Origin of the sequence: Candidatus Chloroploca asiatica (genome assembly GCF_002532075.1) — a bacterium.
Classification (GTDB): domain Bacteria; phylum Chloroflexota; class Chloroflexia; order Chloroflexales; family Chloroflexaceae; genus Chloroploca; species Chloroploca asiatica.
Genome location: NZ_LYXE01000157.1, coordinates 1 through 57,671, shown reverse-complemented (window position 1 = coordinate 57,671; position 57,671 = coordinate 1). Strand labels below are relative to the sequence as shown.

Genomic DNA, 57,671 nt, shown 5'->3' with positions numbered 1-57,671 from the left:
CGGTGGGCGCAATCAGGTGCAGATCAGTTGCCCTGAGAACGATGCCCCCAATGGCACCTCCCACGAGGGGGTTTCGGCCTTGACGTCCCATCAGTTATCCCTGCTGCGACGCTCGCAACGGTCGCGTTAGGGGCAATGCGTTTCAAATAAGATTGTTGTTTGACGCGAAGGCGCGAAGGCGCAAAGCTGCATGCGAAGATGCATCAAACCTTCGCGCTTTGGCATCAACGCAGGTCAACTACCGGGTGTCGGTTCGGCCATGCTGCCATCCTGGCGCTCGATCAATTCGATCAGGGGGGCCACATACGGCTCGGCCCAGGTAGGTCGTTGCACACCAACATAGATGCTCAGGGCGATGAGTGCCATAAAGAAGAGGTTGATGATCATGCGAATGAACCCGGCGAGGCGTGCGACACAGCCGCGTCGTTTGCGGTTTGGTTGCGCCGCTGGTGCTTGAGGCACAACAGGTTGTGGTGCCGGTGGGGGGGCAACCTTGCCAGGCGCTACCGCCGGTGGGGCAACAACCTTGCCGGGGGTCACTGCCGGAGGTGCCGCGACCTGTGCGGCCGCTGCCTGGGGGATGCGTACGGTTGGTGGGGCTACGCGAACCTGCGGTCGTTGGGGGGTTGCCTGCGGAATGAGCGCCCGGCGAAAGGCCTGAACGGTGGCAAAACGATCCTGGGGCACCTTCTGCAAGGCTTGTTGCAGCGCATCACTTGTGCGTTGGGAAATGGTGGGTACAAGGTTACGCGCTGCCGGGTAGCTAAAAGGCAATTGATCGGTTGGATCACGGCCCGTCAGCAGATGGTGCAGGGTGGCAGCCATGGCGTAGATATCAGATTGAGGGGTTGCCAGACCTTGATACTGCTCGGGGGGCGCATAGCCCGGGGTGCCAATCTGTGTCCCTCGTTCGGTTGGCTTGAATAGCTTGGTAATGCCAAAGTCAACTACCTTGATCCCATCGTGCTCGTGCTCAACCATCACGTTCGAGGGCTTCATATCACGGTAGATCAGCCCCTTACCATGCAGATGTTCCAACACATCGCAGATCTGATCGGCCCAGACCAACACACGCTGCTCGGCAAAGGGACCTGTCTGTTGCACCAATTCTTCGAGATCGTCGCCACGGACAAAATCCATCGTCAGATAGTGGCGCCCCTCATCGCGGAAATGGCTATAAACCCGTGGAATGCGCGGGTGCGTAAGCCGTTGCAGAATCTCGGCCTCGTCATTGAACCGCTGGATCGCCTCCTGCCGCTCATTGGCATTGGTAAAACGATCATGCATCTCCTTGATCGCATAGACCTTGCCTTCCTCGTCGAGCCCTTCATAGATCGCGCCCTGCCCACCCTGCTTGATCACCCGCGTAATGACATACCGACGGTGATCGCTCGGGCGGTCGTTATTGAGCACCACGTCGTGCCCGCAGTGCTGGCAAAAGCGCGCATGGCGCAGGTTTTGCTGATGACACCTGGGACAGAGGATGTGCGTCACGTCGTCCATAGCGCTCCAGACTGGCAGGGTAACAAAGATCAATCCCCACAACGTAGCGAACCCGATCGCTCCGGGCAAACCGAAGCTATGGGATTGACGTTGAACCGGGGGGATTTGTTGCACAGGCCTGCGCTTGGTCCACTGGTCTGCGCCGTACGTGGGCCGTCGGCCCACGTACGGCGCAGAACAACCCTATTTCCAGTCTTTTTTGCGATACCCAAGCCAGTTGAGCGCGTTGGCATCGTCACGCCAGTTGGGGCGAACTTTGACCCAGAGGTCAAGGAAGACCTGGTGCCCAAGCATGCGCTCTATTTCGTAGCGTGCAGCGGTACCGATCTTTTTGAGCATCGCGCCCCCCCCGCCGATGACGATCGCTTTCTGGCCTTCACGCTCCACATTGATCGTCATGCGGATGTAGGTGCCATTGTCGCGGGGTTCCCATTCGTCAACCTCAACGGCGACCGCATGCGGAACTTCCTGTTGCGTATGGTAGAGCACCTTTTCGCGCACAAACTCGGCGGCGAGTTGCTGTTCGTGCTGGTCAGTCACCTGATCCTCAGGGTAGAGCGGCGGACCAGGGGGCAACCGCTGTTCAAATGCCTCAATCAAGGTGTCGAGACCAAGCCCTCGCTGGGCCGAGATAGCCAGTTCCAATTCCCACGAGCCAAGCGCCCGGTACGCTTCGAGGTATGACTCACCGATCTTACGTGGTTGGAGATCAACCTTGTTGAGGATCAGCACCGTGTGGCCGCGTACCCGTTGCACTTGGGCCGCAATCTGGCGGTCGAGTTGCGATGGCGGCTGGCTAATATCAACCATAAAACCGATGACATCCGCGTTGGGAAGCGTCCGCTCTGCCATCTCGACCATCATCCGCCCGAGGGCGTGATTGGGCTTGTGAATACCGGGAGTATCAACAAAGATGATCTGAGCATGCGGCCGATTGAGGATGCCCCGCAGCGGCACCCGGGTTGTCTGAGGTTGGGGCGAGACAATCGCCACCTTTTGACCAAGCAACGCATTGAGCAAGGTGCTCTTGCCGACATTTGGTTTGCCAACCAACGCGACAAATCCCGAACGAAAATCGGCAGGGAGGTTGGGCGACGGCTCAGGTGATGCTGGCGCAGCCGAGGCAAGGGTCGCTGCATGTGGTGGCGCAGGTTGCGTTGTGCTTGAAGGGACATGCGCGTCGGCTTCAAGCGCAGGTGCGGGTGTGAGCGTAGGGAAGACGTCTGCATCGAGGTCAGCCGCAGCAGCCTCGCCAGGGGCACCCGCATCGAGGTCAGCCGCAGCAGCCTCGCCAGGGGCACCCGCATCGAGGTCAGCCGCAGCAGCCTCGGGTTGAATAAAGACAACCGGCCCATCGCCAGGAGCGGCCTCTGGTTCATCAAGTGGCACCAAGATTGGTGCAAGTGCCGCGAGGGTCTCAGGCGTTGCGAGCGGAGGCGGCAGCACAATCTCGATCCCGAGGATCGTCTCATCGGCATCAAGATCGAGGATAGCCGTCTCGACGAGAGGCACCCGTTCAACAGGAACAGCCTCAGCGAGCGACACCTGGAGCACGCCCGAGCTCATATTCAGGGAATCGTAATCACCTTCGAGCACCAGATCAAGCTGAGCGAGCGTCACCTCGTCATCAAGTTCCAACTGCAGGGCCACCAGATGGCCTTGCGCATCAAGCAAGAGCGCAGCAGGATACTCGAGCACCGCCACGGCCTGACCTTCTTGAAGGAGCGTAAAATAGACATAGAGGGTTCGAGCCTCGGCGTCAAACGAAGCTTGCAGCATAGGTATCACTCATCTCGGCCACGTTTCAGTGGAATTTCGGCTTTCAAATGATCATTTGCCTCCCCGCGAAGCAGGGTAACTTCAATCTGATCAGAGTCAACATGGGGCAAATAGCGTGAAAGCACTTCGGCCATTTCAATTTTCATCTGTTCAAGCATATCGGGGGTCAGCTTATAGCGATCGTCTACCAGCACCATCATCAGACGCTGCTTGGCAACACTGGCGCTACGATCGCGGCGCCCTCCCCCAAAGAGATTGCCTAAAAAGCCCACAGCAGAGTCCTTTCGCTACGTACGGCGACGGCCAAAGATTCCAAAAAAGCGTTCAAGCACACCAGGCTGATCCTGGAGGGGCAGGAACGGCACTTCTTCCCCATTGAGGCGGCGAGCAATATTCAGAAACGCCCGCCCAGCCAGCGAATGCTGGTCATAGACAGCGGCCTCGCCGCGGTTTGTCGAAGTCACAATGGCCTCATCATCGGGCACAATACCAAGCAGATTGATCGCGAGCAACTCAATCACATCCTCAACGGACAGCATCTCACCACGATTGACGAGGCGCGGCTTAATCCGATTAACAATCAGACTCGGCGTCCCCTTTTCAGCCGCCTCGACGAGCCCCACAATGCGATCGGCATCACGTACTGCCGACACCTCGGGCGTGGTGACAATAATCACCTCATCAGCCCCGACGATCGCATTGCGAAAACCACCTTCGATGCCAGCGGGGCTGTCAATCAAGACAAAATCAAACTCGGTGCGCAGCTGATTGGTCAAATAGACCATCTGATCAGGGCTCACGGCATCTTTATCGCGTGTCTGGGCTGCGGGAAGCAGGCAGAGTTCAGGTAGGCGTTTATCTTTAATGAGGGCCTGGCGGAGGCGTGCGCGACCTTCGACCACATCAACCAGATCATAGACAATGCGATTTTCGAGGCCCATCACCACATCAAGATTCCGCAACCCGATATCAGCATCCATCACGGCTACACGTGCGCCTCGCATAGCCAGCGCTGTGCCGAGATTCGCCGTTGTTGTTGTCTTGCCGACACCGCCTTTGCCCGAGGTGATGGTTATAACGCGCGCCATAGACACTCCACTCACTGCGAGCGAGGTCGAAGAAGTCGGCGGGAACGCCACCTCCTTTGACCTGACCCATTACCGCTTATAGTTTTCCCACGACTCAACGACAATCTGATGCTGCTCAATCCGTGCAACCTCGGGCACATGCGGCCCACTGCCTCGCGGGGGCGTTGTTGCGATCTGATCGGCGATGCGCAACTGAGTTGGTGACAACTCGAGGGCGCAGATGACCGCCTCGGCATTGCCGAGGGCCCCCGCGTGAACGAACCCACGCAACCGCCCCCAGACGATCACGCTCCCCCCGGCAATCAATTCACCGCCGGGGTTGAGATCGCCAATGAGCGTAATATGCCCACTATGACGGAGCACCTGCCCCGAGCGTACCGTCCGGGTCAGCAGCAATGCTTCGCTTTCGGGGGCAAGGGAAGGGGTACCCGGGGGCGGATCGGCATAACGAGGCAAGGGACGGGCCGTGATCCCAACGGCACGCGCAGCATTGCGTGCTGCACGTGCATTGGCACTGAGCGCATCAGCGACGACACCATGATGTTGCAACAGGTTCAACAATTCACTCAACTGGATCTCATCAAGGGATCGTTCACCAAGTTCGAGGGTCAGCCGTGCGCCATTGAAAAAAGCCTGGTTCTGCGTCAACTGCTGTTCAAGCTGAACCAGCAGAGCAGGCCAATCAGCAGTATCATCGAAGCGCATCCGTAACCCGTCGCGCCCACCTTTGATGCTAATCAGGTCGCTCATGAGCCCATTGCCTAATTTGAACGAAAGAAATTCTCTAAATTATAGCACAGATACCTACGCGATGATCTGCTAGCATAATATCTCTGAACGCGCTATACTGTTAAGATACGCCGCGAGCAACCATCAGGAGGATACGCGTGTTACAGCCAGAGGATCTATCTCCGACGCTTGAGGGGTTTACCCAGCGCGAATATGATTTGTTGCGCCGTGAGCTTGCCGAAGCGCAACAGGCCGTGCGCGGGTTACGCCGTCAACTCGACAAAGCTATTGCGGCGTTTGGTGAAGCGCAACGTGCCCATGCCAAGATGGTCGCGACCTTGACCGAGACGATGCGTGAAAATACGACGCTCACGAACGAACGCGACCTCTGGCGGGCCCGTGCCCAGCGCTTGGCCTCGGGGGTAGCGCATGAGGCCGATTACGGCAAACCGGTGATTGATATTACCGCGCTGGCCGGTCAAATCACGGAAGATGAAGTGAATGCTATCCGCAAAGCGATGGCGCGCCTCCATCATCCTGATGTCGGTGGCAATCCCGATCGTATGAAGGCGTGGAACGCCGCCCTTGATCGCATTGGCAAGCTGTGATCGTCAGTCGTTGCTAGGCGTTGTCGCTCAGATCACGATGCAGGTTCGTCCGTAGCTTCTCGAGCAACAACGCAAGTATCTCTTGTTCAGTCGGCTCCAGCAAACCCATCCGCCGCTCGACCGCCGCATTATGCAATGCCGAGGCCTTTGTACACAGTGCATACCCTTCACTGGTCAAAAGAAGCCGCTGGGCACGGCGGTCGTCAGGGTCAGGCGTGCGCTGAACAAGGCCACTTGCCTCGAGGCGATCAACCAGACGCGTAATCGTGCTCTTGACACACAGCAACTCAGCGCCAATATCCGTCAGACGTCGACCCTCTTCCAGATCAAGCCGTTGCAGAACCGCAAATTCGAGTGGGGTAAGCCGGGTTATGGCGAGAACCCGCCGGTCACCGTCGTCAAGGAGAACATAGATATCGTGGATGAGGCGATGCTGCTGCAGGGCCAGCGACGCAAGGCTCAGTGGGGCCATATGTAACCCTCTCATGTGCAATAGTTGCAAGTGCAAGTAAGTATAGAAGCGGAACGTGACAACGTCAAGCGATGATGTGTAAACCATGCGTTGACGATGGGTACCGCAGGTACCCATCGTCAACGCATGAAGTTGAGGCCTGAGGCGCACAAAACTCAGGGATCGCCGAGCGCACGATGCAAACAGACATTTCGGTGCAGAAACAACAACTTCGCCGCGTGATGCGCCAGCGTCGCGAAGCGCTGGCCGGGCGTGAGATGCATACGCAGGCGCTTTGCGCGCACCTGGAACGCCTCCCCTCATATCAAGCGGCGCTAACCCTGCATACCTTTCTTCCGATGCAGAGTGAACCTGACCTGCGCCCGCTGTTGCGGCAGGCGCTGGCCCAGGGCAAACGCGTGGCGGTTCCCGTCGTTGAGCCTGATGGCACTCTGGCCAACAGTTGGATCCGCAGCCTCGATCCAGCGGCTTTTGTCACTGGGCGCTTTGGGACTCTCTACCCGACCATGCGGGAACCTGCCGAGCCCGGGACATGGCAGATCACCCTCGTGCCATTGCTTGCCTTTGATGCAGAGGGTTACCGCCTTGGCTATGGCAAAGGGTACTATGATCGCCTGCTGGCAATGAGCCCTGGTTTGCATATCGGCATTGCTTTTGCCTGCCAGCAGGTGGCGCAGGTACCCCGTGAAACCCACGATGTGCCCGTTGACCTGATCGTCACCGAAGCCGGGGTTTTGCCTCTGCTTTGACGCAAAGGCGCAAAGGGTGTTTAGAGCCAATACCTTGCAAAGAAGGCGGCTATTTTGACGCAAAGGCGCAAAGGTTTTTGCGTAGGTGAGCTTAACCCTTCGCGTCTTCGCGTCTTCGCGTGAGCTTCTTTGAAAAGTATTGTGTTTAGAGCGCATCTAGACGCCAAACGTGCGATGGATGGCTGTTGGCAGGGGCGCTTATGGTGCCCAGGCGACGCCTGAGTCGACATCAAGCTGCATGCCTGTCGTGAGGCGCCGGGGCTCGCTGGCGACGAGCGTCCCCAGTTCCGAGAGACTCAGATCAGCGACCCAGAGGTCAAAGCCTGTTTCGCCGGGGGCGATGGCAAGAAAGGCGAGTTGTGTCACATCGGGGGCAAAAGCAGGGCTACGGGCAGTGCCCAGACTGGTGAGGCGTTGGGGCACCCCAACCCCGCCCGAGGGCAAGCCAAAGAGATCGGTGCCACCATCATCACGGGCAGCAAAAGCGAGCCAGAAGCCATCAGGGGAAAAGGCAGGATCATAGCTCGGCACCGGTGCGCCTGGCACGACGCGGGCTTCGCGGGTGGCGAGATCAAGCCGATAGAGTTGCTGCGCCCCCTGCGGCCCGAGGCCAGCCCGCGTAAAGACGAGCACCGCCCCATCGGGGCTAAAGGCACTGCGTCCAACATGGGCATTGCTATCGGCATAGAGGCTGCTGATTGGCCCGGGGCTGGCCGCAAGTAACGCGAGACTCAGGTTATAGTCGGCCGGCGGGTCACCCACGGGTGGGGCGGCCTGGGCTGCCACGACGATTTGCATGCCATTGGGGTGCCAGGCAGGATACCAGGCCCACCGGCTTGCATAGACACGCCTGAGGCTGTTGGGTGGCTCGGTAGTGCCAAATTCGGTTAACTGGGCGAGAGGGCCGCCTTCGGCATCGATCAGCAGGACATCGCTAAAGCTGTTGTGGCGAACAACATAAGCGATGCGATCACCGTTGGGTGACCAGGCCGGATGCACGGCCTCACCTGACCCGAAGACTGGCCGTGCCTCGTTGCCCTTCCATTGCCAGATGACCCCATCACGCACAAAGAGCAACCGTCCAGCCAATGTCTCGCCGCGCACCACAGGCTCAGACGTCTCGCGGTTGGATCCGACTGGCTCTGATGGTTGCGAATGATCGCCACAAGCGGTCAAGAGCAGGGCCAGTATGAGCAGAAGGAAGAAACTGTATCGTCGCATAGACGCAACCCTACCGTCGCACAAACCAACTGATAATCCAGGGCAACAGCCGACGGGCCTCACGATTCGTCAGGGGCGCAACCAGATCCTCGGGCAAATTGGGCGGCAAGAGGGCCATGAGTGCGCCAGGCACAACTTCAAAGGTCATCGGGGTCATCCCGATGGGATCGCCATCAACCTGTACCGGCATCCGCGGGCGCGAGGTTACCTCAATCGTACGGGCACGGTAATAGGCAATATCAGGATCCTGGCTATAGCTACGCAACAGAATCGCCCCCAGCCGACGGAGGGCGCTGAGGCCATTGTAGCCTTTAATCACACAGACATCAAGCAGACCATCGTCAATACTAGCCCGATGGGTAATTTTGACCAGGCCCCCATAGAGTTGCGAATTACCAATCACGATCATCAGCACGCGCCCCCGGAACGGTCGGCCATCAAGTGTGATGCGGGTGCGCGCCCCCCGGATACGAAAAGCCTCTTCGATGCCACGCACCACATAGGCAAGGGCGCCAAAGCGGCGTTTCTCATCAGGCTTGACGCCCGCCGTAATCGCGGCATCAAAGCCAATCCCGGCCATCAACAGAAAATAGTGTTCACCGGCACGTCCGAGGTCAATCGGGCGGGGCTTCCAACTCAACAGGGCCGTTGCGGCGGCCCGGGGTTGCAACGGCAACCCGAGCTCACGCGCCCAGACATTCATCGTGCCGAGCGGCAACGTCGCCAGGGCCGTCTGCGAACCAACGAGCCCATTGATGACCTCGTTGATGGTGCCATCACCACCGGCGGCGATAACCAGATGATAGCCCTGTTCCACAGCCAGACGTGCTAGACGGCGCCCATCCCCGGCCGCACGAGTTGGTTCAAGCACGACCCGCCAGCCTTGCTCACGCCAGACACTCGCCGCAACTTCCAGTTCGCGCTCGAGCGTTTCAGCCTGGCCAGCCGTCGGATTGAACACAAGCATTGTTTGCATAATACCATCAATGATAGAGGGCTTGAGACTCTGGCAGTATACCACACCCGACGGTTGACACCCCATAGCCTTTGCGTTACCATACGCTCTACCCGCCTCCTCAAAGAACACCACGCATGTCCTGTATGGTTTTGTGGCAAATCTGACCAGCGGAAACAAGATGTATGCAAGCGTTGATTGATCAATTTCTCGTGTATCTGGCGACTGAGCGAGGCAAAGCTCCAAATACGATTTCGGCCTATCGCATTGATCTCGATCAACTTGTCGCGTATGTGCAGGAACAAGACGTGAGGGCCTGGACTGATGTCACCCCTGATCATGTGATGGGTTTTTCGATCTTTTTGCGTGAGCGTCGGTATGCCAATAGTACCGTTGCCCGACGTACCGCAGCAGTGAAAGCGTTTTTTGCGTATCTCGTGAGTCAGCACTTGATCGAGGTTGACCCCTCAACGGCCATTGACTCACCCAAGGTTGATCGCTATACGCCAAAATCGCTCACCCTGTTCCAGGTTGATGAACTCCTCGAGTTACCTCTTCGCTCATCATCGTCTGAGGGGTTGCGTGATAAAGCCATGCTTGAATTGCTCTATGCGACCGGGATGCGCGTGGGTGAACTGGTGGCGCTTGAGCTCGATGATCTGTCGCTCGAAGCGCGCACCATACGCTGCGCAGGCCGTGGCGGGCGCGAACGGGTCTTGCCCCTAAATGATACGGCCTTTGTGGCGATCGAGGAGTACCTCGATAATGCGCGTTCACAGTTAACGCGGTCAGACGGTGTGCGTGCGACGGCGCTTTTTGTGAATCACCGTGGCAAGCGGTTGACCCGTCAGGGCTTCTGGCTGATCCTCAAGGGGTATGCCGAAGAGCTTGGGCTCTATGATCTGACGCCGCATACGCTGCGCCATTCGTTTGCCAGCCATATGCTTGCTAATGGGGCCGATCTGCGTGAAGTGCAAGAGCGCCTGGGCCATGCGTCACTTGCAACCACCCAGATCTATGCAATCATGCAGAGCGAGCAAGCTTCGTTGTCGCCGACGTTTGCTCAACTCAACGCGGCCTATCCCGCAGCCGAAGTTAAGGCAGATGCCGTTCAGGATGAGGATTAGTTTATGCCTGCTCTTTCGATGGATCAGATCGTCTCGCTTTGTAAGCGCCGGGGTTTTATTTTTCCGGGGAGCGAGATCTATGGCGGTCTCCAGGGAACCTATGATTTTGGGCCGCTGGGAGTTGAACTCAAGAATAATCTGATCGCTGACTGGTGGCGCACCAATGTCTATGCCCGTGATGATATGGAGGGGCTCGATGCGGCGATTCTGATGAATCGGTTGGTCTGGAAGTATTCCGGCCACGAGCAGACCTTCAATGATCCACTGGTTGATTGTCTGGTCTGCAAGGGGCGCTTTCGTGCGGATAAGCTTGCCGATGCGCGCTGTCTGTTGCATCCTGATCAGCGTCCTGGAACATGTGAGGGCCGCTTTACCGAGCCACGCGATTTCAATATGATGTTCAAGACGGCCATCGGGCCGGTCGCCGATGATGAGGCGTTTGCCTATCTGCGCCCCGAGACAGCCCAGGGTATTTTTGCCAATTTTGCGAATGTATTGACGACGACGAGCCGCAAGTTGCCCTTTGGGATTGCGCAAGTCGGTAAGGCCTTTCGCAATGAGATCAATCCACGCAATTTCCTCTTCCGGGTGCGCGAGTTTGACCAGATGGAGATTGAGTTTTTTGTGTTGCCGGGTACCGATGAAGCCTGGCACGAGCACTGGCTCCAGGCACGCCTCGACTGGTGGGCCTCGGTCGGGGTGCCCCGCGAGCGCATTACGATCTATGATGTGCCGGCTGATGAGTTGGCCCACTATTCGAAACGTACCTATGATTTGATGTACGATTATCCCTCTATTGGGGTGCAAGAGATCGAGGGCATCGCGAATCGTACCGATTATGATCTCGGCTCGCATAGTAAAGACCAGGCGCAACTCAACCTGACGGCCCGTGTGAATGCGAATCACGATAGTACGGCGCGTCTGACCTACTATGATGCCGAGCGCAAAACGCACCTGGTGCCCTATGTGATCGAGCCTTCAGCCGGGGTTGGCCGTGGGTTGCTGGCAGTGCTCTGTGAAGCGTATGCTGAAGAGATGACGAAGCCGCCCGCGCCCGAGCGCCTGACAGCGGTTGGTGAGGCGCTGGCGGCTTTTCTGAAGTCGGTCGGGCGCAATGAGAAGATGAGCCCGCAGCAACGTGATGAACTGCTCGAACAGGGCCAGAGCATTGCTGCCGCGCTCCCCGAACGCCTGCCCGCCGTCGAGACGCTGTTGGCGATGCCGGGGGCCGATCTGATCGATCTTGGCAAAAAGCTGCGCGGCCAGGCCCAGCCGCTGCTTGATGAACACTATCGCACCGTGCTCCATCTACGCCCGCGGCTCGCCCCGGTGAAAGTGGCGGTCTTTCCGCTGAAACGGAACCACGAAAAAATCGTTGCGACAGCCCGGCAGATTCGGCGCCAACTTCAACTAGAAAATAATATGCGTACGGTGTATGATGATACCGGAGCGATTGGCAAGCTCTATCGGCGTCAGGATGAAATTGGAACGCCGTTCTGCGTCACGGTTGATTTTGACACCATTGGTGAAGGCAAAGATGGTTCGCTGACCGGAACGGTTACCGTGCGTGATCGCGATACGATGGCGCAGGAACGGGTCGCTATCGGCGAATTGCAGGGCTATCTTGAGGCGAAATTGCGCAACTAAAGCGAGGTGCCTATGCAAGGTCGATTTACTATTCCTACGCGCATCTACCTTGAACCCGCAGAACGTGAACGCTTGCTTGCACTGCTGCAACGTGAAGGACGCACCCTTGATGATCTGGTGACGGCCCTGGTGACGGCGCATCTTGCGCACGCGCCTGAACCATCATCAGAGCAACGCGAGCGTGCGGTTGGCGAGACGGTTGTTGGCGAATTGCACCAGCGGCGCACCGAGTTGCGCCGCTTGCGCTTCAAGTTGCACGATCCACACAATGAGCCTCCACACTGGTTGCGCACGATGGTGAGTGAGCTCGAGACCGAAATTTCCCGGCTCGAGGTGCTCCAGGATCGCTGGACGTAACGACCAATGAAGCTTCGTCTTGATGCGCTGATGGTCGAGCGTGGCCTCGTCGAGAGCCGTAGCAAGGCGCAGGCGCTCGTGATGGCCGGGAGTGTCAAGGTTGATGGGCAACCCGCGAGCAAGCCTGGAATGCAGGTTGATGCGCGTTGCGCCGTTGAGGTCGTCGCTGCGCTGCCCTACGCGAGTCGTGGCGGCTACAAACTGGCGCATGCGCTCGATCAGTTCAGGCTTGACCCGGTTGGCCTGACCGCCCTGGATGCCGGTGCTTCGACAGGCGGTTTCACCGATGTCTTGCTGCAACGCGGGGCGCGCCTTGTCTATGCGGTTGACGTCGGCTACGGCATCCTTGAGTACCGGCTCCGTGCTGATGCGCGGGTGGTGACCTTGGAGCGGACGAATATTCGCTACCTGGAGGCGTTGCCCCCTGTGCCTGGGGCCGACGCTTCGACTCGAGCGCCCCTGGCCGATTGTGCGGTGGTTGACCTTGCCTTCATCTCGCTCAAGCTGGTTTTGCCAGCGATCCAGCGCCTGATCACGCCGAGTGCCTGGGTGGTAGCGCTGATCAAGCCCCAGTTTGAAGCCGGCCCCGCCCAGGTTGGCAAGGGCGGTGTGGTGCGCGATCCGGCGATCCACCGCAGTGTCATTGCCCAGGTACTCGGCGCGGCCAACGAAATCGGGCTCACCCCATGCGGCCTGACCCGCTCGCCGATCACCGGCCCCGCCGGCAATCAGGAATTTCTTGCCTGGTTGCAACCCGGTGGGGAGCCGCTTGAGCTAGAAAAGATCGTGTTGTAGTGGTTCGCGCCGTGGCGGCTTGGCCGCCACGGCGCGAACCACTCTGGGCGGGTGGGGAGTGCAGCAGCGATTTTGGAAGCCATCACCGTGTCACCACGGCGCGAACCACTCTGGGCGGGTGGGGAGTGCAGCAGCGATTTTGGAAGCCATCACCGTGTCACCACGGCGCGAACCACTCTGGGCGGGTGGGGAGTGCAGCAGCGATTTTGGAAGCCATCACCGTGTCACCACGGCGCGAACCACTCTGGGCGGGTGGGGAGTGCAGCAGCGATTTTGGAAGCCATCACCGTGTCTCAAAACGACGGCGGAGCCAATCAACGGCGACGGTCAGCGCAATCAAGACCAGGATGCCTGGCAAAAAGATCCGCGGGATGGTAAAAAGCAGAGCCAGACCAAAAAGCCAGATGATGCTATTGAGGCCATTGAAGTAGCGCCCACGCAGGGCTTCGCTGACAAAACTGGTGAGGCCAACCACAACTAGAATACCCGGCCAGAATTGACGGGTAAAGAAGAGCAGGGCCAGACCAACCAAGAAGATCACCGCGGCAATTGCATCAGTGGCCGGCTGTGCCCATGGCTGTGCAGGTGCTGGTGGTGCAGCCAGATCGCGGGTAGGTTCAAGATCAATGATAGGTGGCGAACTGCGCGTTGGCATGGCGGCAGGATCACCGAGGCGCTGACCACAACGCACACAAAAGACCGCATACGGTGGATTATAGGCCCCACATGCGGCACATGTGATCACGTTGGGGTCGCTGGTCTTTGGCAATACAACGGTCGCACCGGTGACACCTGGTCGCTCGGTTGGGGTTCCACACTCAATACAAAAAGCCGCCTCATCGGGCAGATCGGCACCACAGGCTTGACAACGCATAGCTTCCTCCGCAACATTCGGTCACATGTGACCAGATAGAACCACCGCAATCTTCTGGGAGGGTCGGCTCAGCCGCTTTACTCTCGACTCGGCGTGCCGACTGAAGTCGGCACGCCGATGAGCATACATTGTAAAGCACCCTGAAACCTTGTCCCAGAAAATGGTGGGGATCGTCGTTAAAAGCGACTCAGACACGCTTCGGCCTCGCGTTGCATATTCAGCGGGGCCTGATTGACCTCAAGCGTACCGGCAAGGAGCCGGCCCATCCAGGCATTGATCCCATAGAGCGCACAACGGACGGCCTGTGTTGGCGGCAAACCAGGTGCTTCGGCGGCGCGCCGGGCGGCTGCGGCCAGCGCGGGATCATCGCTATTGACGAGTTGTGACAGCACGGCCTGTTGTGCAGGTAAGCGCTCGAGTTCACGGGCCAACGTGAATTGCACCTCAGGTTCGTTGAGCAACGCCGCAAGTGTCGCGACATCGGCCAGGCCTGACGGCTCCAACCCGGTTGTAACCATCAGATAGGTGCCCCCAAGGGGCGCAAGTGGGGCCTTGCCGGTTGCGGGCACCATCGGTAACGGAGCAATGCCGAGTTCAAGGGTCTCGCTGACCGCACGATAGCGGGGCAAGGCCCAGTCACCATCAATCGCAAAAGCGGCATACTCCTGGGCAAAGAGGCGCTGCCCACGCGCATAGCTATCGCCATTGGTTGGGGCGGCGGTATACAACTCACGCATCAGGTTCAGAGTGGCCGTCATCGCCGGCGTATTGAGCGTAATCGTTGCGCCGGCAGGATCGGTTGGAGCGCCCCCAAACGCATGCAACCAGGGCAACACCCAATGCGGATCAGTCCAGGCCATCACCAGACCGGCTGTCATTGGATTGCGCGCCGCCCGCGCACGGACAATCAACTCATCGCTGGTGGCGGGCGCTGCCTCGATCAACTCACGATTGTAGAGCAACAAAAGGCTATTGCGTGCCAGCACCGGAACACCCCAGAGCAGACCATCATAGGTTGCAGTGGTGAGCAACGCTGGCAATGCCTCGGTTGAACGCAGAGCGTCGGGAACCGGCTGCAGGTGACCATCAATCAACAGACCAGCAAGATCCTCTTGATGCCCCCAGATCAGATCAGGCAACGGCTCACCGCGTACCGACGCTGTCGCGATACTCAAACGGAGACCATCGGGTGGGCGGGGTACAACCTCGAGTTCAAGGTCGGCGCGTTGCGCCAGATCGGCGAAGAGCGCCTGTACCGTAGTGAGCGCGGGGCCTTCTTCCGCAACCCAAATCGACAGCGCAGGAAGCGTGGGCGTCGGTGTCGGCGGTACACGCGTGGGCAACGGCGTCGCCGAAGGGCGAGGCACGAGCGTCGGTGTTGGCGAGGGTTCACTGACTTGTTCGACCACAATCTCCGGTAATGGAGGAGAATCAGCACACCCAGTAGCGACCATCGCCACGAGCAGTGCGAGCAACAGCAACCAGATTGTACGCAAGCATTTCATACCTGCATTATAGTACAGTCTGCTGTTCACCGTAGCCCAACCGCCCATGGCAAGCTTGGCCCTGTGGCCTACGTAGAACCGCACATAACATGCTTGGCCCTGTGGCCTATGGCCACAGGGCCAAGCATATATAATGATCTTAGCTTTGTTAATCACTACCTTGCGGAAAGCAATCTTAACCACACAGCCGCTAGCAAAGGATTATCATAGACGGCACGAGACGCGTTTACATGCAAGTAGTTCAGCCATCTACCTGTTAGGAACCATCTCTACAATGGTGTAAAGGGATGTTCTGTGCTTACGATAACGTATCGAACGGTTACATGCAGCCTTCGGCCTAAGCATCGAGCATCAAGCAGTATCCGTGACAAAGGGTACGATAAGGCTATGAAGGAGTGACTATGCGCATCGGTATTCTCACCGGTGGTGGTGACGTGCCCGGTCTAAACCCGTGTATTAAAGCAGTGGTTAACCGTGCAGCGGCAAATGGATGGGAAGTTGTTGGTATCCGTAAGGGATGGGCAGGTCTGCTCAACTACAATCCTGACGATCCCGATGGAAGCTCCGAATGGATACAACCGCTGACACCAGCACATGTGCGGACAATTGATCGTTCTGGTGGCACGCATCTCCATACTTCACGGACCAATCCAGCTAAGGTAAAACCAGCGGCTATCCCCGCTTTTCTCCAGGGCAAATTTGAGCCATCAGGTGAGAAGAAGCTCATTGATGCGACGCCGCATGTGCTGCGGGTTCTCGAGCATCTCGGCGTTGACACGCTTATCCCCATTGGTGGTGATGATACACTGAGTTATGCTGCCCGGATGCATCAAGAGGGCATTCGCGTTATCGCGATTCCCAAGACAATGGACAACGATGTCTTTGGCACTGATTACTGTATCGGGTTTAGTACCGCAGTAACCCGCAGTGTCGAATTCATCAATGCCTTGCGTACCCCGGCAGGAAGCCACGAGCGGATTGCGGTGGTCGAACTCTTTGGGCGCAACAGTGGTGAAACGGCCCTTATTTCGGCCTATCTTGGTGATGCTGATCGGGCCTTGATCAGTGAAGTGCCCTTTGACATCGAGCGTGTCGCCAATTTCATCATGGATGATCGGCGCAACAACCCGAGCAATTATGCCGTCCTCGTTATTTCTGAGGGTGCCAGTATGCTTGGTGGGCAGGTGGTCGAATATGGGCAGGAAGATGCCTATGGGCACCGCAAGCTCGGTGGAATTGGACAGATCGTTGGTGAAGCGCTCACCAAGATCACCAAGGTGGATATCCTCAATCAACAACTCGGCTATCTGATGCGTGCCGGTGCCCCCGACTCGCTCGATCGTATGGTGGCCGCCTCGTTTGGCAACCTGGCGATCCAGCAGCTCGAGAAAGGCCACGATGGCGTGATGGTTGCACTGCAAAACGGGGTCTATACGACGGTGCTCGTCGACTCGAGTATCCGCGGCGTCAAGCGCGTTGATGTGCCTGAGCTCTACGATACCGAGCAGTACAAACCTCATATTACCCACCTCGTCGGCAAGCCAATGTTCCTCTATTAAGCATTTGGTTGGGGGAACGTAAAAAAGCCAGCTACGCTGGCTTTTTTACGTTCCCCCAACCAAATGCCGTCACCAGCTTTACACCTCCGTTGACAAATAGCGCTAGCGGCGCTACACTATACCTCAGCCCGGAACAAAAAGCTTATACCCCTCCCGCCGGTTCTTCGCGATGTTAGCGCCCCGGTGTGTGTAATGACCAGCCGTCGGCCTGGTGACAATGCTGTACCCGGCCATCCCCCCAGGGTTGCATGTGTGTGGACGCCTCATCCATCAGGTGGAGGTTGGCCTTGGCATATTCGGTTGCTCCTTCGTCTTCAGTGCGGGTGCGGACAGTCATGGTAACGGCAGTACGGCGGATGCTGCCGGTTGTTGGGCTTGTCGCAGTGCTGCTTCTCATCTGGGAAGGCAGCAAAGTGCTCTTTGGGATCTCTGATCAGCGCCTGCCCCACCTCGGCGATATTGTGACGACGATGTTTACCCGCACACAGGGTGGCAATGGGCCGCTCTTGCTCGTACAGATGCTGATCAATGCCTGGGCCACCTTGCGGGTCGCAATGGGTGGCTTTTTCATTGGTGGGTTGCTCGGTTTTGGCCTGGCGCTCCTCTTTATGCGCATGCCGATCCTTGAACGCGGCTTGATGCCGTATGTCATTGGCTCGCAGACGGTACCAATTCTGGCGATTGCACCAATGGTTGTGGTGGGGCTCGGGCGGATGGGGGCCGAGCCGTGGGTTGCCAAGATCTTTGTTGCGGCCTACCTCACCTTTTTCCCGGTGACGATTGGCATGCTGCGTGGCCTGCGCTCGGCTTCCCCGCAGAGCCTGGATCTGATGCGTTCCTATGCGGCCTCTTCACTCCAGACCTTCTGGAAGTTGCGCTTGCCCGCTTCGCTCCCCTATCTCTTTGCCTCACTCAAGATTGCTGCGTCGGCCAGTGTCATTGGGGCGATTGTCGCCGAGTTACCCTCGGGCAGCAGTGAAGGCATCGGGGTGATGATCCTAAATGCCGCCCAGTTCTATAATTCGCGCCCTCCGGCGCTCTACCTGGCGATTCTCGTCGCCGGGCTGATCGGCGTGGTCTTTTATGGTCTCGTTGCGCTCGCTGAGCGCCTGATTGTGAAGCGTTGAAGCTATGGATACACCAATTATTGAGTTCGAGCGGGTGTCGAAGATTTATCAGGGTGGCGCGGGACCTGTCACGGCCCTGCACGATGTGACCCTGCGCATTGCCGCCGGTGAGTTTATTGCGCTCATTGGGCCGAGTGGCTGCGGCAAGAGTACGCTGATGCGGCTGATCGGCGATCTTGAGCAACCGAGCAATGGGACGGTACGCATCAAGGCCAAAACCCCCGACCAGGCGCGTCGTGATCGCGACTATGGCATTGTCTTCCAGTCCCCGGTACTCTACGATTGGCGTACGATCCGCAAGAACGTTGAACTGCCGCTTGAGATTATGGGTCGCCCCAAAGATCAACGGCGTCAACGGGCCATGGAACTGCTCAAACTGGTTGGCCTTGGGGATTTTGGTGATGCCTACCCTCATCAGTTATCAGGCGGCATGCAACAACGCGCCTCGATTGCCCGCGCCCTTTCGTTTGCCCCGTCGATCCTGTTGATGGACGAGCCGTTTGGGGCACTTGATGAGATTACCCGTGAGCGCTTGCAACTCGAACTACTCAGTATCTGGTGGGAGGCTGAACCCCGCCCAACGGTCATTTTTGTCACCCATAGCATTCCCGAAGCGGTCTTTCTCGCGGATCGGGTGGTCGTGATGTCCCCCCGTCCGGGGCGGGTGCAACGGGTGGTTGAGGTCAACCTCGCCCGCCCGCGCGCCTTCGAGACCCGCGAAGATCCACAGTTTTTTGCCCTTGTCACCGAGGTGCGCGAGTGCCTCCGGGCAACGGAGACGGCAGGGTAAGCCTATGCAAGCAACGACGGTTTCAACCCCGGCAGTACGTAGCACCGACCAGGTCGCAAAGTGGTTTCATATCCTCTGGCCGCCTGTCTTGACGTTTCTTGTGGCGATTGCCCTGTGGGAGGGGGCGGTCTGGCTGTTTGAGATCCCGATCTATCTTTTGCCAGCCCCCAGTCAGATTATGGCGACCTTTCTCGAACGCCCCTGGTTTTTGCTGGGCATTGGCATGGTGACGTTTAGCAATGCACTGATGGGGAGCGCCATCGGGTGCTCACTCGGGGTGCTGGTGGCGATCTTCTGTGTGCGCTGGACGTTTGTGGCTGATGGGTTGTTGCCCCTCGCCGTGGCTGCAAGTGCTGTGCCAATTATTGCCCTCTCGCCCCTGATGGGCATCTGGCTCGGCAGTGTCAGCGCCGCCTCAAAGATCGGGGTGATCGCCGTGATGACCTTCTTTCCGACGCTTGTCAGCGTCTACGCCGGGCTTATTTCACCTCGCGCCGATGCGTTGCTCTTGATGCGGTCGTATGCCGCCCCCCAACGCGATGTCTTTCTCAAGCTACGTATGCCAGCCGCGCTGCCCTTTCTCTTCAATGCCCTCAGAGTCTGCGCGACCCTGAGCATGATCGGTGCCGTGGTAGCCGAGTTTTTTGGCGGCCCCCGGAATGCCCTCGGGGTCTATATCAAGACGCAGGCAGGGATTTTGCGCACCCGTGAAGCATGGTCGGCGATCATGGTCGCCTGCCTCTATGGGCTGATCTTCTATCTCGTCATTGTCTTGATTGAACGGTGGGTTATGCCGTGGAAGCAACGGCATTCTGGGCAATGACGCTCGTGTGCAACGCAGCTTTCTTGGGCAAACATACGCAGAGAAAGGAGCTTCATCGTTTCCACCTGTCGGGTAGTATGGTCTTATCGTGTGCAAATGTATCTTGAAGGAGGCTCTTGTTATGCCCATTGCGAAGCGTTTTGCTCTCTTGTTGGTGATGATCGTGGCTAGCCTGATCCTGGCAGCCTGTGGACAGACTCCCCCTGCAGCACCCGCTGCACCAACCACCGAGCCCGCCCCTGAACCCGCTGCCGAGCTTGATCCTGTCCGTCTCCAATTGAAGTGGGTGGCGCAGGCCCAGTTTGCGGGCTATTATGCCGCTCTTGATCAGGGCTTTTATACCGAAGAAGGGCTTGACGTAACGATCCGGCCCGGTGGCCCCGACATTGTGCCTGAGCAGGTGGTTGCAAGTGGGCAGGCCGAGTTTGGGATCAACTGGATGGCGAGTCTGCTGGCGACCCGCGAGCAGGGCGTGCCCCTGGTCAATATTGCCCAGATCTACACCCGTGCCGGGATGCGGCACCTGGCATGGGCCGATAGTGGCATTGCCTCGCCCGAGGATTTTGCCGGGCGCAATATCGCCGTCTGGTTTGGTGGCAACGAGTATAACTTGCTCGCGACCTTGAGCAAGTTTAACCTTGATCCTGATACCGACTTGAACCTTGTCCAGCAACCCTTTGATATGAACCTCTTGCTCAATCGAGAGGTTGATGCCGCCGCCGCCATGACCTACAACGAGCTCTATCAGGTCTTGAGTGCCGGGCATACGATCGAGGAACTGAATATCATTGACTACAATGAACTTGGCACGGCGATGCCCGAGGATGGCATTTTTGTGAGCGAAACCTGGCTCACCGCTGATCCGGCCAACAAAGATATTGCGGCCCGCTTTGTGCGTGCTTCGATCAAAGGATGGGCCTATTGCCGCGACAATGTTGACTCGTGCGTGGATAGCGTGCTCAGCCAGGATAGCGGTGGGGTCATGACCCGCGAGGCGCAGACCTGGCAGATGAATGAGGTCAACAAGTTGATCTGGGGCGACCCAATTGATCCCAGTACCACGGTTGGCTTCCTCGAGCCTGCCCTCTTTGATTTTGCCGCCGCAACGGCGCTCGAATTCGGTGTCATCACGCAGCCTGCTGATCCTGCCGCCTATACCCACGAAATCTGGGAGACGGCGTCGCCATAGGCTCGGTTGGGGGCCACAGGCCCCCAAGCTTGTGCTGGTAAAAACGACCAGCTTTGCCAGTCGTTTTCACCAGTACAAGCTTTTTATATAGTGTGCAATCAAAAAAGTCGAGAAAATTATGGAATTTGCCATCACACTCAAGCTTGACATGCCACCAACCCGTAGCGTGGCATTGACAAAACAGGCTGAAGAGGTAGGGTTTCGGTACGCCTGGGTCTTTGACTCGCATGTGCTCTGGCAAGACCCATATCCATTGTTGACGTTGATGGCGCATAATACCCAACATATGCGCCTGGGTACCTGTGTGACTAATCCGGCGGTGCGGGATCTTACCGTGACCGCAAGTAGCCTCGCAACCCTGAATCTGATCTCGGGCGGACGCATGGATCTTGGCATTGGTCGCGGTGATAGCTCGCGGCGTGTCCTGGGCAAAAAACCGACGACGCTAGCCGACCTCGAAGTCGCAGCCCTCAAGATCCGTGCGCTCGCCACCGGACGCCCGGTGAGCCACGAAGAACAGACGGTGCAATTGCCCTGGGCCTGCCAGGATACCTGTGGCCCCACATGCGAAGAACGGTGCCATCCGGAACCCTCGATGCCCATCTGGATCGCAGCCTATGGGCCAAAAGCGTTGCATCTGACTGGACGCATTGCCGATGGGGTGATCTTGCAGTTTGCCGATCCCGCCTTGATCAAGTGGTGCCTCGGCTTCCTCCACGAGGGCGCACGCGCCGCAGGACGCGATCCGGCCTCCATCAAGGTGATGGCCGCCGCCCCGGTCTGGGTGGCTGATGATCTGGCCTATGCGCGCGATCAGGTGCGCTGGTTCCCCGCCCTCGTCTCGAACCATGTGGTTGATCTGCTCGCCCGTTATGACCAGACGATGTTGCCACCCGAATTGACCCAGTATGTCAGTGCGCGGGCCGGCTATGATTACCAGAAGCATGCGGAAGTCGGCTCGAGCAATGCCACGTTTGTCACTGACGATGTCGTTGATCGCTTCTGCATTGTTGGCCCGGTTGAAGAACATCGCCGTCGCCTCCACGAACTGGCTGCCCTTGGTGTCCATCAGTTCAATATCTATCTGATGAGCGGCGAAGAAGAGGCCTGCCTTGAGGTCTATGGCAGCCAGGTTGTGCCTGCCTTTGGTTCCGCAAGCAAGTCGGTCGGATCCTGAAACTGAGCAAAGGAGCTAGGTGTGTCAACTGTGATCAAGGGTGGAACCGTGGTAACAGCGGGCGATACGTTTCCCGCTGATGTGTTGATTGAGGGCGAACAGATTGTAGCGCTCGGGCAGGGCCTGTCTGGTGACAAGGTGCTTGATGCGTCAGGGGCCTATGTGATCCCCGGTGGCATTGATGTGCATACCCATCTGGATATGCCTTTTGGTGGGACAGTCTCGTCGGACGATTTTTTCACTGGTCAACGGGCCGCTGCGTTTGGTGGGACAACGATGCATATCGACTTTTCGATCCAGCCCAAAGGCGCCTCGCTCCGTGAGACGCTTGATATCTGGCAGGCCAAGGCGACTGGCAAGGCGGTGATTGATTACGGCTTTCACGTCGCAATTACCGATCTCTCTGAGGCACTGCTGGAGGAGATGGCCCACTGTGCGGAGTATGGCGTCACGAGCGTCAAACTCTTTATGGCGTACAAGGGTGCGTTGCAGGTTGATGATATGACGCTCTTCCGGGCGATGCAGCAGGCGGCCAAACATAAGTTGCTTATTATGGTGCATGCCGAAAATGGCGATGCGATTGATGTGTTGATCAAAGATGCCCTTGCCGCCGACCAGCTTGCCCCAAAGTATCATGCCTTGACCCGCCCGCCCGAGCTTGAAGCCGAGGCGACAGCGCGGGCAGTGCGGCTCGCTGAGGTGAGTGGTGCGCCGCTCTATGTCGTTCACCTGACCAATGCCGGTGCGCTTGAAGCAGTGCGTCTGGCGCGTGCGCGCGGTGGGGCCGGCCATATCTTCGCCGAAACCTGTACCCAGTATTTCTTTTTTACCAAAGATGATCTCGCCCGCGAGGGCTTCGAAGGGGCCAAATGGGTCTGCTCGCCCCCGTTCCGCGAAAAACACGACCAGGTCGCGCTCTGGCAGGGTGTTGCCGACAACTCGTTGCAGGCCGTCTCGACCGATCACTGTCCCTTCTGGTTTGACGGCGGCAAAGACGGACGCACGGCTGGCAAGGAGTTAGGCAAGGCCAGTTTTGCCCAGATCCCCAATGGCTGCCCTGGTATCGAAGAGCGCTTGATGCTGCTCTATACCCATGGCGTGCGCACCGGCAAGCTCTCGCTCAACCGCTGGGTGGAACTCTGCTCGACCAACCCGGCCCGGCTCTTTGGCTGTTATCCGCAAAAAGGTGCCGTCGCGCCCGGCTCTGATGCCGATCTGGTCATCTGGGATCCCGAGGCGAAACGAACCCTGAGTGCCGCTACGCAGCACCAGCGCACCGACTACACCCTTTATGAGGGCTGGGAAGTTGTTGGCGCACCGCGTACCGTGCTTTCCCGCGGTCAGGTGCTCGTGGACAATGGCGAGTGGAAGGGCGAAGCAGGCGCCGGGCGTTTTGTGCATCGTCGCCCGTTTGGGTTGTAGATGAAGAGGAAGAAGCATGACGGCAGCAAGTGTTGATCCTGCCCGCACGATCGCCGAGTTGAAAGAATTGCGTGCGCTTACCGGCAATGAAGACGGTGCCCAGCGCGTCGCCTGGACCGAGACCTGGGCAGAGGCACGGGCGTGGCTGAAAGCAAAATTGGCCGAACTGCCGGTCACCGTTGAGACTGATGAGGCCGGTAATCTTTGGGCGACCCTGCCAGGCGCCTCGGAACAGGCCTTGTTGATCGGCGGCCACATCGATTCAGTGCCCAATGGGGGTTGGCTCGATGGCTGTATGAATACGCTGGCCGGGCTCGAAATTATGCGTCGTATGGCCGCTGAAGGCACGCCACCGGTCACGTTGCGTCTGGTTGACTGGGCTGATGAAGAGGGTGCCCGGTTTGGGCGGAGTCTGCTTGGCTCCAGTGCTTTTTCGGGCAACCTCGATCCGGCGAGTGTCGCCGATCTGCGCGATAAAGACGGCCTCCGTCTGGTTGACGCCCTCGCAGCCCAGGGGGTGGATCTCTACCAGGCGAAGGCCTGCGGAGGTCAGGCGGCCAAGGCGGCGGCCTATCTCGAATTGCACATTGAACAGGGCCCTGTGCTCGAAAGTATGGGTTTGCCGGTTGGGGTCGTCATTGGCACCTTTGGCGTCGAGCGCCACGCGATTACCTTTACCGGCCAGGCGGCGCACGCAGGTTCGACGCCGATGGACAAACGGCGCGATGCCTTTGGTGCGGCGGCGAAGCTTGGCCTGGAAATTCGTGAAATTGCCAAGCGCCACGGCGGGGTCTGCACCGTCGGAAGTTGCATCACGAAACCGGGCATTGTGACCGCAGTTGTTGCCGAGTGTACGATCACCCTCGATCAGCGCCACATGGAAGCCGCGTCGCTTGCCGCTATGCTGCAAGAGGCGCAAGACGCCGCTGAGCGTTTTGCTGTCGAAGAGAAGTGTGGGGTTGCGTGGGAACGGATCTGGCAAATTGAGCCAATCCCATTTCACCCTGATCTGATCGCGCTGGGAGAAGAAGCCACCCGCGCCATCTGCGGCACAGTGCATCTGCTGCCGAGCGGCCCGCTTCACGATGCCGCCGAAGTTGCGCGTGCAGGGATCCCAACGGTGATGATCTTTTCGCAGAGTCTCTACGGTATCTCGCACAACAAAATCGAAGACACTCGTGAAGAGGACATTGCTTACTCGGTACAGGTGCTTGATCGCCTGGCGAGTCTGACGATGCAATGGATCGTTGGGCACGGGGCTAAGGAAGTTTGACGCAAAGGCGCAAAGGCGCAGAGTTTTTTGTGTAGGTGAGCGAAACCTTCGCGCCTTCGCGCCTTCGCGTGAGCTCATTTGCAAGGTGTTGGGGCGACTGCGGATCTACGGGGTAGGGCTGATGCAAAGTCATCCTGATCATCCGCAGATTACGCAGATTTAGAGCGTCCGCATCTGCGTAATCTGCGGACACTATCGAACCCTACTGGGACTTTGCGCCAGCCCTGATCATGGTGGTGCAACCCTTTGAGGGGGGCGTGCCTTTAGAAACCGAGGCGTTCTTTGATCATCCGGAGGCTTGCGATGTGGGCGTCGAGGCTCGTGTGGCCGAGGCCCATGGTATTGATGCAGAGGTGGGTGGCCCCGAGGTCTTGCCAGTCACGGACGAAGGTTTCCCAGGTTGCCTCGGGGAGGCGGGCGAGGGAGAGTTGGGGTTCGAGGCCGATAGAGGCTGGATCGCGCCCGGCGGCCTGGATATAGCCGTGCAGGCGTTCGAGTTGGCTGCGGAGTTCGTCGTCCAGTGGGCGCCAGGGGAACCAGCCGTCGCCAAGCTGAGCAACGCGCTTGAGCGTCACTTCGCTGTAGCCGCCAATCCAGATCGGGATGCTGCGCCGTGGTGGCAGCGGATTGAGCCCGGCCTGATTGATCGTATGCCAGCGCCCGTGAAAATCAATGACCGGATCGGCCCAGAGTGCGCGCAGCAAGGCAATTTGTTCTTCGCTGCGCACCCCGCGATTGCCAAAAGCCTCGTTCAGCCCTTCATACTCCACCGCATTCCAACCCACCCCGACCCCAAGCCGCAGACGCCCCCCACTGAGCAGGTCAACTTCGGCTGCCTGCTTGGCGACCAGGGCCGTCTGGCGTTGCGGCAGAATGATAACAGCCGTGACCAGTTCAAGCGTACTGGTCAGACCAGCCAGATACCCAAAGAGCACAAAAGGTTCGTGAAAGAGCGACTCGCTCGAATATGGCCCAGTCCAACCGGGGCGCGTCGCCGTACTCGCCCCGAGGACATGGTCGTAGATGACGAGATGGGTATAGCCCATGGCTTCGACGGCCTGGGCATAATCCCGCAGTGCGACCGGATCAGTCCCACTTTCGATCTGAGGAAAAACAGCACCTACTCTCATCACATCTACCCTTTACACCTCAACCTGAATGCGCTCAACGAGCTCACCAAGGATTGCCCGCGCACCATCGAGACTTGCATCGGCATAGAGACCGAGCACGGCAAAATACCCAGGGGTCACCAGCGAGGCCAGATAGGTCAACTCATCGGTTTCGACCGTCAGATCATAGACCCGCCCACTGCCAATCCGCTTGGAAGCAGCCCCGGCATTGGCGGCAAGGGTTGCCAATTCAAGCTCGGCGAGTTCAAGGTCAAACTCATCATCATCATCGGCATAGACCATCTCGACGCCGAGGCCATCGGTTCCGACAACACCAGCAAAACGCGCACCCTCGACCGTTTCCAGAGCCTCATAGAGAAGATCAAGCAGGCTCATGATGCAGGCTCCTTTACAATTCGCGGCGGCCTTCAAATGCCGAGCCGAGTGTATCGGGATCGGCCCATTCAAGATCACCACCCGTGGGCAAGCCACGCGCAGGGCGGGTGATACGGACGCCCAGGGAGGCAAGGTCTTTCAGCAAGAGAAAGGCGGTTGCTTCACCTTCGGTATTCGGATTCATCGCCAGAATGACCTCATCAATCGGCTCGCTCCGCACACGGGCGATCAACTGATCAATCTTCAGATCCTCGCGATAGATGCCTTCAAGCGGGGCAATATGGCCGTGCAAGACATGGTAGAGGCCACGATAGGCCCCGGTACGCTCAATTGCCAGCACATCAAGGGGTTCCTCGACCACACAGATCTTGGACTGATCGCGGGTCGTGCTGGTACAGACGGCACACAACTCACCAACCGTGATATTGTAACAGCGCCGACAGAGGGTCACCTGAGCACGCATCGCCAGGATCGCTTCAGCGAGGGTGCGGGTCTGTTCGGCTTCGGCACGCAACAAAAAAAACGTCAAACGTGACGCCGTTTTGGGGCCAATACCGGGCAACCGAGCCAACTCATCAATCAGCCGGGCCACCGGTTCTACAACGAGGTTCTCGCTACGCGACGTCATTGGTAAGCTCCTGAGGGCTGATGCCCTGCACACTGTTCCCTTCTGGAGACGCTACCAGTGAAGCTGATAGTGTTTCCAGAAGGGACGCGCTTCCAACCCCAGGTTCTTTGTGGCAAAAGCCAGCATAGCTGACTTTTGTCGCATTAAAAGAGACCAGGCATGCCCTTCATACCGCCCATCAATGGCCCCATCCGTTTTTCGGCCATCTCCTGGGCCTTTTTGGAGGCATCGCTGAAGGCGGCCATGAGCAGATCCTGCAGCATCTCGACATCATCGGGATCAATGACTTCAGGCGAGATCGTAATGCCTTGGAGCTCACGGTGCCCATTCATCTGCACCGTAATGGCGCCACCGCCGGCACTTCCCTCAACCATCGTAACACCAAGTTCTTCCTGGATCTTCTGCATCTCGCGCTGCATCTGCTGAGCCATCTGCTGTAGCTGGCGAGGATTCATAGATTCAACTCCTTCTCATGCGGGTCATCAAGGCACCTTGCTCTAGCTTACCACATAGCCCTTGTAGATGACAAGCGCTTAATAACCACTCGCATCAGCGAGGGGCTTGATAAACTCGTTCGTAAAGGCGGCATCAACCTCAACCGGGCCAGCCAGCAACTGGGCCTCACGCATAAACTGCTCGGTTGCCACCCAGAGCTCACGATCGGTATAGCCAAGACCATTGGCCATGGTTACGTCGCTCGACCAATATGGGAGACTCTCAAGCAACACCTGGCGTTGCACCTCAACATCTCCAAGCATCGCCTCGGGTACATAATCCAGACTCAGCTCAAAGGCCTCGTCAGGGTTGGCAAGGGTCGCCTGCAAACCGCGCATCGCGGCAGTGACAAAGCTCTGCACGAGGGCCGGCTCTTCTTGCAGCAAGCGCTCGCTGACAATAATGCCATTGGCGGCCAAATCATAGACATCGGCGACGCGCAGCACATCAACCTCTTCGCCGAGTTGGCGCAGGATCACCGGCTCATTCATGGCATAGCCCATGGCGACCTGAACCTTATCTTCGAGTACAGCCTGGGCCTGAGTAAAGCCGATCTCTTGCACTTCAAAGGCTGACGCATCAAAATCATTGGCATAGCGCACGGCCAGCAACCCATAGAGGCTCTCACCGAAATTGCCAGGAATGCCAACCGTCTTGCCAAGCAGATCCTCGGGGCCTTGCAGGCCGGTTGAGGTTTTGGCAAAAAAGACAATTGGAAAAGCTTGGTAGAGGGTCAGCACCGTCTTGACCGGAAGCCCTTGCTGACGAGCAAGCAGGGTCGAGGTCCCAGAGGCTGTTGCGAAGGCCACATCACCTTGCGGCCAGGTAGCGACGCGCTGCACCACATCATTCTCAAAGTTATAGTCAAAAACGACTTCCAGGCCTTCCTCGGCAAAATAGCCTTTGGCGGCGGCGACATAGTAGGGTGCAAACTGAATATTGGGGATATAGGACATCGCCAGCGTCACGCGGCGCAATCCTTCTGGAGCCGGAGCGGGCGCTTCGCTAGCCGAAGGAGCCGTCGGTTCGGCAGTTGGCATCACGGGTGCCGCAGCTTGACCACCACAGGCAACGAGCAGGAACGACAAGAGCAAGACGAAAATGGTTGCGTACTTCATAGTAAAAACTCGATCTCTCCCTAAACGAAACCAGAACCAGAGGAACTACTCGTGATCCCAGCGCATCAACCAGCGCTCGATGAGGGTTGCAACAAGATAAAAACTGAGCGTAATTGAAGCAAGGGTCAGCAGGGCAACAAAGATCAGCGGCGTATCAAAGAGGCCGCGGGCGATATTGATCAACGCCCCAAGCCCTTCGCGTCCAGCGACAAACTCACCGACAACAGCCCCGGTTGTTGCGAGGGCGAGACCGGTACGAATCCCACCAAAGAGCACCGGCACACTCAGCGGGGCTTCCACATAGCGTAAAATCTGCCAGCGACTTGCGCCACTGATCAGCGCCATCTCGCGGAGTTCACGGGGCACCGAGCGAATCGCAACAACGGTGGCAATCAGAATGGGCAAGAACGTGATCAGCGCCGCAATAAGCAACTTACTGGTGAGGCCCGGGCCAAACCAGAGGATCACCAGTGGGGCAACCGCAATGATCGGGATCGCCTGACTTGCCGCCAGCACCGGCGAGAGGGCCCGGTCGAGCCAGGGCAGATGCGCCAGGACATAGCCAAGCGTCAACGCAAGGACAAGCGCAAGGCTAAACCCACCAAGTGCTTCGACCAACGTCGTCGAGGTATGCTGCCAGAGCAGACCGCTTTGAGCGGTCGCCACAAACCGCTCGGCCACCAGGGCCGGCCCTGGAAGAATGAACGGGCGATACCCGCCAAGCGTCACTAGGAGGTGCCAGAAGACCAACCCAATCATGACCGTCACTGGCAAGCCGACCCAGTGCAGGTCAGGACGCCAGCGTGGCCAGGAACGTGTTGCGGGAGTCTTCCGCTGCATCGGCAATGTTTGTTGCATCATCAACCTCTTCAACATCTGTGTCGGTGCGTCAAGGGAGACCAGTGGGAGCATGAAGCGAGGCCCCACCTTGTTGCCCACTGAGCACAACCGACTTGATCGGACACAAAAAACCCCGAGTGCCATGCACTTCGGGGGGAAACATCGACCAGACACAGCGCCGAGTCGAAGACTCAGCCATGCTGTTGCGCGATGATTTGCTCATCTGTAGAGAGGCCACTACGTCAATACGTAGCAGCCTTGATCAACGACATAGCAATCAGCCAAGGACTGATCATGTCGTCATCAACACACAGCAGCGCAAGCACACCGCCTGTCTGGATCTTCTTTACATCCGGACTGTAACCGTCGGCCCCGGAGTTTCACCGGATCATGCGTGCCTCGCAACACGCTCGTGGGCTATACCACCGATCGGGAATTTCACCCTGCCCCGAAGATCGTTTGTGATTGGTAGGATACCATAGTCTGACAAAAAAGGCCAGCATTGCTGGCCTTTTTTGTAGGGCGATTGCATCATACGAAACCGGATACAACGGGGTGCCCGTACCGGGGTGGGGCACCCGCAAGGGGTGCCCGTACCGGGGTGGGGCACCCGCAAGGGGTGCCCGTACCGGGGTGGGGCACCCGCAAGGGGTGCCCGTACCGGGGTGGGGCACCCGCAAGGGGTGCCCGTACCGGGGTGGGGCCCCCGCAAGGGGTGCCCCTACGCCGGGCCCGCCCCCCGCCCCCGTAGGGGCACCCCTTGCGGGGGCCCTTGCGGGGGCCCTTGCGGGTGCATACACGGAAGATGCAATCGCCCTAGGCACCCGCGAGGGGTGCCCCTACACCGGGCCCGCCCCCCGCCCCCGTAGGGGCACCCCTTGCGGGTGCCCTGGCGATTGCTCGTCTTAATTCAGGGTTTCAACACTGTTGGTCGCCAGGTAGATCACCCGCTCGCCAATGTTGGTGGCCCGATCAGCTGAGCGTTCGAGCGCATGAATAATGTCAAGCATATCGACGGCGGCTTCAAAGAGCACTGGATCCCCTTTGGCGATTGCGATGACCTCGGCGCGCAAGAGATCTTCTAACTCGTCAACCCGTTCGTCACTGGCTGCCAGACCATGTGCAAGATCGACATCTTGCAACAAGAACGCTTGCAAACTCGTATTGACCATTTGCAACGCGAGTCGTCCCATCTCCTGGGTTTGTGGAGGAGGCGTCATCAAGGCTGGCCGACGGGTAGCCTGGCGAACCCGTTTGGCAATGCTATTGGCATAATCGCCAATCCGCTCGAGTTCGCCAGCGATTGCCGTCACGACGGCACAGAGGCGCAAATCACTGGCGACAACGGGTTGCTGGGTTGCCAGCAAATGGATCGTCCGCTCTTCCAGGCTGCGCCAGGCATCATCAATGCTGGCATCATCGTGAATGATTTGCGCAGCAATGGCAACATCCCAGGTTTCAAGGGCATAAATGGCACGAAGTAGCGCCTGCTCGACCATACTGCCCATACGCAGCAAGTCTTCACGCAGGCCAGCAATTTGATGTGCGTACCGCTCACGAATCATTCGTTCTCTCCTCAACCCTTTTGAAAGGTCATACCATGATCAACACTATCAACACGGATGGTATCGCCTTCGCGATACTCTCCTTTCAGCAACTCAAGGGCCAGTGGGTTCTGCAAGCGCTGTTGAAGAACCCGCTTGAGTGGCCGAGCCCCATAGACCGGATCGTACCCCTCGGCAGCCAGTTTTGCCTGGGCTGCTTTGGTCAATTCCAATGTAAGTTTCCGATCTTCCAGCAACTTGCGGAGCCGTGCGAGCTGGATTTCAACAATCTGCCCAATATGCTCACGGCTAAGCGGCTGAAAGACAATCACATCGTCAATGCGATTGAGAAACTCGGGCCGCAGTTCACTCTGCAATTCGTCGAGCACTGCTTCACGGATGGTTGTCTGTGATGCACTCGCCTGAGTCAACTCCTGGATCATGGCCGAGGCAATATTGCTGGTCATGATCACCACCGTATTCTTAAAGCTTACCACCCGTCCATGCCCATCGGTCAGACGGCCATCGTCAAGCACCTGCAACAAGATATTGAAGACATCGGGATGGGCTTTTTCCACTTCATCAAACAGAATGACGGAATAGGGCTTGCGCCGCACGGCCTCGGTCAACTGGCCGCCTTCATCATACCCAACATACCCAGGAGGTGCACCAATCAGGCGAGAAACGGTGTGTTTTTCCATGTACTCTGACATGTCAATGCGCACCATTGATTGCTCATCATCAAAAAGAAACTCGGCGAGCGCACGGGCCAGTTCGGTCTTGCCCACCCCTGTTGGACCAAGGAAGAGGAACGAGCCAAGCGGACGATTGGGATCTTGCAGCCCGGCGCGGGCGCGGCGTACCGCGTTGGCAACGGCAGAGACGGCTTCGTGTTGCCCAACAACCCGCTGGTGCAAGCGGTCTTCCATATTGACCAGTTTCTCGACCTCGCCTTCGAGCATCCTACTAACGGGCACCCCTGTCCAGCGGGCAATAATCTCGGCGACATCCTGCTCGCGAACCTCCTGACGCAACATGCTTGACCCGCTCTCATCGAGTGTTGCTTCGAGCTCGGCTAGTTGACGTTCGAGCGTTGCCAGCGTGCCATACTGCAATTCAGCGGCACGGTTGTAGTCATACTGGCGTTGCGCCTGTTCGATCGAGGCCCGGGTCGCTTCGATCTGCTCTTTGAGCGCCTGGATGCGGTCAAGCTCTTGCCGCTCACGTTGCAACTGTGCCTCGACGCCATTGCGCTGCTCACGCAGATTCGCCAGATCTTGCTCGAGCCGCTCAAGCCGCTCTTTGCTGGCGCGATCGGTCTCACGCTTGAGCGCTTCGCGTTCAATCTCGAGCTGCATCATACGCCGCTTGAGATCGTCAAGTTCCTGCGGATCAGAGGTGATCTCCATCCGCAAGCGGGCGGCGGCTTCGTCCATAAGGTCAATTGCCTTGTCGGGCAAGAAGCGATCCGAAATATAGCGATCCGAGAGCATCGCAGCGGCCACGAGGGCGGCGTCGGTAATGCGCACGCCATGATGGGTCTCGTAGCGCTCTTTGAGGCCACGGAGAATGCTAATCGTATCCTCGACATCGGGTTGCTCGACGACCACAGGTTGAAACCGGCGCTCGAGGGCGGCATCCTTCTCGATATGTTTGCGATACTCATCCAGGGTCGTTGCGCCAACCATATGCAACTCACCGCGGGCGAGCATCGGCTTGAGCATATTGCCCGCATCCATCGCACCTTCGGCGGCACCAGCTCCCACCATCGTATGCAACTCATCAATAAAGAGGATGATATCCTCACGCTCCTGGATCTCTTTGAGTACCGCCTTGAGGCGTTCTTCGAATTCGCCGCGATACTTGGCACCGGCGATGAGCGCACCGAGATCCAGCGAGACCACCCGGCGATCACGGAGGGCCTCGGGCACATCGCCGCGGACAATGCGCTGGGCCAGGCCCTCGACGATAGCCGTCTTGCCAACACCCGGTTCGCCAATCAAAACCGGATTATTCTTGGTACGGCGGCTGAGGATCTGGATCACGCGTCGGATCTCCTCATCACGCCCGATCACCGGATCGAGCTTATTGCGCTGAGCCTGCTCGGTCAAATCGCGGCCATACTGTTCAAGGGCGGCATAGGTTCCCTCGGGGTTGGGCGACGTGACGCGCTGGGCCCCACGCACCTCGCGCAACGTTGCGAGCAGGGTCTCACGGCGCAACCCGGCCTGCTTGAGCAAGCGCTCGGCTCCACCACCCGCATGATCAAGCAGCGCGAGCAAGAGATGCTCGGTGCTAACATACTCATCGCCAAACCCGGCCAGTTCATCGTGGGCACGCAGGATCACATTGCGCAACCGCGAGCTATACTGGGGTTGCACATTGCTACCGCTGACGCGGGGCAGACGCTGAATTTCGACATTTGCCTGTTGTTTCAACGCCCCAATTGGCAGACCGAGTTTCGCAAGCACCTGGGGCACCACCCCATCACTCTGATCAAGCAAGGCATAGAGCAGATGCTCGGGCTGAACCTCGCTATTGCCCGAACGCTCGGCGGCATTCTGAGCAGCGATGATCGCCTCGGCAGATTTTTCGGTAAAACGATTTGTATTAAATGACATGATTCTTTTCTCCTTTATTTTCTCAGGGCTCAATGCTTGCAAGCGGCGCTTGCGGCATAGAGTGGGGCGTTTTCAGGGAGGGCTTGCCTTCCCTGAGACCCTTCCGATGCTTGCAAGCGGCCCTTGCGGCATTGAGTCTGAAAGCACACCTTTCCCTTATCGTAGCACGGCGATGTTCTAGCAATGCTAACGCAGTGTTAGCATTGTGTTAAATTTTGTCATTTGTTGCCATGGAATGATCTAAAGGCGGGGCAACACATGCGTTGCCCCGCCTTGAGTTTCAGGTTTGTGACTGTACCCCCGATTCTGTTCGATGCCGCCATCTCTCTCTCTGCACAGGGCAGAGGCCCTTGGTAGCGCGCCGGGTGTTACCCGGTCTGCCCCACAGGGCTGCGATGCGAGCGTGCGGGGTGGTACATACGTATTGGCGTGCCGTGGCATGCCAATACTCCCACCGATGAGCCCGCCCCACGCACCTTGCTCCCCATCAACTGGCGCAGTCGCCTGGCCGCCGACATTGCTGCCGACGCCGTTGGGCTCTTACCCCAACCGTTTCAGCCCTTACCTGTGCCCTATTGGGCCATCGGCGGGATTGCTTGCTGTTGCCGTCTTGCGTCACCTGCAGGTCGCCCCACAGGTGCCCCCGCTTGCGGTTTCGCGGGGCAGCCTGCCGCCCGAAGGCGGGCAAGGAGTCGGGAAGTTCCTCTGGGTTGCCCCAGCGGCGGCCCATCACAAACTTGCTGGCTCTATTATAGCATGGCGTGTCATCCCCGGTGCTACGCGCCTTTGCATGAAACAAGCCCGTTTTTGACGCAAAGGCGCAAGGGCGCAAAGTTCCGTCGCAAGAAGGGGCGATCTGTTTTGACGCAAAGACGCAAAGTTCTGTATAGAGATCTCTTTGCGTCTTTGCGCCTTTGCGTCAGATCTCTCTGCGCCTCTGCGCCTCTGCTCCCGATTTCAGGTAAAATGGAGAGAGTCGGTCACACTTCTACAAGGAGGGGACAATGTCTGAGCCGAAGGTTCAGGTCGGGGCGATGGCACCCGACTTTGAGATTGTGAGTGAGACGGGTGAGCCGGTCAAGTTGTCGGATTTTCGTGGGAAGAAGGTGATCCTCTATTTCTATCCGAAAGACGATACGTCGGGCTGTACGACCCAGGCGTGTGGCTTTCGCGATACGTATCCGACGATTGAGGCGAAGAATGCAGTGGTGCTCGGGGTGAGTCCCGATGGCGTGAAGGCGCACCAGAAGTTCAAGACGAAACATAATCTGCCGTTTACGTTGCTCGTTGATGACCAGCATACGGTCGCCGAGGCGTATGGAGTGTGGGTTGAGAAGTCGATGTATGGCAAGAAGTATATGGGGATCGAGCGCTCGCACTTTGTGATTGATGAAGCCGGTGTCGTGATTGAGGCAGCACGCAAGGTGAAGCCTGCCGAGAGTGTGACCAATGCGGTTGCCGCGTTGGGGTGAGGGATTGTATGGGCAAGAAGAAACGTGAGAAAGCGGGTGCTGAGGGTGGGCTTGCGGCCAGGCCCGTTGGCGGGATGGCGATTGCCCGCGACTGGCCGGTGTATGAGGCCTTGTTGTCAACGGGTTGGGAACAACCAGGGGCACTGACGACGATCCTCTTTGCGCGCCGTTCGCCCACCTCGGGCAAAATCGCGGCGGCAAGTTTCCTGGTTGACCTCGGGTGCCTGGGGGTCAAGAGTGCGCAGGTCAAGTTGCACAAGGATGTCAACGAGTACAATGCCGGCCTGCGGGCGCATATGCTCGGGGTGCGGCCAATGGAGCGCGCCGATCCCAATCTGGTGGCCAAGATTATCTTTACGGGCGTGAATTATGCCGCCAACCTAGGGTTCAAGCCTGACCCGATCTTTGCCCAGGCTGAGTTGCTGTTGCTGGCAACGTCACCCGAGACGTGTAGCGTTGAGGTGCCAACAGGGAGTGAGGATGGCAAGCCCTTTTTTGTCAATGGCCCCTACGATAATGTGGACAAGGTGATGGCGCAGCTGACGCGTGCGGTCGGGGTTGGTAACTTTCATTATATGATCCAGGGTGATGCGGCGGCGATGGATCTGCCGGATGACGTTCTTGCGCAGTTTGAGCAGGAACAAGAACGTCCCCGCCTCGAAGGGTAGCGTGTCTGGTGTTCTTTTTTGCCCTTGCAAGTGGCCTGACGATCCTGTTGCTGGTGGGGTACTGGCGCGATTGGAGGCGGGTGCGACGCCAGCCTCGTTTTCGTGCGCCTGCGCCGTTGCCCGCCGATGCGCCCCTGGTCTCGATCCTAATCCCGGCCCGCAATGAAGAGCGGGCGATCGGGCGGTCGGTCGCCGGGGCACTGGCACAAGATTATCCGCAGTTCGAGGTGGTCGTAGTTGACGATGGTTCGACCGATGGTACCGCTGCGCGTCTGGCCGAACTCGCCAACTCGAAGTTACGTGTGTTGGCGGGGCAACCGTTGCCAGCCGGGTGGGTCGGCAAATGCAATGCCTGTCAACAACTCGGCGAAACGGCTCATGGCGAGTGGTTGCTCTATCTTGATGCCGATACCGCGCCTGCGCCGCAACTCACCAGCGTCTTGATGCGCTACGCGACCGCCAAGAACCTTGACCTCGTCACCGTCCTGCCCTTGCTCGAACTTGGCACCTTCTGGGAGCGCGTGATCCTGCCGCCTTTTCTCGGCATGATCACCACGCTCTACCCATTCGAGCGCTTTGAAGATCCGAAGGTGCGGCCCGAGCAAGTTTTTGCCAACGGGCCGTGCATTCTGATCCGGCGCGAAGCCTACGAAGCGATTGGCGGGCATGGGGCGGTGCGCAACGAAGTCCTCGAAGATGTGCAGCTTGCGCAGGCGCTACGGCGAGCGGGGTATCGGCTCGGGGGTGGCGAAGGGTTTGACTACCTGCGGGTACGGATGTACAACAATGGCCGCGAAGTCGCCGAGGGACTGATGAAGAACGCCGCCGCAGGCTACCGCAGCGGGGGCAGGCGCTCGGGCTGGATCGCGCTACGGCAATTCATCCTCGCGCTGGGGCCTTACTGGATCATGGGTAGCGGAGCCGCCCTCCTTGCCCTGGGGTCAGACACCCTGGGATGGAGCATCATCGCGTTGGGGCTAGGCAGCTTCGTTGCAAGCCTGCTGCTCTGGGGATGGCTCTACCGACGGCTCTACCGGCTCAGCGGATGGTACGGCTTGCTCTGGCCCTTGGGGATGATGAGCTATCTTTTGATCGCGGGATGGGGCATGTGGCGGGTCGGCAGCGGGCGCGGGGTCGTCTGGAAGGGGCGCACCTACACCGGGTAGCAGAAGTAACTCACCGGGGCCAGCGGAACTGACCCCGGTGAGCCGAAGAGACCTACTATTCTTCGTCATCGCCCCGTGGGCGACGGATCAATTCCGGCTCGGTAACAACAGCCGCTTCGTCCTCGGTCTCCGTTGTCGCACGGAGCTGGGTCAGGGAGAGGACAACGGTATTGGCGCTGGTAAGGACTTTGTAGGTTCCTGAGGCGGCCAGGTCGCCGGCGTGAATGCTCTTGTCCATCTGGTCGAGGACACTGATATCGACTTCAATGTGCTGCGGCAATTCAGCGGGCAACGCCTCGACCATCACCGTCTGGAGGGCATGGTTGAGCAGGGCATCGCCACGCACAATCACGGGTGACTCACCAACCGCGATCACCGGAACTTCGACCTGGATCACACGCTTGAGGTCAACGGCCTTGAAATCAACGTGCAGGATATCGCGCTTGACCGGATGGCGCTGCACATCCTGAACAAAGACCGACATCAATTGACCGTCAATGAAGAGGTCAATCAGCGACGTACGCCCAGCCTGGCGGAACATCAGATTGAAGGCTTTGCTATCGAGTTGAATGCTAACCGGCTCGATGCCACGGCCATACACCGTAGCGGGCAACAGGCCCTGGGTGCGCAGATGCTTGACCTTTTTGCCAAGAACCATCCGCTTTTGGGCAGGAATCGTGTACTCTGTTCTCATCGTCGTGCTGTTCCTCATCTTGTGCATAGCCCATGCTTGCACAATACTCCCACAGCGAATAAGCAGCGGCGATAAGCGTGGGAAGCTCAGCGCCAGCAGGTGATTATACCATAAACGCGCATCCAGGTTGAAGGGATTTGGTATAATGGGCAGATTACGTTTGCTACAGACTACTCCTCATATGGATAAGGAAACATATGGCAAAGACATTACCTCGAAGATCCGAAGTTGTACTTCAAGATACGTGGGATATTACTAATGTTTATCCAGATATAACCGCATGGCAAGCTGATGCTCAGCGGTTAGAGACCGAATTGCCAAAACTGGCCGCGTATGCCGGAACGTTGGGTGATGCCCCGGCGACGTTGCTTGCTGCCTTGCAACATTTTGAGCAAGCGCAGGTATTGATGGGGCGGCTGTTTGTCTATACGAGCATGAACTTTGATGTTGATACGACCAATCAAGCCGCCGCCGCCTTGCGCGATCAGGCGATCGGGCTCTATGCGCGGCTGGGGGCAACGACGGCGTTTGTTGAGCCTGAGTTGCTTGCGCTTGAGCCGGCGCATCTCGACGGGATGATCGCGGCTGAGCCGGGGTTGGCGGTGTATCGGCACTTGATTGAGAACCTGCGCCGACGGGCGGCCCATGTGCGTTCGGGTGAAGTTGAGCAACTGCTCGCCCAGGCGGCAGAGCCACTGAGTGCGGCCTATAGTTCATATCAGATGCTGGCAGAGGGTGATCTACAGTTTGCCGATGCGCTTGATGCCCAGGGCGAACCGCATACCGTAACGACCAGTACGATTGAAGAATTGCTGCACAGCCCTGATCGTACTCTGCGCTACAATGCCTGGTGTAGCCATCAAGATGGTTTTTTGCGCTTCAAAAACTCAATCGGATCGATCTATGCTGGCAGTGTCAAAGGTGATGTGTTCAATGCCCGCGCCCGGCGCTACCCAAGCGCCCTTGACGCGAGCCTCTTTGCGAGCAATATTCCACGCACGGTCTATGAGAATGTGATTGACGCGTGCAACCGTCATTTGCCGATCTGGCACCGCTACTGGGCGATCCGGCGGCGTGCGCTGGGCCTGGAACAGATCGAGGCGTGCGATATCTTTGCGCCCCTTGGCCCGACGTTGCGGTACAGTTTTGACGAGGCCGTTGCGATCGTCACCCAGGCGGTCGCCCCACTTGGGGCCACCTACCAGGCGACGGCCCAAACCGGACTAACGACGCAACGCTGGGTCGATGTCTATCCCAATCAGGGCAAGACGAGCGGGGCGTATTCGAGCGGAAGCTACGGCACGCACCCGTTTATCCTGCTCAACTTTGATGGCACACTGGTGAATGTCAGCACACTGGCCCACGAACTCGGCCACTCGATGCACACCTGGTACACGCAGCAGCACCAGCCACCGATCTATGCCGACTATGCGTTGTTTGTCGCCGAAGTCGCCTCGAATTTCAACCAGGCCTTGCTTCGCGGCCACCTGCTGGCGAAGCAACCCGGACGCGACGAAGAGATCGCGATTCTCGAAGAGGCGATGTCCAACTTCCATCGCTATCTCTTTTTGATGCCGATCCTCTCGCAATTTGAGCAGCACGTGCATGATCAGGCCGAAAAAGGTCAACCCTTGACCGCCACGGGCATGAACCGCGTCTTGAGTGACCTCTTCGCACGCGGGTACGGGCCAGCCGTCAAGGTTGACCCCGAACGTGACGGCATTGTCTGGGCGCAGTTCCCGCATCTCTATGCCAACTTTTATGTGTATCAGTACGCCTCGGGCATCGCCGCAGCCAATGCGCTGGCGGTCGATGTGCTGCGTGGTGATCAAGAAGCACAGGCCAAGTATCTGCGGTTCCTCGGCGCGGGCAGTTCGGTCTATCCACTGGACGCACTCCAACTAGCCGGGATCGACATGACCTCCCCCGAGCCACTTGATCGCGCCTTTGCGGTGCTGGAAGGTTTTGTTAGTCGGTTGGAAGCTTTGTTGGGGTAGAGAGGTTAGGTGCACAACCTTGCAAAGAAGACAGGTTGTTTGACGCAAAGGCGCAGAGGCGCGCCCGTCAGACCTCACAGGTCTTCAAGACCTGTGAGGTCTCAGAAAACTTCGTTGATAGACTACACACGACTGAGGAGTATCCATACGATGAGCGTTGACACCCATAAAGTCCCGACCCGCAGTGAGGCCCTCACTGAGTATACGTGGGATTTAAGCATTGTTTTTGCTGATGTCGAGGCATGGGAACGGGAATTGGTGGCGATTGAGGAGTTGGCGCGCAAGGTGGCGTCATTCCAGGGGAGCCTGGGGCAGAGTGGGGAGCACCTTGGTGAGGTGATGCAATTGCGCGATGAGGCGGCGCAGCGGATTTATGCGCTCTATGTCTATGCAATGCACCGCAAAGACTCTGATGCGACTGATCCCGTTGGGCAGGCCTTGCAAGAGCGGGCCGGTTCGTTTGCGGCGCGGGTGATGGCCTCTATGGCCTATGTTGAACCAGAGATCTTGACGATTCCCGAGGAGATCCTGGCGGGATGGGTGGCCGAGACCGAGGCGTTGAAGGTGTATGCGTATGAGTTTGAGAAGCTGAATCGGCAGCGGGCGCATATTCGTTCGGCTGAGGTTGAAGGCGTTCTGGCGCAGTTTAGTGATGTAACCCGGGCGCCCTACGAAGTTTTCGAGATGCTTTCCGACTCGGATTTGATCTTTCCGAGCATTACCGACGAAAACGGGGCGACGGTTCAACTCTCGCACGCACGGTATGGGCGGTTTCTCGAGAGCAATAAGCGGCAGGTGCGCCACGATGCCTTTAAGGGCTACTATGGTGCGTATCGGCCTTTCCGCAATACGATGGCAACGACGCTCGGGGCCTCCATCCGGACGCACGTGCTTGATGCGCGCATCCGCAACTATAGCTCGGCGCTGGCGTCGGCGCTTGAGCCCAACGAGATTCCGCTCGAGGTCTACCACAATCTGCTCGCAACCGTCGAGGCGAATCTTGGCCTGAACCATCGCTATATGGAGATCCGCAAGCGCTTGATGGGCCTCGATGAACTACGCATCTACGATCTCTATGCGCAGCCGGTGCCGACGCCCGAGTTGATCGTGCCCTACGACGAGGCGCGTGAGATGATGCTTGCGGCATTTGCGCCCCTCGGCGATCAGTATGCGGCGGCGTTGCAACAGGCCTTTGGCAGTCGCTGGATTGATGTGTACGAGAACGTAGGCAAACGTAGTGGAGCCTACAGTGGTGGGGCCTATAGCACACCACCGTATGTTTTGCTCAACTACCAAGATCGGTTGAACGATGCCTTTACGCTGGCCCACGAACTGGGCCATTCGATGCACTCCTTCTTTTCGCGGCGCAACCAGCCCTTCATCTATGGCGGCTATACGATCTTTGTCGCCGAAGTCGCCTCGACCCTCAACGAAGCACTGCTGACCGACTATCTGCTCAAACACCGCGACGACGAGCAACTCCGGCGGATGTTGCTTGTCCAGCAGATCGAAGATATCCGACGGACGATCATTCGGCAGACGATGTTTGCGAGCTTCGAACTGGATATGCACACCCGCGTCGAGGCAGGCGAGCCGCTCACCTCAGATGGGTTGAGCAAGCGCTACTATGACCTGGTCGCCCGGTATCACGGGCCAGCGGTGACGCTCGACGACGAGATCGCGTTTGAGTGGATGCGGATTCCGCACTTCTACTACAAATTCTATGTGTACCAGTATGCGACGGGGCTCTCGGCGGCTCTGGCGTTGAGTCGGCAACTGATGAGCGAAGGGGCACCGGCGGTCGAGCGCTACCTGGGCTTCTTGCGCGGCGGTTCGTCGCGTTCGTCGATCGAGTTGTTGCGCGGGGCCGGGGTGGATATGGCAACGCCAGCGCCGGTGCAGGCCGCGATGGAGACGTTTGGGCTGTTGCTTGAGCAGCTTGAACAGATGGATGGGGCCTGAGTTTTAACGCAGAGGCGCGGAGGCGCAGAGGAACAGAGGGAGCAAGAACATCATATGCAAGCGACGACGCCAGTTGAGTCAGGGGTTCGCCATCTTTCCGTTCCAGTCTACACCAGCCTTGCGCTCACCTTCTCGTTTCTCTGGTCGACGGGTTTTATTGCTGTCGCCTTTGCCTTGCGCAGTAGCCCACCGCTCTTTTTGATGGGCTTGCGGTTTGTCTTGTCGGGCGGTGTCTTGTTGCTCATCGTGATCTTCTTGCGTCGCTCGTTGCCACGCACGCTGCGCGATTGGCTGCGGCTCGGCGTGCTCGGCATCCTAAGCTTTGCCTTCTTTTTTGGCTTTACGGCAACCGCGCTGCAGGGCATTACCGCAGGCACGGGGGCGGTTCTGGCGAGCACCAACCCGTTGATGCTCGCCTTTGTCGCCCCGTTTTTGCTGGGCGAACGGCTCGGGTTACAGAAGTTTTTTGGCCTCGGGCTGGCGTTTGTCAGCGTCGTCTTTCTGATGTCGGCACGGATGGGCACCGGCGAAAGCCCCTTCCACATGGCGCTGGTGCTCTTGGCCAATGTCTCGATGGTGGCAGGCACAATCCTCTTCAAGCGCTGGGCCTTGCCGTACGACCTGGCCGGGATGAATGCGATCCAGTTGCTCGTCGGCGGGGTTGCCTTGCTGATCCCCAGTTTTCTCTGGGAACCGGTTGACCAGGTGATCTGGGATACGAACTTCATCGTGGCGCTGATCTATATGTGCATCATGCTCTCGTGGGTCACCATGTTGCTCTACCTCTTCCTGGTGCGCCACGGTGATGCGAGTCGCGCCAATACGTTCCTCTTTCTTACCCCGGTCTTTGGCCTAGTACTGGGGGCCCTGCTGCTGGGCGACCCGCTGCGTCCGATTGATGCCCTTGGTGCAACCGGGGTCGCCCTGGGGATCTGGCTGGTGATGCGTTCACGCTGAACAACCTACTTGCATAATCGAGCGGCCTGAAGTAGGATAAGGTCATATCCCTGTGGAATGCCGCATTGCCCAATGGAGGGCCTGATCCGATGGAGGTCAATGGTGACGGTGGCAATCGATCTCGCAATGCCTGAGGATTTCAATTGGGCGTATGATGTGATTGACCGGTGGGCGGATGATCCGCAGAAATTGGGCATGCACTGGGTAGGGCCGACAGGTGAAGAACGGCTCGTTACGTTTGCGGAGTTTCGGGCACGCTCGCATCGTCTGGCGAACGAGCTTGAAGCGATGGGGTTGCAGCGCGGTGATCGGGTGCTGCTGATGCTGCCACGGGTTGTCGCGTGGTGGGAGAGCATCCTCGGGTTGATGAAGATGGGGGGCGTGCCGATGCCGGCCACCGTCTTGTTGACCCCGAAGGATAGCATCTATCGGATCAATATCGCTGAGGCGCGGGCGGTGATTACCGATACCGATGGTGCGGCCAAGATCCAGGCGATTCGCGATCAATGCCCAACGCTTGAGCATCTGATTGTAGTTGGTTCGCCGGTTGAGGGGACAACAGGCTTTGAGGATTTGATCAGTGCAGGGGCGTCTGAACGGGCGCGGATGCCGACGCCAGGCACTGATCCGGCGTTGATCTACTTTACCTCGGGCACCGTTGGCAACGCCAAAATGGTGCTGCACACCCACGCCTCGTATCCCATCGGCCATCGCATTACCGGCACCTACTGGCTCGACCTGAAACCTGACGATCTGCATTGGAATCTGTCGGATACCGGGTGGGCCAAAGCCGCCTGGAGTAGCCTCTTTGGGCCGTGGAATATGGGGGCGGCGCTCTTTATCCACGATGGGCGCGGCAAATATAACGCCCACGAGACGCTGGAACTGTTGCAGCGCTATCCGATCACCTCGTTCTGTGCCGCCCCGACGATCTATCGGCTTTTGGTACAGGAAGATCTGAAGGCGTTCACCTTTTCGTCGCTGCGTTCGTGTGTCAGTGCCGGTGAGCCACTCAACCCCGAGGTGATTGATGTCTGGCGTGAGGCGACCGGGTTGACGGTACGCGATGGCTATGGGCAGACCGAGTCGGTCTTGTTGTGCGGCAACCCGCCGGGCCAACCAATCCGCCCTGGCTCGATGGGCAAGCCATTGCCGGGGATCGATCTGGCGATTATTGACGACGAGAACGAGCCGTTACCGCCTGGCAAAGAGGGCGATCTGGCGGTACGGGTGCGCCCCGAACGCCCGGTCGGGCTCTTCAAAGAATACTGGCGCAACCCGAATGGGACAGCGGCATGTCACCGCGGCGACTGGTATGTCACCGGTGATCGGGCGTATGTCGACAATGACGGCTACTACTGGTTTGTCGGACGGTCTGACGATGTGATCATTAGCGCAGGCTATCGCATCGGTCCATTTGAAGTCGAGAGTGCGCTGATCGAGCATCCGGCGGTGGCCGAGGCGGCGGTGGTCGCCAAGCCCGACGCGGCCCGCGGCTCGATCGTCAAAGCGTATGTCGTACTGGTGTCGAGTGCGCAACCATCAGAGGAGCTACAGCATGAACTCCAGGAATTTGTCAAGACCAATACGGCCCCTTACAAGTACCCCCGCGAAATCGAGTTTGTCCGTGACCTCCCCAAGACCATCAGTGGCAAAATTCGGCGGATCGAACTTAGGGCGCGGGCTGAACAGGAGGTTCAGTAGCGGCGTTGTGTCGCACGACGGGTTGACGATGTCGAACGGAGGCGTCGTTTTTCTGTCGGCACAGGTGCGCGGCTTGCGCGATCTGCGGACGATGCGTGATTTGTCTGGTGTGGTGGAAAACGATGATTGATCCAGACAACCTTGGGCGCACCTTTGGACCCTACACCGTGACCGTCGAGCGTGAGCATATTCGGGCATTGGCGACCGTGCTCGGCGAAGACAGAGCCGTCTATCACATGGTCGAAGCAGCGCATGCGGCTGGGATGCCAGACCTACCTGCGCCGCCAACGCTAGCGACGCGCTATGGCCTGTGGGCCAACCCCGCGTTGCTGGCCGAACTTGAGGCCATCGGCGCACCCTTGCCGCGCCTCTTGCATGGCGAGCAGAGCTATGAGTATCATCAGCCAATCTTTGCAGGTGATGAATTGATCGCCTCGCCCGAACTGGTCGAACTGGAACAGAAAATGGGCAAGAGCGGGCCGTTTGAAGTGCTGACGCTTGAAACTCGCTGGTACAACCAGCACAGCCAACTGGTACTGACCGACCAGTTGGTCGTCGTTGTGCGTGGGGAATAAGGCTCAGCAGAGAGGAGCAGAAGGCCGTGCTAGAACCCATACGACTCAAGGTTGGCGACGCGATCCCCGGCTTTACCGAAGGGCCACTGACCCCCGAATTGTTTGTCGCGTATGCGGCAGCGTCGGGTGATTATAACCCATTGCATACCGATCCGAATTTTGCGCAGGCAGCGGGGCTTGACGGCGTGATTGCGCACGGCATGCTGGTGATGGGCATGCTCGGGCGGCTGGCAACCGACATCGCCGGACCAAGTGGCCTGCTCCATTTTCAGGTACGCTTTCGCGCCCCGACTCGCCCCGGCGAAACCCTGCACGTTGGCGGTACCATCACCAGTGCCGAAAGCCTGCCCGATGAGCGCATCATGGTCACCGCTGATCTCTGGGCACGTGGCGATGGCGAGCAACTGAAAGCCGTCGGTACGATGATGGCGATGGTGTAGGCTTTCTTTCTGGACGCGCAACAAGCCAGCATGTGCTGGCTTGTTGCGCGTCCAGAGAGGCTTGACACTGCCGTTAGCGGGAGATCAACGGCAAGTAGAGTCGCGGCTGGAGGCTAAAGACCGGGACGCCGGGCGGGGCAGGTTCGACGAGGGCGGCGTCGGTGCTGAGCGTAAAGGCGGTTGTCGCTTCCTGCGCCTGGGCCAGGCTGCTGCCCTGGGCAACGCTGCGGATGCGTACCGCGTAGTCACCTGGTGGATCGTTGGGCGAAGTGACGAGGACAAAGACGAGCTCGCCAATGCTGCTCATACGGATGCGTGCGACCTGGCGGAAATTTTCCTGCCCAGGGTAGCGTAATTCGATCAGGGCTTCGCTGTTGTCGGTAAAACCGCGTGCCGTCAAGATCAGGCTACTGCCAGGGGCCGCCGTATTGATGTCGGCTTCGACAATCGGACGATTGGCGGTTGGCTGGCGGCAGAACGCGAGATTATTGCGGTTGAGTGAGGCGTTGGGCACAGTGTAGTCAACCACAATGAAGCGATGCAGGAAGCCAGTGCTCGACTCTTCGGTTACTTCGTAGTAGTAGGGCTGGAAACCGTATTCGCACTGACCTGGCCCGAGGGCGACGCCACCCACGGTGGCCGGGAAGCCCTGCACGCCTCCACCGATCTCAAAGGCGGTGCCCCATTCAGTCGAGCGCACATCTTCGGTAATCACACCCGAGGTATACTCGTAGCCCCCGCCAAAGACGACCTTGCCGCCGCCGGCGCTCACCTCGGCATCAAACTCGGCCCCGATGCTGACACTGTGACTCGTCGCGTCAGCCTGCGTCGTAAAGGTGGTACGCTCTTCGGTGAGTGACCAAGACGAAACCGGGTTGCCAACCGAGATGCGACGTGCCGCCAGAACATCGTAATTTGCCCCATTCCAGAGCAAGCGCCCACGCTGACGCACCTGTTCGATGCCTCCGGTCAGCGGGTTATAGAGGCTGACGGTAAAGTAGCCATCGTTGGGATCGCTGTCACTGACATTGATCGGGTAGCGATCAGGATCGACCTGGCGCTCGCCAAAGACTTGCACTTCGGCGAGCGAGAGATAGCCCGTCCCGGCGAGTTGCACCCGCACGTAGCGCCCAAAGATCGGCGCATTGTTGCGATAGGTCTGGATGTTGGTGACGCGCCCGCTCTGGCCCTCGCTAAAGAAGGTCGCCACGCGAGGATCGTCCTTGAGCACCTCGGGATCATCCGAGATAGTACGCAAGTCGGTATCGGAGACAAAGACATAGAAATTACGCAACTGGGCGGCGCACGACAGATCGTCGCAACCCAGATTATTGCGATTCCAGACCCGCACTGCGCCAAGTTCTTGCGTGAGGCCAAGATCAACCTGCCACCAGGGCGCATCCTCAGCCTCGGTCTGCGTCACCGAGCCATTGGCAAAGACGGGATCGATGGTGCCGTCAATAGCGCGTGCGGCGCCGGCGTCGCCCACGGTGCTCGACTGCGCCACCGTCGCCCGACGGAAGAGGGCCAGATTCGCCCAGTCGCGGTTGAGCGGAATCCACTGGAGCGCCTGCGGATTGTTAGCCGGCCCAAAGAGACTGTTCCAGCGACTCACATCCGTCGCGATCGAGGCGTAATCTTTGTATTCGCAAAAACGCATGCCCGCATCGAGTTCCTGGCCGTCCTGGACAACCCGGTAGTTGTAGCAGTCGTAGGTGGTGCGCTCGATCGCCGCAAAACTGCCGGCATCATTCGTCCAGGCTTCCCGCGTTGTTTTGCCTTCGGTGGTACCACCGCGATTCGTGACGCTGCCGGTATACTGATAGCCTGCGGTTACCCGCGCTGTAGCCGCAACTTTGCCAAAGACAAAATTCGCCTCAAATCCACCACCAAAATAGGCACTGACTGCATGCGAGCTTGAAACCGTCAAGGCACGTTCGTCGGTCTGGGCAAAACTGGTTGACTGTCCAATCGAGGCCAGACGAAGCCGATTGCCCTGCAGCCGTTCCCAGTAAGGCGGCGCATGCACCACCGAGACGATGTTTGGTTCCTGCACCGTCTTGCAGGTAATCGAACTCCCCTGCGGCTCGCCATAGAGCGCCTTGAGCGAATCGTCGTTCCAATCGCCAAAAGCCAGGTCAATAAAGGTCGCATTCTGGCGGCCACCATCGCTCGCCGTCACCGTATCGCGTTCGGTAAGCGTCGTCGTCTCAGGTTGATAGGCAAGCGTCGTCACCTGCAACGCCTGATTATTGAGGAAGGCCAGGCCAACCTCGTGTAGCCCATCGCGGTCAAGATCGCCTGTCGCAAGCGCGAGCGGAAGACCGGGGCTCGGGGTCATCGGGATGGCAAAGCGGGCCAGTTTACGCGGGGTACCGGTGGCCCCATCAAAAGCACGCACCGCCACGTCTTCGGGGGTAACTTCGCCCACGAGGATTTCGGCACGCCCGCTGCCATCAAGATCGCCCGTAGCGAGCGTCAGGTTTGAGGTCAAGGTGACAACCACGGTTGAACTTCCCCGCTGCACGATCTGTTCAACCTCGGGATTCTCGGCGGAGGTATTGAGCGAGAAGGTTTGAACCGTATACTGCGGGCTAAAGGGGCGCACATCAGGCTGATCGGTATCGGTCAGCAGAATGATCTCGTCTTTGTAGTCGCCTGAGCCCTGGCTTGCGCCCGGGCCGGTCGTGAGACGACCATCAAGATCGGCAGCCGCCACGCGCACCAGCGTGGGTCGGCCCGTATTGAGGGTGAAATTGGCAACCTCACGCAACCTGCTCTTGAAATTGGCCCCACCATCTGGCCCGGTATAGTCAGGATCGTAACGCAACACGATCACCTCGACGTCACCGTCCTCTTTCATCAAGGCCAGAATGATCTCGTCGTTGAAGCCGTCGCCGTTGAGGTCGCCGACGGCAAGTTGGAGATCAACGACATCTTTGCGTCCGTCCTGGTCGGTACGCCAGGTCGCGAGGGGCACCTGACTATCGCGGAGCGGCTCGATGATGAAGACATTGAGCGAACCAATCGCTGTCCGACTCGCCAGCGCCAGGCGTTCGGTACGCCCAGGGGCACGACTGAGCACGCCCGACGCGACTTGCAGCAACGCATAATTCGAGACCAGCAGGCTCCGTTCGAGCACGGGCTGACCCTCTTCATGCACCAGCCAGCGCACCGTGCCATCGGCCCCGGTGTAGACCTGCACCAGTTGCGTGCGATCGCTTTGGAAGCGGAACTTGCCGGTCGTGCTGGCAAGGGCGCTGACATTTTGCGCATTGGCATTGGGCGTCTGATCGATGGCCGGCCAGGATGCATCGCGAACCAACGCGGTGCCATCAGCATTCAGATCAAACCGATCATGCAGCACCCAACCCTGGCGTCCCGCACCCGCGCCGCGCATGCCCACAAAGATCTCTTGCTCAGAGCCAAGGATGATCGCACGACCAAAGGGCGAATTCGTGCAATCGAGCGGCTCCTGTGTCAGGGCCGGCGGAAGTGCCCACGGATCATCGTCGTACTCTACCTGCGCTGCCGCAGGCGGCACAGCGAGCAACGTGGCAAAAAAACCGATCAGGAGGAGAAAAAGAAGGGTTCGTTTCACAGATAGACTCCTTGCGTAGCGCTCTTTTGTTCAGCATAGCCTTATGGATGGTAACTCAAAATACCAGAGCGACTCTTAGCAAAACCTTAGCGGAGACCGATGAGCATGGTAAAATTTCTCTTAAGGTGGAGGGGCCGCAGGCCCATCCGCCTTAAGGGAAGCCTTCAGCACAACAGGTATGCATGCAGACAGGTCTCGACATTCGTACGTTTGGTGGGCTCACGTTGCAGCGTGATGGTCAGCCCCTGGGCGAGCTTGGGTCGCGCAAGGCCGAGGCATTGCTTGTCTATCTGGCCTATGTCGGGCGTCCGGTGGCGCGCGAGATTGTGGCTGATCTGCTCTGGGGCGAAATGCTGAGCCCGGATCGCGCACGGGCTAATTTGAGTGTCTTGTTGACCGGGATGCGGCATGTGCTCGGCCCGTATCTTGAGACGTCGCGCCGTGAGGTCGGCTTGAATCCGCAACTGCCGTGCTCACTCGACGCAGCGGAACTGATCCGGTTACTCACCCCTGGGCGCGATCTGGTCGAGCCTGCCCGCTACGAAACCGGCCTGGCGCTCTATCGAGGCGAGTTTCTCCAGGGCTTTGCGGTGCGCGATACGCCGACGTTTGAGGCTTGGGTCCTGGCTGAGCAAGAGCACCTGCGGCGACTCGTGCTGATGGCTCGCCGCGAGTTAACCCGGATCTATCTCGATCAGGGGGCGTATGCGCAGGGCATTCTCCACGCCGAGGCCTTGCTCGCCGATGAACCCTTTGACGACGAGGTGCAGCAACGCCTGATGCTCTTGCTGGCCCATCACGGGCAACTGCTTGCGGCGCTCGCAAGCTACGACCGCTACCAAAGCGTGCTGGAACGCGAACTTGGCGTGGCACCCTCTGCCGAGGTTGTCGCGCTCTACCAGCGGTTACGATCCGGTGATTTCACCCATACGCCGGTGCAAGCCATCCGTACCGAGCCAACCCCGCGCGCCCTGTTCGGCTTTCCCAGCGAGCCAACGAGCTTTATCGGGCGCGAGCAGGAATTGCACCTGCTCGCCGCACGGTTGGCCGATCCGGCCTGCCGCCTGCTCACCCTGATCGGGCCGGGTGGCATCGGCAAGACGCGCCTGGCAAGCCAGGCGGCGCTTGCGCACGCAGCGACGATGCACGACGGGGCTGTTTTTGTTGCGCTCGCACCGCTTGAACAGAGCGACCAGGTACCGACAGCCATCGCGACAACGCTGGGCTGGCACCTTGATCCAACCAGGCCCCCGCTCGATCAGGTACTTGATGGCCTGCGCGAACGTCAGATGTTTGTCTTGCTCGACAATGCCGAACACCTGCCCGAGCTTGCGCCCATCGTCAATGCGATCTTGCAGGCCGCCCCCGACGTACGGCTGCTCGTCACCTCACGCGAGCCGCTACGCCTACGGGCCGAGTGGCTCATTGACCTGGAAGGGCTGGCCTACCCCCGCGAGCTCACGATGCTGACGCCGCCACAACTGGCGCGCTATAGCGCCGTGCAACTCTTTGTGCAGCGAGCGATCCAGGTCAGTGCGCGTTTTCAACTTGATGAACGCGAAGCCCCGGCGGTTGCAACGATCTGTCGCCTCGTCGAAGGCATGCCCCTGGGCATCGAACTCGCCGCCGCCTGGGCCCGTGAATTGCCGTGCGCCACGATTGCCCAGGAGGTTGCGCGCAACACCGATTTTCTTGCCACCAGGCTGCACGATGTCCCGGCACGTCAACGGAGCCTGCGGGCGATCTTTAACCATTCATGGCAGTTGCTCAATGCCCAGGAACGCGCCACGCTGACCGGGCTAGCAGTCTTCCGCGGAGGCTGCACGCTGGCTGCCGCCGAGGAGGTGCTGGGGCACCTGGTTGATCGGCCCATACGACCATTGTTACGGGCGCTGGTAGAAAAATCGCTAGTGCGGCAACGCGACGAACGGTACGAGTTGCACGAATTGTTACGCCAGTTTGCCACTGAACGCCTCGAAGCGGGCGGGGCCGGAGCGACCCGTGCGCACCATAGCACCTACTTCCTACAAACCCTGGCCGACGCACTGCCAGCGTTGACCGGGCGCAATCCGCGCACGGTGACTGAAGGGTTACGCGCCGACCTGGCGAACCTGCGGCAAGCGTGGGAATGGGCAAGCGAGCACGGGCAAGCAGACACCCTGGGGGCCGCCGCCGATGCCCTGGCGCTTCTCTACGAACGCCTGGGCTTGCTACGCGAAGGCGAAGGGCTTTTTCAGAGCGCAGCTGATCATCTGATGATGACAGCCCAGACCGCGCCGAGCGCATCTTTTGCCGCTGAGCGTGTCGCCGTCATCGCCCGTCTGCGCGCCTATCAAGGGCGTTTCACCTCGCAACAGGGGCAACACGGCGCGGCGGTTCTTCTTTTTGGCAAGATCGAGGAGTTGCTGCCTCTCGATAACCAACCCGCGCTTGCGGCACTGGTGGGGCGTTTTCGTGGCAACGCGCATGCCCGCCAAGGCGACTATGGCCTCGGTGAAGCGTATCTGCGGCAGGCACTTGGTCATGCGGAAGCCGCAGGCTTGCCGCATATCGAGGCCGATTGCCGTTCGGGGCTTGGCTGGCTGGCCGAGATTCGCGGTGACTACGCCGAAGCCCGCGCCGCCTACGAAGCCTCGCTGCTGCTCGCACGGAGCCTCGGCGATGCGCAGCGCGAGAGCATTGCCCTCGCGAATCTCGGGGTGATCGCCGAAGAGCAAGGGCGCTGCACCGAAGCCCGCGAGGCATACATGGCCGCGCTGGTGATCGACCGCGCCATCGGCGATTGCCCCGGCGAAGGCATGGTGCTCAACAACCTTGGCGTCGTCGCCTACGACGAAGGGCATTACAGCGAAGCCGAAGAACGCTTCACCGCTGCATTGAACCTGAGTCGCAGCACTGGTGATCGACGCAGCGAAGCAATTGCCCTGGTCAACCTGGGGCGCACGGCCCGCGAACAGGGCGCGTATCAGCAGGCGCACACCCATTATCAGGCATCGCTAGAACTACGGCGAGCGATTGGCAACCGCCTCGGCGAAGCGCACAGCCTCAGCGGACTGGGCATGCTCTTCCACCTGATGGGCGACCAGGCGAGAGCCGAACGCTACGTGCAAGAGGCCCTGGATCTGGCCCGCGCCCTTGGCGCACGCTCGATCATCGCGTACAGCCTCACCTATCTCGGCCACATCGCGCTGGCGCAGCAGAACGCCAACGCCGCCCTTGACGCCTACCGTGAAGCACTGGAACTACGGCTAGCGCTGCATCAACCAGCGCGTGCCATGCAAGCCCGCGCTGGCCTTGCGCTGGCCGCGCTGCTGATCGGCGATCGCACCGCCGCCCGCAGCGAAGTCGAGGCCCTGCTCGGCCACCTCAACGACAGCGCCCTGCACAGCAGCGAAGATCTGCTGCGCATCTTTGGTGCCTGCTGGCGCGTGCTGACCGCCCTGGAAGATCCACGCGCCGATGGCGTCATGCAACAAGCCCGCACCATCCTTGCGCAACGCGCCGCGATGATCACTGATCCCGTGTTGCGACGCTCGTACCTCGAAGACGTTGAGGTGCATCGCTTGATCGCAGCCGTGTCATGCTGAGCGCCAATCGCTGGCCCCTTTGCCCTGCCGTACCATCACTGTCAAGGCCGGTTTATTTTTGGCTCTCCCGCACTTTCCGTGCAGGAGGCGTCGCTTCGGAAGCGCGAGCGAGTACGCGGCGACGGAGCAGGTCAAACTTGGCTCGTCCGTACATGCTGCGCTTGATCAGCTTCAGCCGATTCACCTGGCCCTCGACCTGTCCGTTGCTGTAGGGCGACGAGAGGGCGGCCACCACGGCCGCTTTGTCGCGTTCTAACCCAACCACAAAGCTTTGCAATTCGGCAATCCCACTCGCGCGCGCTCGCTGAAGCCACCCATCAAACGCCGCAGCCGTGCGTTCCTGCACCATCTGGATGAACTCCTGCGCGAGATCATAGGCCACCCCCACCGTGGGAGCTTGGTGACAGAGGCGCTCAATGATGCCCTGCTCCTCCTGCGTGAGCTTTTCGGGACGACGAACCAGGAGCCAGGCGGCCTGCCGCGCGGACAAGCGGCGTTGCGCTGGTGGTTTCGGGCTTGGCGCTGACGCTGGGGGACGGCCGCGCCCGCGCCGTGGTGGGCGGTTCGGGTCAGGCTGCGGCACCAGGTGGCGATGCTGCGCGACCCAGCGCGAGACCAGCGCCCGTGAGCCACGGTAGCCGTGCTGCTCCCGCAGTTCCCGCCAGAGCTGCATCCCGTTGTCCTGGCCAGCGGCCAATTGCGCTTCCAGATGCGGAATGAACGGGTCGAGCTTCCTGGGCTGAGGGCGCCTGGTGGCCTGCTCTGGGAACTGACTGGCCGCCACAAAGCGTCGCACGGTGTTGCGGCTGATCTGGAGTCGCGCCGCGATGGCGCGGATGCCGATGCCCTGGGCGTGCAACTCCCGCACCTCCGTGTAGCGTGCCTGTCGGCGGGCGCGTCGCTCCTGGCTCTGCTGCGCGGCCTTGTTCAGCGGAGACGAAGCTCCTGCTGGCGCGGGAGCGGGTGACGGCGCATTCACCACTGCTGGCTCAGCCGGTGCTTCCGCCTCAGCCGGTGCTTCCGCCTCAGCCGGTGCTTTCGCCTCCGGGGAGACCACCGGCTCGGTAGGAAGCACCGGCGGTGGATCGGAAGATGGGGACTCTGGTCGGGTGGCTGCCACCAGCGCATCCTGCTGCCCATCAAGCAAGCGTTGCAGCATTTCGCGCACGTTCTGGATCAAGTGAAAGCGGTCGGCAACCTGGAGCGCATCGGGCGCACCACGGCTGGCACCCTCGGCATATTCGTTTGAGCGGTCGCGCGTAATGACCTCGACGCCTGGGTGATCTTTCAGCCACTGCGCGACCACCTCGGCGGATCGCTCCTCGATCAGATCCACCGGCCGATGGGCTTCCAGGTCGACCAGCAGCGTGCCATACACCTGACCTTTACGCAGGGCGAAGTCGTCGATGCCAAGGCAGCGCGGGGTTGGGCGCGCATCCTCAGGCGTACTCCGGGCCAGACGAAGCAAGGTATCGGGGCTGAGGCCCATGCCCTGGCGCCGTGCCAGACGCGCCCCAGGTTCGCCGCCCACATCCAGGGCGAGCTGGCGCTGTTCTGCCCGCAGTCGGGTGGTTCGGCGCGCAGAAGGAATGGCCAGCCCCGGCACCGGCTCAGTGAAGGTGGAGCGACCACAGCCGAGGGTCGCACAGCGAAAGCGCCGGACGTGGAGCTGCACGCGGACGGGCAGCTGGGCCAGAGGCAGATCCGCCAGACGGCGCTGGTAGTGGCTATGGACCCGGTGCGTGGTCACCGCGCAGGTGGGGCAGTCGGCGGTCTGGGCGGTCGTGTGGAGGTCAACGCGGATGCCTTCAGGCGTGAAGTCGGCAGCGGTCATCTGGAGGGCGGCACCAACAGGGATGAACAGATTTTCGATCAACATCAGATTCTTGCCTCAATACAAACATATTTGTAAACCTCCTATTCTAGCACGTTGGTTCTCTCCCTGCCTGCACGGAAAGTGCGGGAGAGCCACTTTTCACTTGACAAAAACACGCGGCCCTACCTACGTGCTATACTTGGTGCCTGCGTTGTAGAGCCTACGCGTTGCTCCCTCTGCCTATGCAACCTTGTTCGCTTGACCCTGCGGGCGTCCCTCGCCCTGAGCGCGCTTGCTCTGCCGCGCACTCTAGCCTTGCTCAACCTGCTCGGGCGATTGTTCCAGCGGCCGACGGGTCTGGTGAAACAAAAGCGGGTCGCGCAGGGTAGATTTGCCACCCTGCGCGACCCGCTTTTGTTTGTGCAGGAGGGCCTGCCCCTCCTTGAGTAATGGCCTCTTTTCCCAGGCTAGCGCCGCCGGCGCCGGAGCATCGGCACGAATGCTATCATGATCAGCAGGGCCAGCCCGACCACAAACAGCACGTCGCTCGGGATGCTCAAACCAACGTTTGGCGCCGGCGCCTGGACGACTGGCGTCTGGTTGATAGGCGCTGCCTGCGGCCCCTCGCTCGCCGGGGCCACCGTCGGTGCGATGGGCGCCTCGATCCGCAGGGGCAGCGCTGGGTTCTGAGCTAACGGACCGGCCTTCGCGTCGCTCAGCTCCAGGGCGATCGTATAGTCGCCCGGCAGCAGAGCGCCGGCGAAGGGCACCTCGAAGCTCGTGGTCGTCCCCGCGTAGATCGACCCCATCTTCACCGGGTAGCGGCTCACCTCGGCGCCTGCTGCATCGTACAACACCACCTCGCCCTCGGGCTGCAGTCGCACGTTGCCGCTGTTGTGCAGCTCCACGCGGATCCGCGAGTTGCTGCCCACTAGGGTGTGGCTGGCCGCGCCAATCGACAGGGCCGGCTGCTGCGGGCCAGGCACCAGAACCGCGATGGCGATCGCCTGGCGTGACACCTGGTTGAGCGCCACTCCCCCCTCGCCGCTCACGTCGCTGGCCTCGCCCTGGATGACGATGCTCGTCAGGTATTCGCCGGGCTGCGTGTTGGGCGGGATGCTCACCATGAAGCTGCGGTGGAGGGCGCTGTGGGCATCGAGGGTTGTCGTCTGCGCCGCGTAGTCCACCCAGCCGCTCATGCCGCTGCCGGTGGTCTCCTCCAGCGACACGCCCATGCCACCATTGATCAGCGAGTAGACATCGGCCAGGTAGGTGTAGGCAACCGCCGGCGCGTCGCCGAAGTTCCCTAGCTCCACGGTGACCTCCTGGCTCGCACCGGGCTCGAGGATCAGGTCGATATAGCTGCCGGTGCCGCCGATCTGGCGAATGCCCAGCCTGGTAGTTTCACCCTGGGCGGCGGCCAGGCCGCCCGAGCAGAAGAATACAAGTAGTGTGGCAATAACGCAGAGCAGCCGCAAAGTGGAAAAAGTACGGTTTGGCATGGCTTCCTGGTTTCGTTACGAAGAGGGCCGTGGAGCACTACTGCTCCCCGGCCCTTGAAAGAAAGCTACGACCTACTAAACGCCAGGGCCGGACGCCGAGGTCACGGTCAGGGTGCCTGTGTAGGTGCCTGCACGGGCGTAGGCGGGGACATCCAGGCGGAGGCCGAGCACCTGGGTGTAGATGCCCTGGCCAAAGCCGGCGTCGGCGGAGATAACCCGACGCGCCGTGTCGAGGGTGGCGTCGACGGGGGCGATGGCCAGCGGGCCGGAGGTCGGGTTAACGGCCTGCCCTGCGGTGGCAGCCGGCGTGCTGGCCGAGGTGACCGACAGGCTGTCGGCGCCCAGGCCGAGGCCGCCGGTGAGAGCGGACGCCTCGATGGTCACGTTCCAGCCGGCGCCGCTGCCTCTCCCATCATCGACGGTTAGGCCAACTGTGCCGGTCGTGGACTGGGCAGCGTTGCTGTAGCTGAGCGGCTCCAGGGTTGCGCCTGCCAGGGTGGCTGCGAGCGACCCACCCGTAAGGGTCATGCTGACGCCGGTGCCGGTGTCGGCGTGGGCGGCGGGGGCGACCGAGAGGGCGAGCGCGGCGGCGATACCGAGGCCGGAGGCGAAGATGCGGGTAAAGCGAGACATGTGTGGTACTCCATTGTGCCCCATCGTGGGGCGAATTACATTCGTGAGCTGAACGTCGGCCGGCATGGTGAAAGCGTCAAAGACCCTTTCTGCTAAAGCTGGCCAGCACACGGATGTGCGGAGTACGCTATGCGTACATGCCAGGGTCGGTTACGCCACTTGCTCCCTCGGTGATAGAGGCGTCCACATTAATCACCGAGATCATCGCACCCGCTGGCCAGGATTCCTTGGGAAGTTTGTCGGGCTACGAGCGTTTCGCTCATGCTCATAATACATTGCCGGGCAGTTCGGGTATATAGGCCATCGATCCCCCCTGCCCGACTTTTGAGTACCCCCTCCTGATAACACTATAGGACTAGGACTTACGCAGTTGGCTGCACCTGCGGTAGTATGGGGGCATGAATGAACCCAAGGTGCAGGATCTCGACTACATCACCTTCTTGCTCGCGACGCCGCGCGCCGTATCGGCGACCGAGGCGGAGCGTGTTCAACCTGAGGGGCCACGGCAAGCTGCTCACGATGCGTTCACGCGCCTGCTCCATCGGCTTGAACCCGACACCACACGGCTGTGGCAAGCGGCCGCGCCGCTGATTGATCGCACGCGCGGGCTGCTGGTAGTTGACAATAGCACCTTGGATACGCCGTACGCGTACACGATCGCGCTGGTGCATCGGCATTGGTCAGGGAAACATGGCCACGTAGTATCGGGCATCAACGTGGTGAGCCTCGTATGGAGCGATGACACACACGCCATCCCATGCGACTATCGCCTGTTCGACGCACCAAACGATGGACTGACTCAAAGCAGCTACGGGCCTGGCTGATCTGGATAGCGCGCGGGATGCGCGCCCATAGGCAGCAGGTCTTCTACATTGAGTATCTGCAGCCGAGTTGGCTTGCGACAAGCGGGCAACGACGGCTATTCATGGACTCAGCAGCGTAATCATGGGCCTGGGTGTCGACCTGGGCATCAGCCTGATCTTCGGCCTCATCGGATTTCTGTTCGGAATTCTGGTCGGGGGCCTGGTGCTATATGGCGGTGCAGCAGTGATCAAACACTACCTCCTTCGTCTTCTGCCGCGATTCCACTGCGGTGCCTCCTGGGACTCCGCCGACGCCCTTGACCAGGCAGTGAGCCACATACTGATGACGCGCGTTGGTGGCAGCTACCGCTTTTACCACCGGCTGCTCCAGGAGCACCTCGCAGAACATGAAGACAGCGATCTGCCCGTGGCAACTATCCTCGGGCCACAAGACGACTGACATGAGACCCTAAAACCGTGACACTCCGCAGCGGCTCAAGCCGCGCGGCTTCTTGGCCCAACCCGCCTCGTGGCGAGCTTGACGACCAACGGATCTGTCCGACCCGGTTCCCGA

Annotated in this window: 50 protein-coding genes and 2 riboswitches (1 of these 52 running past the window's edge); of the genes, 27 read left to right on the top strand and 23 right to left on the bottom strand. The window is 59.4% G+C overall.

Translation table 11 applies throughout. The features are described from left to right. A protein-coding gene (locus A9Q02_RS18930) for a histidine kinase N-terminal 7TM domain-containing protein (RefSeq protein WP_097654640.1) crosses the window boundary here: on the top strand, positions 1-130 show its 3' portion. 2,021 nt of this gene lie to the left of the window's left edge; only the last 130 of its 2,151 coding nucleotides appear in the window; the start codon falls outside the window, past its left edge; its stop codon occupies positions 128-130. Between the two features lie 104 nt (positions 131-234). Here the strand turns inward: A9Q02_RS18930 and A9Q02_RS18925 are convergent, their stop codons facing one another. The 5 genes from A9Q02_RS18925 to minC form a co-directional block, all read right to left on the bottom strand. After that, entirely contained in the window at positions 235-1,503 is a 1,269-nt protein-coding gene (locus A9Q02_RS18925; RefSeq protein WP_097654639.1) for a serine/threonine-protein kinase, read from the bottom strand. A gap of 183 nt (positions 1,504-1,686) precedes the next feature. Next, positions 1,687-3,282, bottom strand: coding sequence for a GTPase Era (era, locus tag A9Q02_RS18920; RefSeq protein ID WP_245860705.1), 1,596 nt, complete (start codon positions 3,280-3,282; stop codon positions 1,687-1,689). 5 nt (positions 3,283-3,287) lie between these two features. Beyond that, the gene (minE, locus tag A9Q02_RS18915) at positions 3,288-3,554 is read right to left on the bottom strand and encodes a cell division topological specificity factor MinE (RefSeq protein WP_097654638.1); all 267 of its coding nucleotides are present in this window, start codon (positions 3,552-3,554) and stop codon (positions 3,288-3,290) included. A 15-nt stretch (positions 3,555-3,569) separates the two neighbouring features. Continuing rightward, a complete protein-coding gene (minD, locus tag A9Q02_RS18910; RefSeq protein WP_097654637.1) occupies positions 3,570-4,370 on the bottom strand; it encodes a septum site-determining protein MinD in 801 nt (266 codons plus the stop codon). Positions 4,371-4,439: 69 nt separating this feature from the next. Next, entirely contained in the window at positions 4,440-5,120 is a 681-nt protein-coding gene (gene minC, locus A9Q02_RS18905; protein ID WP_097654636.1) for a septum site-determining protein MinC, read from the bottom strand. A 137-nt stretch (positions 5,121-5,257) separates the two neighbouring features. On the opposite strand from minC, the gene A9Q02_RS18900 reads away from it, so the two are divergent. Continuing rightward, positions 5,258-5,707, top strand: coding sequence for a hypothetical protein (locus A9Q02_RS18900; RefSeq protein WP_097654635.1), 450 nt, complete (start codon positions 5,258-5,260; stop codon positions 5,705-5,707). 13 nt (positions 5,708-5,720) lie between these two features. Here the strand turns inward: A9Q02_RS18900 and A9Q02_RS18895 are convergent, their stop codons facing one another. Further along, the gene (locus A9Q02_RS18895) at positions 5,721-6,179 is read right to left on the bottom strand and encodes a MarR family winged helix-turn-helix transcriptional regulator (protein WP_097654634.1); all 459 of its coding nucleotides are present in this window, start codon (positions 6,177-6,179) and stop codon (positions 5,721-5,723) included. Positions 6,180-6,355: 176 nt separating this feature from the next. On the opposite strand from A9Q02_RS18895, the gene A9Q02_RS18890 reads away from it, so the two are divergent. After that, on the top strand, positions 6,356-6,928 hold the full coding sequence (locus A9Q02_RS18890) for a 5-formyltetrahydrofolate cyclo-ligase (protein ID WP_097654633.1): 573 nt from the start codon (positions 6,356-6,358) through the stop codon (positions 6,926-6,928). Between the two features lie 198 nt (positions 6,929-7,126). Here A9Q02_RS18890 and A9Q02_RS18885 read toward each other — a convergent pair whose 3' ends face one another. Both A9Q02_RS18885 and A9Q02_RS18880 read right to left on the bottom strand, forming a co-directional pair. Then, positions 7,127-8,149 (bottom strand): TolB family protein, encoded by a 1,023-nt coding sequence (locus A9Q02_RS18885; RefSeq protein ID WP_097654632.1) that lies wholly within the window; start codon positions 8,147-8,149, stop codon positions 7,127-7,129. A 10-nt stretch (positions 8,150-8,159) separates the two neighbouring features. Further along, a complete protein-coding gene (locus A9Q02_RS18880; RefSeq protein ID WP_097654717.1) occupies positions 8,160-9,125 on the bottom strand; it encodes a diacylglycerol/lipid kinase family protein in 966 nt (321 codons plus the stop codon). Positions 9,126-9,289: 164 nt separating this feature from the next. Between A9Q02_RS18880 and A9Q02_RS18875 the strand changes: the two genes are divergently transcribed. From A9Q02_RS18875 to A9Q02_RS18860, 4 genes are read left to right on the top strand one after another with little or no spacing between them, the layout of a single operon-like run. After that, positions 9,290-10,231, top strand: coding sequence for a tyrosine recombinase (locus A9Q02_RS18875; RefSeq protein ID WP_097654631.1), 942 nt, complete (start codon positions 9,290-9,292; stop codon positions 10,229-10,231). A gap of 3 nt (positions 10,232-10,234) precedes the next feature. Next, the gene (locus A9Q02_RS18870) at positions 10,235-11,878 is read left to right on the top strand and encodes a glycine--tRNA ligase (protein ID WP_097654630.1); all 1,644 of its coding nucleotides are present in this window, start codon (positions 10,235-10,237) and stop codon (positions 11,876-11,878) included. 12 nt (positions 11,879-11,890) lie between these two features. Continuing rightward, positions 11,891-12,235: a hypothetical protein gene (locus A9Q02_RS18865; RefSeq protein WP_097654629.1), complete on the top strand. Its 345-nt coding sequence runs from the start codon at positions 11,891-11,893 to the stop codon at positions 12,233-12,235. A 6-nt stretch (positions 12,236-12,241) separates the two neighbouring features. Next, positions 12,242-13,030, top strand: coding sequence for a TlyA family RNA methyltransferase (locus A9Q02_RS18860; protein WP_097654628.1), 789 nt, complete (start codon positions 12,242-12,244; stop codon positions 13,028-13,030). 283 nt (positions 13,031-13,313) lie between these two features. Here the strand turns inward: A9Q02_RS18860 and A9Q02_RS18855 are convergent, their stop codons facing one another. Both A9Q02_RS18855 and A9Q02_RS18850 read right to left on the bottom strand, forming a co-directional pair. Continuing rightward, positions 13,314-13,904 (bottom strand): zinc ribbon domain-containing protein, encoded by a 591-nt coding sequence (locus A9Q02_RS18855; RefSeq protein ID WP_097654627.1) that lies wholly within the window; start codon positions 13,902-13,904, stop codon positions 13,314-13,316. A 176-nt stretch (positions 13,905-14,080) separates the two neighbouring features. Next, positions 14,081-15,400, bottom strand: a complete 1,320-nt coding sequence (locus tag A9Q02_RS18850) for a sugar ABC transporter substrate-binding protein (RefSeq protein ID WP_172451151.1) — start codon at positions 15,398-15,400, stop codon at positions 14,081-14,083. A 410-nt stretch (positions 15,401-15,810) separates the two neighbouring features. On the opposite strand from A9Q02_RS18850, the gene A9Q02_RS18845 reads away from it, so the two are divergent. The 8 genes from A9Q02_RS18845 to A9Q02_RS18810 all read left to right on the top strand — a co-directional run bounded on the left by A9Q02_RS18845 (position 15,811) and on the right by A9Q02_RS18810 (position 24,769). Beyond that, complete coding sequence (locus tag A9Q02_RS18845; protein ID WP_097654625.1) at positions 15,811-16,968, top strand: 6-phosphofructokinase; 1,158 nt, start codon at positions 15,811-15,813, stop codon at positions 16,966-16,968. Positions 16,969-17,255: 287 nt separating this feature from the next. Continuing rightward, the gene (locus A9Q02_RS18840) at positions 17,256-18,095 is read left to right on the top strand and encodes an ABC transporter permease (RefSeq protein ID WP_172451149.1); all 840 of its coding nucleotides are present in this window, start codon (positions 17,256-17,258) and stop codon (positions 18,093-18,095) included. A 4-nt stretch (positions 18,096-18,099) separates the two neighbouring features. Next, positions 18,100-18,885 (top strand): ABC transporter ATP-binding protein, encoded by a 786-nt coding sequence (locus A9Q02_RS18835; RefSeq protein WP_097654623.1) that lies wholly within the window; start codon positions 18,100-18,102, stop codon positions 18,883-18,885. Between the two features lie 4 nt (positions 18,886-18,889). Continuing rightward, positions 18,890-19,708 carry an ABC transporter permease gene (locus A9Q02_RS18830; protein WP_097654622.1) on the top strand — a complete coding sequence of 273 codons (819 nt, stop codon included), beginning with the start codon at positions 18,890-18,892 and terminating at the stop codon, positions 19,706-19,708. Positions 19,709-19,829: 121 nt separating this feature from the next. Further along, complete coding sequence (locus A9Q02_RS18825; protein ID WP_097654621.1) at positions 19,830-20,897, top strand: ABC transporter substrate-binding protein; 1,068 nt, start codon at positions 19,830-19,832, stop codon at positions 20,895-20,897. Between the two features lie 118 nt (positions 20,898-21,015). After that, positions 21,016-22,074: a TIGR03842 family LLM class F420-dependent oxidoreductase gene (locus A9Q02_RS18820; RefSeq protein WP_097654620.1), complete on the top strand. Its 1,059-nt coding sequence runs from the start codon at positions 21,016-21,018 to the stop codon at positions 22,072-22,074. Between the two features lie 21 nt (positions 22,075-22,095). After that, on the top strand, positions 22,096-23,496 hold the full coding sequence (gene hydA / locus A9Q02_RS18815) for a dihydropyrimidinase (protein WP_097654619.1): 1,401 nt from the start codon (positions 22,096-22,098) through the stop codon (positions 23,494-23,496). A gap of 16 nt (positions 23,497-23,512) precedes the next feature. Next, positions 23,513-24,769: a Zn-dependent hydrolase gene (locus A9Q02_RS18810; RefSeq protein ID WP_097654618.1), complete on the top strand. Its 1,257-nt coding sequence runs from the start codon at positions 23,513-23,515 to the stop codon at positions 24,767-24,769. A 263-nt stretch (positions 24,770-25,032) separates the two neighbouring features. On the opposite strand, the gene A9Q02_RS18805 is transcribed toward A9Q02_RS18810, so the two are convergent. The 8 genes from A9Q02_RS18805 to clpB form a co-directional block, all read right to left on the bottom strand. Beyond that, the gene (locus A9Q02_RS18805) at positions 25,033-25,899 is read right to left on the bottom strand and encodes an LLM class F420-dependent oxidoreductase (RefSeq protein ID WP_097654617.1); all 867 of its coding nucleotides are present in this window, start codon (positions 25,897-25,899) and stop codon (positions 25,033-25,035) included. 12 nt (positions 25,900-25,911) lie between these two features. Continuing rightward, positions 25,912-26,274, bottom strand: coding sequence for a hypothetical protein (locus A9Q02_RS18800; RefSeq protein ID WP_097654616.1), 363 nt, complete (start codon positions 26,272-26,274; stop codon positions 25,912-25,914). 13 nt (positions 26,275-26,287) lie between these two features. Further along, positions 26,288-26,902 carry a recombination mediator RecR gene (gene recR / locus A9Q02_RS18795; RefSeq protein ID WP_097654615.1) on the bottom strand — a complete coding sequence of 205 codons (615 nt, stop codon included), beginning with the start codon at positions 26,900-26,902 and terminating at the stop codon, positions 26,288-26,290. Positions 26,903-27,045: 143 nt separating this feature from the next. Then, a complete protein-coding gene (locus A9Q02_RS18790; protein ID WP_097654614.1) occupies positions 27,046-27,357 on the bottom strand; it encodes a YbaB/EbfC family nucleoid-associated protein in 312 nt (103 codons plus the stop codon). A gap of 78 nt (positions 27,358-27,435) precedes the next feature. Further along, entirely contained in the window at positions 27,436-28,515 is a 1,080-nt protein-coding gene (locus A9Q02_RS18785; protein ID WP_097654613.1) for an ABC transporter substrate-binding protein, read from the bottom strand. 45 nt (positions 28,516-28,560) lie between these two features. Then, positions 28,561-29,376, bottom strand: a complete 816-nt coding sequence (locus tag A9Q02_RS18780) for an ABC transporter permease (RefSeq protein ID WP_245860704.1) — start codon at positions 29,374-29,376, stop codon at positions 28,561-28,563. A gap of 314 nt (positions 29,377-29,690) precedes the next feature. Then, a riboswitch (FMN riboswitch) is annotated at positions 29,691-29,815 on the bottom strand. Positions 29,816-30,260: 445 nt separating this feature from the next. Then, positions 30,261-30,920 (bottom strand): phosphate signaling complex protein PhoU, encoded by a 660-nt coding sequence (phoU, locus tag A9Q02_RS18775; RefSeq protein ID WP_097654612.1) that lies wholly within the window; start codon positions 30,918-30,920, stop codon positions 30,261-30,263. 11 nt (positions 30,921-30,931) lie between these two features. Further along, complete coding sequence (clpB, locus tag A9Q02_RS18770; RefSeq protein WP_097654611.1) at positions 30,932-33,520, bottom strand: ATP-dependent chaperone ClpB; 2,589 nt, start codon at positions 33,518-33,520, stop codon at positions 30,932-30,934. A 1,004-nt stretch (positions 33,521-34,524) separates the two neighbouring features. Here clpB and bcp point away from each other — a divergent pair. From bcp to A9Q02_RS18755, 3 genes are read left to right on the top strand one after another with little or no spacing between them, the layout of a single operon-like run. Then, positions 34,525-34,992, top strand: coding sequence for a thioredoxin-dependent thiol peroxidase (gene bcp, locus A9Q02_RS18765; RefSeq protein WP_097654610.1), 468 nt, complete (start codon positions 34,525-34,527; stop codon positions 34,990-34,992). 8 nt (positions 34,993-35,000) lie between these two features. Continuing rightward, on the top strand, positions 35,001-35,660 hold the full coding sequence (locus tag A9Q02_RS18760; protein ID WP_097654609.1) for a hypothetical protein: 660 nt from the start codon (positions 35,001-35,003) through the stop codon (positions 35,658-35,660). An 8-nt stretch (positions 35,661-35,668) separates the two neighbouring features. Further along, positions 35,669-36,826 carry a glycosyltransferase gene (locus A9Q02_RS18755; protein ID WP_245860701.1) on the top strand — a complete coding sequence of 386 codons (1,158 nt, stop codon included), beginning with the start codon at positions 35,669-35,671 and terminating at the stop codon, positions 36,824-36,826. A 55-nt stretch (positions 36,827-36,881) separates the two neighbouring features. On the opposite strand, the gene A9Q02_RS18750 is transcribed toward A9Q02_RS18755, so the two are convergent. Next, positions 36,882-37,520, bottom strand: a complete 639-nt coding sequence (locus A9Q02_RS18750; RefSeq protein ID WP_097654607.1) for a 50S ribosomal protein L25 — start codon at positions 37,518-37,520, stop codon at positions 36,882-36,884. Positions 37,521-37,717: 197 nt separating this feature from the next. Between A9Q02_RS18750 and pepF (A9Q02_RS18745) the strand changes: the two genes are divergently transcribed. From pepF (A9Q02_RS18745) to A9Q02_RS18720, 6 genes are all read left to right on the top strand, one after another. Further along, the gene (gene pepF / locus A9Q02_RS18745) at positions 37,718-39,517 is read left to right on the top strand and encodes an oligoendopeptidase F (RefSeq protein ID WP_097654606.1); all 1,800 of its coding nucleotides are present in this window, start codon (positions 37,718-37,720) and stop codon (positions 39,515-39,517) included. 150 nt (positions 39,518-39,667) lie between these two features. Continuing rightward, positions 39,668-41,479 (top strand): oligoendopeptidase F, encoded by a 1,812-nt coding sequence (pepF, locus tag A9Q02_RS18740; RefSeq protein WP_097654605.1) that lies wholly within the window; start codon positions 39,668-39,670, stop codon positions 41,477-41,479. Positions 41,480-41,533: 54 nt separating this feature from the next. Beyond that, positions 41,534-42,436 carry a DMT family transporter gene (locus A9Q02_RS18735; protein WP_097654604.1) on the top strand — a complete coding sequence of 301 codons (903 nt, stop codon included), beginning with the start codon at positions 41,534-41,536 and terminating at the stop codon, positions 42,434-42,436. A 99-nt stretch (positions 42,437-42,535) separates the two neighbouring features. After that, positions 42,536-44,140: an acetate--CoA ligase gene (locus A9Q02_RS18730; RefSeq protein ID WP_216361558.1), complete on the top strand. Its 1,605-nt coding sequence runs from the start codon at positions 42,536-42,538 to the stop codon at positions 44,138-44,140. 122 nt (positions 44,141-44,262) lie between these two features. Continuing rightward, positions 44,263-44,715: an FAS1-like dehydratase domain-containing protein gene (locus A9Q02_RS18725; protein WP_097654602.1), complete on the top strand. Its 453-nt coding sequence runs from the start codon at positions 44,263-44,265 to the stop codon at positions 44,713-44,715. A gap of 26 nt (positions 44,716-44,741) precedes the next feature. After that, positions 44,742-45,155 carry a MaoC/PaaZ C-terminal domain-containing protein gene (locus tag A9Q02_RS18720; RefSeq protein WP_172451147.1) on the top strand — a complete coding sequence of 138 codons (414 nt, stop codon included), beginning with the start codon at positions 44,742-44,744 and terminating at the stop codon, positions 45,153-45,155. A gap of 73 nt (positions 45,156-45,228) precedes the next feature. Here A9Q02_RS18720 and A9Q02_RS18715 read toward each other — a convergent pair whose 3' ends face one another. Further along, positions 45,229-48,756 carry a galactose-binding domain-containing protein gene (locus A9Q02_RS18715; RefSeq protein WP_097654600.1) on the bottom strand — a complete coding sequence of 1,176 codons (3,528 nt, stop codon included), beginning with the start codon at positions 48,754-48,756 and terminating at the stop codon, positions 45,229-45,231. A 182-nt stretch (positions 48,757-48,938) separates the two neighbouring features. On the opposite strand from A9Q02_RS18715, the gene A9Q02_RS18710 reads away from it, so the two are divergent. Then, positions 48,939-52,343: an ATP-binding protein gene (locus tag A9Q02_RS18710; protein ID WP_097654599.1), complete on the top strand. Its 3,405-nt coding sequence runs from the start codon at positions 48,939-48,941 to the stop codon at positions 52,341-52,343. Positions 52,344-52,395: 52 nt separating this feature from the next. Here the strand turns inward: A9Q02_RS18710 and A9Q02_RS18705 are convergent, their stop codons facing one another. The 3 genes from A9Q02_RS18705 to A9Q02_RS18690 form a co-directional block, all read right to left on the bottom strand. Next, on the bottom strand, positions 52,396-54,177 hold the full coding sequence (locus A9Q02_RS18705) for an ISL3 family transposase (protein WP_425430798.1): 1,782 nt from the start codon (positions 54,175-54,177) through the stop codon (positions 52,396-52,398). Positions 54,178-54,626: 449 nt separating this feature from the next. Continuing rightward, the gene (locus A9Q02_RS18695; RefSeq protein ID WP_097654596.1) at positions 54,627-55,661 is read right to left on the bottom strand and encodes a hypothetical protein; all 1,035 of its coding nucleotides are present in this window, start codon (positions 55,659-55,661) and stop codon (positions 54,627-54,629) included. 75 nt (positions 55,662-55,736) lie between these two features. Continuing rightward, on the bottom strand, positions 55,737-56,294 hold the full coding sequence (locus tag A9Q02_RS18690) for a WxL domain-containing protein (protein WP_172451145.1): 558 nt from the start codon (positions 56,292-56,294) through the stop codon (positions 55,737-55,739). A 136-nt stretch (positions 56,295-56,430) separates the two neighbouring features. Further along, positions 56,431-56,515: riboswitch (cyclic di-GMP riboswitch) on the bottom strand. A gap of 177 nt (positions 56,516-56,692) precedes the next feature. Between A9Q02_RS18690 and A9Q02_RS18685 the strand changes: the two genes are divergently transcribed. Continuing rightward, positions 56,693-57,118, top strand: coding sequence for a transposase (locus A9Q02_RS18685; RefSeq protein WP_097654594.1), 426 nt, complete (start codon positions 56,693-56,695; stop codon positions 57,116-57,118). A gap of 121 nt (positions 57,119-57,239) precedes the next feature. Beyond that, positions 57,240-57,557: a hypothetical protein gene (locus A9Q02_RS18680; protein WP_097654593.1), complete on the top strand. Its 318-nt coding sequence runs from the start codon at positions 57,240-57,242 to the stop codon at positions 57,555-57,557. The last annotated feature ends 114 nt before the right edge of the window (positions 57,558-57,671 follow it).

What these genes read in the sequence shown, in the direction of transcription:
- A9Q02_RS18925 (WP_097654639.1), bottom strand. Translation starts at nt 1,503, where the DNA reads ATGGACGACGTGACGCACATCCTCTGTCCCAGGTGTCATCAGCAAAAC.
- era (WP_245860705.1), bottom strand. Translation starts at nt 3,282, where the DNA reads ATGCTGCAAGCTTCGTTTGACGCCGAGGCTCGAACCCTCTATGTCTAT.
- minD (WP_097654637.1), bottom strand. Translation starts at nt 4,370, where the DNA reads ATGGCGCGCGTTATAACCATCACCTCGGGCAAAGGCGGTGTCGGCAAG.
- minC (WP_097654636.1), bottom strand. Translation starts at nt 5,120, where the DNA reads ATGAGCGACCTGATTAGCATCAAAGGTGGGCGCGACGGGTTACGGATG.
- A9Q02_RS18895 (WP_097654634.1), bottom strand. Translation starts at nt 6,179, where the DNA reads ATGGCCCCACTGAGCCTTGCGTCGCTGGCCCTGCAGCAGCATCGCCTC.
- A9Q02_RS18890 (WP_097654633.1), top strand. Translation starts at nt 6,356, where the DNA reads ATGCAAACAGACATTTCGGTGCAGAAACAACAACTTCGCCGCGTGATG.
- A9Q02_RS18885 (WP_097654632.1), bottom strand. Translation starts at nt 8,149, where the DNA reads ATGCGACGATACAGTTTCTTCCTTCTGCTCATACTGGCCCTGCTCTTG.
- A9Q02_RS18880 (WP_097654717.1), bottom strand. Translation starts at nt 9,125, where the DNA reads ATGCAAACAATGCTTGTGTTCAATCCGACGGCTGGCCAGGCTGAAACG.
- A9Q02_RS18875 (WP_097654631.1), top strand. Translation starts at nt 9,290, where the DNA reads ATGCAAGCGTTGATTGATCAATTTCTCGTGTATCTGGCGACTGAGCGA.
- A9Q02_RS18870 (WP_097654630.1), top strand. Translation starts at nt 10,235, where the DNA reads ATGCCTGCTCTTTCGATGGATCAGATCGTCTCGCTTTGTAAGCGCCGG.
- A9Q02_RS18865 (WP_097654629.1), top strand. Translation starts at nt 11,891, where the DNA reads ATGCAAGGTCGATTTACTATTCCTACGCGCATCTACCTTGAACCCGCA.
- A9Q02_RS18860 (WP_097654628.1), top strand. Translation starts at nt 12,242, where the DNA reads ATGAAGCTTCGTCTTGATGCGCTGATGGTCGAGCGTGGCCTCGTCGAG.
- A9Q02_RS18855 (WP_097654627.1), bottom strand. Translation starts at nt 13,904, where the DNA reads ATGCGTTGTCAAGCCTGTGGTGCCGATCTGCCCGATGAGGCGGCTTTT.
- A9Q02_RS18845 (WP_097654625.1), top strand. Translation starts at nt 15,811, where the DNA reads ATGCGCATCGGTATTCTCACCGGTGGTGGTGACGTGCCCGGTCTAAAC.
- A9Q02_RS18835 (WP_097654623.1), top strand. Translation starts at nt 18,100, where the DNA reads ATGGATACACCAATTATTGAGTTCGAGCGGGTGTCGAAGATTTATCAG.
- A9Q02_RS18830 (WP_097654622.1), top strand. Translation starts at nt 18,890, where the DNA reads ATGCAAGCAACGACGGTTTCAACCCCGGCAGTACGTAGCACCGACCAG.
- A9Q02_RS18825 (WP_097654621.1), top strand. Translation starts at nt 19,830, where the DNA reads ATGCCCATTGCGAAGCGTTTTGCTCTCTTGTTGGTGATGATCGTGGCT.
- A9Q02_RS18820 (WP_097654620.1), top strand. Translation starts at nt 21,016, where the DNA reads ATGGAATTTGCCATCACACTCAAGCTTGACATGCCACCAACCCGTAGC.
- A9Q02_RS18810 (WP_097654618.1), top strand. Translation starts at nt 23,513, where the DNA reads ATGACGGCAGCAAGTGTTGATCCTGCCCGCACGATCGCCGAGTTGAAA.
- A9Q02_RS18805 (WP_097654617.1), bottom strand. Translation starts at nt 25,899, where the DNA reads ATGAGAGTAGGTGCTGTTTTTCCTCAGATCGAAAGTGGGACTGATCCG.
- A9Q02_RS18800 (WP_097654616.1), bottom strand. Translation starts at nt 26,274, where the DNA reads ATGAGCCTGCTTGATCTTCTCTATGAGGCTCTGGAAACGGTCGAGGGT.
- recR (WP_097654615.1), bottom strand. Translation starts at nt 26,902, where the DNA reads ATGACGTCGCGTAGCGAGAACCTCGTTGTAGAACCGGTGGCCCGGCTG.
- A9Q02_RS18790 (WP_097654614.1), bottom strand. Translation starts at nt 27,357, where the DNA reads ATGAATCCTCGCCAGCTACAGCAGATGGCTCAGCAGATGCAGCGCGAG.
- A9Q02_RS18785 (WP_097654613.1), bottom strand. Translation starts at nt 28,515, where the DNA reads ATGAAGTACGCAACCATTTTCGTCTTGCTCTTGTCGTTCCTGCTCGTT.
- A9Q02_RS18780 (WP_245860704.1), bottom strand. Translation starts at nt 29,376, where the DNA reads ATGATGCAACAAACATTGCCGATGCAGCGGAAGACTCCCGCAACACGT.
- phoU (WP_097654612.1), bottom strand. Translation starts at nt 30,920, where the DNA reads ATGATTCGTGAGCGGTACGCACATCAAATTGCTGGCCTGCGTGAAGAC.
- clpB (WP_097654611.1), bottom strand. Translation starts at nt 33,520, where the DNA reads ATGTCATTTAATACAAATCGTTTTACCGAAAAATCTGCCGAGGCGATC.
- bcp (WP_097654610.1), top strand. Translation starts at nt 34,525, where the DNA reads ATGTCTGAGCCGAAGGTTCAGGTCGGGGCGATGGCACCCGACTTTGAG.
- A9Q02_RS18760 (WP_097654609.1), top strand. Translation starts at nt 35,001, where the DNA reads ATGGGCAAGAAGAAACGTGAGAAAGCGGGTGCTGAGGGTGGGCTTGCG.
- A9Q02_RS18750 (WP_097654607.1), bottom strand. Translation starts at nt 37,520, where the DNA reads ATGAGAACAGAGTACACGATTCCTGCCCAAAAGCGGATGGTTCTTGGC.
- pepF (WP_097654606.1), top strand. Translation starts at nt 37,718, where the DNA reads ATGGCAAAGACATTACCTCGAAGATCCGAAGTTGTACTTCAAGATACG.
- pepF (WP_097654605.1), top strand. Translation starts at nt 39,668, where the DNA reads ATGAGCGTTGACACCCATAAAGTCCCGACCCGCAGTGAGGCCCTCACT.
- A9Q02_RS18735 (WP_097654604.1), top strand. Translation starts at nt 41,534, where the DNA reads ATGCAAGCGACGACGCCAGTTGAGTCAGGGGTTCGCCATCTTTCCGTT.
- A9Q02_RS18730 (WP_216361558.1), top strand. Translation starts at nt 42,536, where the DNA reads ATGGTGACGGTGGCAATCGATCTCGCAATGCCTGAGGATTTCAATTGG.
- A9Q02_RS18725 (WP_097654602.1), top strand. Translation starts at nt 44,263, where the DNA reads ATGATTGATCCAGACAACCTTGGGCGCACCTTTGGACCCTACACCGTG.
- A9Q02_RS18710 (WP_097654599.1), top strand. Translation starts at nt 48,939, where the DNA reads ATGCAGACAGGTCTCGACATTCGTACGTTTGGTGGGCTCACGTTGCAG.
- A9Q02_RS18705 (WP_425430798.1), bottom strand. Translation starts at nt 54,177, where the DNA reads ATGACCGCTGCCGACTTCACGCCTGAAGGCATCCGCGTTGACCTCCAC.
- A9Q02_RS18695 (WP_097654596.1), bottom strand. Translation starts at nt 55,661, where the DNA reads ATGCCAAACCGTACTTTTTCCACTTTGCGGCTGCTCTGCGTTATTGCC.
- A9Q02_RS18690 (WP_172451145.1), bottom strand. Translation starts at nt 56,294, where the DNA reads ATGTCTCGCTTTACCCGCATCTTCGCCTCCGGCCTCGGTATCGCCGCC.
- A9Q02_RS18685 (WP_097654594.1), top strand. Translation starts at nt 56,693, where the DNA reads ATGAATGAACCCAAGGTGCAGGATCTCGACTACATCACCTTCTTGCTC.
- A9Q02_RS18680 (WP_097654593.1), top strand. Translation starts at nt 57,240, where the DNA reads ATGGGCCTGGGTGTCGACCTGGGCATCAGCCTGATCTTCGGCCTCATC.